At 44.0% G+C, this 57,671-nt stretch carries 55 protein-coding genes (1 of these 55 cut by a window edge); 29 read left to right on the top strand and 26 right to left on the bottom strand.

Translation table 11 applies throughout. The features are described 5' to 3' along the window. The 3 genes from AWH66_RS09355 to AWH66_RS09345 form a co-directional block, all read left to right on the top strand. A protein-coding gene (locus AWH66_RS09355) for an N-acetylneuraminate epimerase (RefSeq protein ID WP_063604821.1) crosses the window boundary here: on the top strand, positions 1-82 show its final stretch. It extends 1,070 nt beyond the left edge of the window; only the last 82 of its 1,152 coding nucleotides appear in the window; the start codon falls outside the window, past its left edge; it ends in the stop codon at positions 80-82. Positions 83-95: 13 nt separating this feature from the next. Continuing rightward, positions 96-1,151 (top strand): YjhT family mutarotase, encoded by a 1,056-nt coding sequence (locus tag AWH66_RS09350; protein ID WP_063604820.1) that lies wholly within the window; start codon positions 96-98, stop codon positions 1,149-1,151. Between the two features lie 380 nt (positions 1,152-1,531). Further along, a complete protein-coding gene (locus tag AWH66_RS09345; protein ID WP_063604819.1) occupies positions 1,532-2,863 on the top strand; it encodes an anaerobic C4-dicarboxylate transporter in 1,332 nt (443 codons plus the stop codon). A gap of 79 nt (positions 2,864-2,942) precedes the next feature. Here AWH66_RS09345 and AWH66_RS09340 read toward each other — a convergent pair whose 3' ends face one another. After that, positions 2,943-3,344 carry a hypothetical protein gene (locus AWH66_RS09340; protein ID WP_006075320.1) on the bottom strand — a complete coding sequence of 134 codons (402 nt, stop codon included), beginning with the start codon at positions 3,342-3,344 and terminating at the stop codon, positions 2,943-2,945. 266 nt (positions 3,345-3,610) lie between these two features. Here AWH66_RS09340 and AWH66_RS09335 point away from each other — a divergent pair, with 266 nt between their 5' ends. Beyond that, positions 3,611-3,886: a hypothetical protein gene (locus AWH66_RS09335; RefSeq protein ID WP_143081484.1), complete on the top strand. Its 276-nt coding sequence runs from the start codon at positions 3,611-3,613 to the stop codon at positions 3,884-3,886. Between the two features lie 20 nt (positions 3,887-3,906). On the opposite strand, the gene AWH66_RS09330 is transcribed toward AWH66_RS09335, so the two are convergent. From AWH66_RS09330 to srlA (AWH66_RS09290), 9 genes are all read right to left on the bottom strand, one after another. Further along, a complete protein-coding gene (locus AWH66_RS09330) occupies positions 3,907-4,266 on the bottom strand; it encodes a PTS glucitol/sorbitol transporter subunit IIA (RefSeq protein WP_063604817.1) in 360 nt (119 codons plus the stop codon). A 9-nt stretch (positions 4,267-4,275) separates the two neighbouring features. Then, positions 4,276-5,253, bottom strand: a complete 978-nt coding sequence (srlE, locus tag AWH66_RS09325) for a PTS glucitol/sorbitol transporter subunit IIB (RefSeq protein ID WP_063604816.1) — start codon at positions 5,251-5,253, stop codon at positions 4,276-4,278. Continuing rightward, positions 5,250-5,810, bottom strand: a complete 561-nt coding sequence (gene srlA / locus AWH66_RS09320; protein ID WP_306305461.1) for a PTS glucitol/sorbitol transporter subunit IIC — start codon at positions 5,808-5,810, stop codon at positions 5,250-5,252. Before srlA (AWH66_RS09320) ends, srlE (AWH66_RS09325) begins: the two co-directional genes overlap by 4 nt. 212 nt (positions 5,811-6,022) lie before the next feature. Then, positions 6,023-6,802: a glucitol operon DNA-binding transcriptional repressor SrlR gene (gene srlR / locus AWH66_RS09315; RefSeq protein WP_063605149.1), complete on the bottom strand. Its 780-nt coding sequence runs from the start codon at positions 6,800-6,802 to the stop codon at positions 6,023-6,025. Positions 6,803-6,902: 100 nt separating this feature from the next. Further along, on the bottom strand, positions 6,903-7,256 hold the full coding sequence (locus AWH66_RS09310) for a transcriptional regulator GutM (RefSeq protein ID WP_006075326.1): 354 nt from the start codon (positions 7,254-7,256) through the stop codon (positions 6,903-6,905). 100 nt (positions 7,257-7,356) lie between these two features. Beyond that, positions 7,357-8,136: a sorbitol-6-phosphate dehydrogenase gene (gene srlD, locus AWH66_RS09305; protein ID WP_062458724.1), complete on the bottom strand. Its 780-nt coding sequence runs from the start codon at positions 8,134-8,136 to the stop codon at positions 7,357-7,359. A gap of 117 nt (positions 8,137-8,253) precedes the next feature. Then, positions 8,254-8,610 carry a PTS glucitol/sorbitol transporter subunit IIA gene (locus AWH66_RS09300; protein ID WP_006075328.1) on the bottom strand — a complete coding sequence of 119 codons (357 nt, stop codon included), beginning with the start codon at positions 8,608-8,610 and terminating at the stop codon, positions 8,254-8,256. Positions 8,611-8,641: 31 nt separating this feature from the next. After that, positions 8,642-9,619 (bottom strand): PTS glucitol/sorbitol transporter subunit IIB, encoded by a 978-nt coding sequence (gene srlE / locus AWH66_RS09295; RefSeq protein ID WP_063604815.1) that lies wholly within the window; start codon positions 9,617-9,619, stop codon positions 8,642-8,644. A gap of 12 nt (positions 9,620-9,631) precedes the next feature. Continuing rightward, positions 9,632-10,183, bottom strand: coding sequence for a PTS glucitol/sorbitol transporter subunit IIC (srlA, locus tag AWH66_RS09290; protein ID WP_038230885.1), 552 nt, complete (start codon positions 10,181-10,183; stop codon positions 9,632-9,634). 404 nt (positions 10,184-10,587) lie between these two features. Here srlA (AWH66_RS09290) and AWH66_RS09285 point away from each other — a divergent pair, with 404 nt between their 5' ends. Together AWH66_RS09285 and AWH66_RS09280 are read left to right on the top strand one after the other, a co-directional pair. Further along, complete coding sequence (locus tag AWH66_RS09285; protein WP_063604814.1) at positions 10,588-11,559, top strand: KpsF/GutQ family sugar-phosphate isomerase; 972 nt, start codon at positions 10,588-10,590, stop codon at positions 11,557-11,559. Between the two features lie 19 nt (positions 11,560-11,578). Next, entirely contained in the window at positions 11,579-12,472 is an 894-nt protein-coding gene (locus AWH66_RS09280; protein ID WP_063604813.1) for a LysR substrate-binding domain-containing protein, read from the top strand. Between the two features lie 82 nt (positions 12,473-12,554). Here AWH66_RS09280 and AWH66_RS09275 read toward each other — a convergent pair whose 3' ends face one another. The 3 genes from AWH66_RS09275 to AWH66_RS09265 are packed head-to-tail and all read right to left on the bottom strand — an operon-like array spanning position 12,555 to position 15,754. Beyond that, positions 12,555-13,529, bottom strand: coding sequence for a TAXI family TRAP transporter solute-binding subunit (locus AWH66_RS09275; protein WP_063604812.1), 975 nt, complete (start codon positions 13,527-13,529; stop codon positions 12,555-12,557). A gap of 48 nt (positions 13,530-13,577) precedes the next feature. After that, complete coding sequence (locus tag AWH66_RS09270) at positions 13,578-14,420, bottom strand: beta-keto acid cleavage family enzyme (RefSeq protein WP_063604811.1); 843 nt, start codon at positions 14,418-14,420, stop codon at positions 13,578-13,580. Further along, positions 14,417-15,754 (bottom strand): aspartate aminotransferase family protein, encoded by a 1,338-nt coding sequence (locus AWH66_RS09265; protein ID WP_063604810.1) that lies wholly within the window; start codon positions 15,752-15,754, stop codon positions 14,417-14,419. The genes AWH66_RS09270 and AWH66_RS09265 overlap by 4 nt, the downstream gene beginning before the upstream one ends. Before the next feature lie 251 nt (positions 15,755-16,005). On the opposite strand from AWH66_RS09265, the gene AWH66_RS09260 reads away from it, so the two are divergent. Together AWH66_RS09260 and AWH66_RS09255 are read left to right on the top strand one after the other, a co-directional pair. Beyond that, the gene (locus AWH66_RS09260) at positions 16,006-17,037 is read left to right on the top strand and encodes a response regulator (RefSeq protein WP_063604809.1); all 1,032 of its coding nucleotides are present in this window, start codon (positions 16,006-16,008) and stop codon (positions 17,035-17,037) included. Positions 17,038-17,062: 25 nt separating this feature from the next. Continuing rightward, a complete protein-coding gene (locus AWH66_RS09255; protein ID WP_063604808.1) occupies positions 17,063-20,680 on the top strand; it encodes a response regulator in 3,618 nt (1,205 codons plus the stop codon). A 10-nt stretch (positions 20,681-20,690) separates the two neighbouring features. Here the strand turns inward: AWH66_RS09255 and AWH66_RS09250 are convergent, their stop codons facing one another. Next, entirely contained in the window at positions 20,691-21,146 is a 456-nt protein-coding gene (locus AWH66_RS09250; RefSeq protein ID WP_063604807.1) for an Lrp/AsnC family transcriptional regulator, read from the bottom strand. A gap of 132 nt (positions 21,147-21,278) precedes the next feature. On the opposite strand from AWH66_RS09250, the gene AWH66_RS09245 reads away from it, so the two are divergent. The 11 genes from AWH66_RS09245 (at position 21,279) to AWH66_RS26220 (ending at position 32,319) form a co-directional block, all read left to right on the top strand. Then, positions 21,279-23,090 carry a trans-sulfuration enzyme family protein gene (locus tag AWH66_RS09245; protein WP_063604806.1) on the top strand — a complete coding sequence of 604 codons (1,812 nt, stop codon included), beginning with the start codon at positions 21,279-21,281 and terminating at the stop codon, positions 23,088-23,090. 316 nt (positions 23,091-23,406) lie between these two features. Then, positions 23,407-24,072, top strand: coding sequence for a helix-turn-helix transcriptional regulator (locus AWH66_RS09240; protein WP_063604805.1), 666 nt, complete (start codon positions 23,407-23,409; stop codon positions 24,070-24,072). A 22-nt stretch (positions 24,073-24,094) separates the two neighbouring features. Next, entirely contained in the window at positions 24,095-24,478 is a 384-nt protein-coding gene (locus AWH66_RS09235) for a RidA family protein (RefSeq protein ID WP_063604804.1), read from the top strand. Between the two features lie 25 nt (positions 24,479-24,503). Further along, on the top strand, positions 24,504-25,916 hold the full coding sequence (locus tag AWH66_RS09230; RefSeq protein WP_063604803.1) for a cation:dicarboxylate symporter family transporter: 1,413 nt from the start codon (positions 24,504-24,506) through the stop codon (positions 25,914-25,916). 65 nt (positions 25,917-25,981) lie between these two features. Then, on the top strand, positions 25,982-27,304 hold the full coding sequence (locus tag AWH66_RS09225; RefSeq protein ID WP_063604802.1) for a CoA-disulfide reductase: 1,323 nt from the start codon (positions 25,982-25,984) through the stop codon (positions 27,302-27,304). A 178-nt stretch (positions 27,305-27,482) separates the two neighbouring features. Beyond that, complete coding sequence (locus tag AWH66_RS09220; RefSeq protein WP_063604801.1) at positions 27,483-29,276, top strand: choice-of-anchor I family protein; 1,794 nt, start codon at positions 27,483-27,485, stop codon at positions 29,274-29,276. A gap of 142 nt (positions 29,277-29,418) precedes the next feature. Next, positions 29,419-30,021, top strand: coding sequence for a 2OG-Fe(II) oxygenase (locus tag AWH66_RS09215; RefSeq protein ID WP_063604800.1), 603 nt, complete (start codon positions 29,419-29,421; stop codon positions 30,019-30,021). 216 nt (positions 30,022-30,237) lie between these two features. Then, positions 30,238-30,942 (top strand): Crp/Fnr family transcriptional regulator, encoded by a 705-nt coding sequence (locus AWH66_RS09210; RefSeq protein ID WP_063604799.1) that lies wholly within the window; start codon positions 30,238-30,240, stop codon positions 30,940-30,942. A 101-nt stretch (positions 30,943-31,043) separates the two neighbouring features. Next, a complete protein-coding gene (locus AWH66_RS09205; protein ID WP_063604798.1) occupies positions 31,044-31,391 on the top strand; it encodes a hypothetical protein in 348 nt (115 codons plus the stop codon). A 37-nt stretch (positions 31,392-31,428) separates the two neighbouring features. Further along, a complete protein-coding gene (locus tag AWH66_RS09200; RefSeq protein WP_063604797.1) occupies positions 31,429-32,172 on the top strand; it encodes a hypothetical protein in 744 nt (247 codons plus the stop codon). An 18-nt stretch (positions 32,173-32,190) separates the two neighbouring features. Further along, positions 32,191-32,319 (top strand): hypothetical protein, encoded by a 129-nt coding sequence (locus AWH66_RS26220; RefSeq protein ID WP_268679738.1) that lies wholly within the window; start codon positions 32,191-32,193, stop codon positions 32,317-32,319. A 16-nt stretch (positions 32,320-32,335) separates the two neighbouring features. Here AWH66_RS26220 and napH read toward each other — a convergent pair whose 3' ends face one another. The 3 genes from napH to AWH66_RS09185 form a co-directional block, all read right to left on the bottom strand. Further along, a complete protein-coding gene (gene napH / locus AWH66_RS09195) occupies positions 32,336-33,187 on the bottom strand; it encodes a quinol dehydrogenase ferredoxin subunit NapH (protein ID WP_063604796.1) in 852 nt (283 codons plus the stop codon). Positions 33,188-33,189: 2 nt separating this feature from the next. Further along, the gene (gene napG / locus AWH66_RS09190) at positions 33,190-33,963 is read right to left on the bottom strand and encodes a ferredoxin-type protein NapG (RefSeq protein ID WP_006070094.1); all 774 of its coding nucleotides are present in this window, start codon (positions 33,961-33,963) and stop codon (positions 33,190-33,192) included. A gap of 187 nt (positions 33,964-34,150) precedes the next feature. Further along, positions 34,151-35,032 carry a LysR family transcriptional regulator gene (locus AWH66_RS09185; RefSeq protein WP_063604795.1) on the bottom strand — a complete coding sequence of 294 codons (882 nt, stop codon included), beginning with the start codon at positions 35,030-35,032 and terminating at the stop codon, positions 34,151-34,153. 113 nt (positions 35,033-35,145) lie between these two features. On the opposite strand from AWH66_RS09185, the gene AWH66_RS09180 reads away from it, so the two are divergent. Continuing rightward, positions 35,146-36,537, top strand: a complete 1,392-nt coding sequence (locus AWH66_RS09180) for an MATE family efflux transporter (protein ID WP_083399990.1) — start codon at positions 35,146-35,148, stop codon at positions 36,535-36,537. A 313-nt stretch (positions 36,538-36,850) separates the two neighbouring features. On the opposite strand, the gene AWH66_RS09170 is transcribed toward AWH66_RS09180, so the two are convergent. Together AWH66_RS09170 and AWH66_RS09165 are read right to left on the bottom strand one after the other, a co-directional pair. After that, positions 36,851-37,309: a bactofilin family protein gene (locus tag AWH66_RS09170; protein ID WP_063604792.1), complete on the bottom strand. Its 459-nt coding sequence runs from the start codon at positions 37,307-37,309 to the stop codon at positions 36,851-36,853. Then, on the bottom strand, positions 37,213-38,166 hold the full coding sequence (locus tag AWH66_RS09165; RefSeq protein ID WP_063604791.1) for a M23 family metallopeptidase: 954 nt from the start codon (positions 38,164-38,166) through the stop codon (positions 37,213-37,215). The genes AWH66_RS09170 and AWH66_RS09165 overlap by 97 nt, the downstream gene beginning before the upstream one ends. A 397-nt stretch (positions 38,167-38,563) precedes the next feature. Between AWH66_RS09165 and AWH66_RS09160 the strand changes: the two genes are divergently transcribed. From AWH66_RS09160 to AWH66_RS09145, 4 genes are read left to right on the top strand one after another with little or no spacing between them, the layout of a single operon-like run. Continuing rightward, entirely contained in the window at positions 38,564-39,520 is a 957-nt protein-coding gene (locus AWH66_RS09160) for an HlyD family secretion protein (RefSeq protein WP_063604790.1), read from the top strand. Beyond that, entirely contained in the window at positions 39,521-40,447 is a 927-nt protein-coding gene (locus tag AWH66_RS09155) for an ABC transporter ATP-binding protein (protein ID WP_063604789.1), read from the top strand. Beyond that, positions 40,444-41,544, top strand: coding sequence for an ABC transporter permease (locus tag AWH66_RS09150; RefSeq protein ID WP_063604788.1), 1,101 nt, complete (start codon positions 40,444-40,446; stop codon positions 41,542-41,544). Before AWH66_RS09155 ends, AWH66_RS09150 begins: the two co-directional genes overlap by 4 nt. A 24-nt stretch (positions 41,545-41,568) precedes the next feature. After that, the gene (locus AWH66_RS09145; protein ID WP_063604787.1) at positions 41,569-42,501 is read left to right on the top strand and encodes a LysR family transcriptional regulator; all 933 of its coding nucleotides are present in this window, start codon (positions 41,569-41,571) and stop codon (positions 42,499-42,501) included. 92 nt (positions 42,502-42,593) lie between these two features. On the opposite strand, the gene AWH66_RS09140 is transcribed toward AWH66_RS09145, so the two are convergent. The 4 genes from AWH66_RS09140 to AWH66_RS09125 all read right to left on the bottom strand — a co-directional run bounded on the left by AWH66_RS09140 (position 42,594) and on the right by AWH66_RS09125 (position 47,266). After that, on the bottom strand, positions 42,594-43,313 hold the full coding sequence (locus AWH66_RS09140) for an oligogalacturonate-specific porin KdgM family protein (protein WP_063604786.1): 720 nt from the start codon (positions 43,311-43,313) through the stop codon (positions 42,594-42,596). Between the two features lie 317 nt (positions 43,314-43,630). Continuing rightward, the gene (locus AWH66_RS09135) at positions 43,631-44,785 is read right to left on the bottom strand and encodes a tetratricopeptide repeat protein (RefSeq protein WP_063604785.1); all 1,155 of its coding nucleotides are present in this window, start codon (positions 44,783-44,785) and stop codon (positions 43,631-43,633) included. Positions 44,786-44,996: 211 nt separating this feature from the next. After that, entirely contained in the window at positions 44,997-45,809 is an 813-nt protein-coding gene (locus tag AWH66_RS09130; RefSeq protein ID WP_063604784.1) for a MalM family protein, read from the bottom strand. A gap of 80 nt (positions 45,810-45,889) precedes the next feature. Continuing rightward, positions 45,890-47,266, bottom strand: coding sequence for a maltoporin (locus tag AWH66_RS09125; protein ID WP_063604783.1), 1,377 nt, complete (start codon positions 47,264-47,266; stop codon positions 45,890-45,892). Positions 47,267-47,704: 438 nt separating this feature from the next. Between AWH66_RS09125 and glgX the strand changes: the two genes are divergently transcribed. Together glgX and AWH66_RS26345 are read left to right on the top strand one after the other, a co-directional pair. Then, the gene (glgX, locus tag AWH66_RS09120; RefSeq protein WP_063604782.1) at positions 47,705-49,669 is read left to right on the top strand and encodes a glycogen debranching protein GlgX; all 1,965 of its coding nucleotides are present in this window, start codon (positions 47,705-47,707) and stop codon (positions 49,667-49,669) included. Between the two features lie 151 nt (positions 49,670-49,820). Next, complete coding sequence (locus AWH66_RS26345) at positions 49,821-51,584, top strand: sensor domain-containing diguanylate cyclase (protein WP_063604781.1); 1,764 nt, start codon at positions 49,821-49,823, stop codon at positions 51,582-51,584. Positions 51,585-51,615: 31 nt separating this feature from the next. On the opposite strand, the gene AWH66_RS09110 is transcribed toward AWH66_RS26345, so the two are convergent. Together AWH66_RS09110 and AWH66_RS09105 are read right to left on the bottom strand one after the other, a co-directional pair. Then, on the bottom strand, positions 51,616-52,491 hold the full coding sequence (locus tag AWH66_RS09110) for a LysR family transcriptional regulator (protein ID WP_063605148.1): 876 nt from the start codon (positions 52,489-52,491) through the stop codon (positions 51,616-51,618). 140 nt (positions 52,492-52,631) lie between these two features. Then, positions 52,632-53,801 (bottom strand): BamA/TamA family outer membrane protein, encoded by a 1,170-nt coding sequence (locus AWH66_RS09105; RefSeq protein WP_063604780.1) that lies wholly within the window; start codon positions 53,799-53,801, stop codon positions 52,632-52,634. A 371-nt stretch (positions 53,802-54,172) separates the two neighbouring features. Here AWH66_RS09105 and AWH66_RS09100 point away from each other — a divergent pair, with 371 nt between their 5' ends. From AWH66_RS09100 to AWH66_RS09090, 3 genes are all read left to right on the top strand, one after another. After that, positions 54,173-54,628, top strand: coding sequence for a PACE efflux transporter (locus AWH66_RS09100; protein ID WP_063604779.1), 456 nt, complete (start codon positions 54,173-54,175; stop codon positions 54,626-54,628). 112 nt (positions 54,629-54,740) lie between these two features. Further along, positions 54,741-55,418, top strand: a complete 678-nt coding sequence (locus AWH66_RS09095; RefSeq protein WP_063604778.1) for a DUF2057 family protein — start codon at positions 54,741-54,743, stop codon at positions 55,416-55,418. Between the two features lie 61 nt (positions 55,419-55,479). Beyond that, complete coding sequence (locus tag AWH66_RS09090) at positions 55,480-56,082, top strand: SGNH/GDSL hydrolase family protein (RefSeq protein ID WP_063604777.1); 603 nt, start codon at positions 55,480-55,482, stop codon at positions 56,080-56,082. Between the two features lie 82 nt (positions 56,083-56,164). Here the strand turns inward: AWH66_RS09090 and AWH66_RS09085 are convergent, their stop codons facing one another. Next, the gene (locus AWH66_RS09085) at positions 56,165-57,553 is read right to left on the bottom strand and encodes an SLC13 family permease (RefSeq protein ID WP_063604776.1); all 1,389 of its coding nucleotides are present in this window, start codon (positions 57,551-57,553) and stop codon (positions 56,165-56,167) included. Positions 57,554-57,671 lie beyond the last annotated feature (118 nt).

Raw genomic sequence — 57,671 nt, 5'->3', positions numbered from 1 at the left:
CGGTGAAATGGCTGATCGCTCAGCAAGCAAAAAAGTGTACCTGCTGAGTTGGAATGGCAAATCTGTTGATATTCAAGATTAGGAAATAACCCAAAATGACTATCTGTTTGACCGCTTTACCGCCCCTACCTATCTCAATGAAAAACGGTATTGGAGGGCTGCTTGGCCGCCGCCTCTATACTGGCCTAGGCAGCGCAGGGAAGCGTTTTTATTATTTGGATATAGATAACCTTGATCTTGGTTGGCAAATCGCTCAGCCCTTTCCGGGATGCGAGCGCAACGATGCCGCTAGCGTAACAACAGACAAAGGGATCTATGTTTTCTCAGGCGCAGGTAAAATGGACACAGACCCTCACGTCCGCGTGCTGACAGATAGTTATTTTTTCTCTAAAGTCACGCAAACGTGGTCCAAGCTCGATACCACTATACCTGTAGGATTACTCGGTGCCAGTGCCACTTCGATTTCAGACCACCAACTCATTTTCATTGGAGGATATTGCAAAGAAACGTTCGATTCGCTGTTCGCGAAAATCTCTAACGCCAGTTCAGCTACTGATGAGCGTTTCATATTAGACTCATTTATGTCTCAACCCATCGAGGCCTACGGTTGGAATCCGCATATCTGGACGTTTGATACTCGGACACTCCGTTGGTCAAAGCTAGCAGATAACCCCTATTTACCTAACTGTGGCGCAGGGCTGATAGTGAAAGATCAACAAATTCTACTCATTGAAGGTGAGATCAAACCGGGTCTAAGAAGTTTGGAAACCAAACGATTCCAAATTAAGGCTAACGGATCCGTTGAATGCGACTTACTACATACCATTGTCCAAAATGAGCCAAAGCATGAGGGGATCGCAGGGGGTTTTGTGGGACTCATCGACAATATACCTACTGTCGCCGGAGGCGCTTTTTTTGTTGGCAGCCAACAACGCTTTCAACAAGGGCACTTATTCAGCCATCAAGGGCTTGTAAAACACCATAGTAATGCCATTTGGCAGCTAAGTGACTCTCAATGGAACAAAGTGGGGCATCTTGCTGACGGAAAAGCGTATGGGGTAAGTGTGTCTCTCGATAAGGGTATCGCCATACTGGGAGGAGAGAACCAACAAGGACAGGCTGTAACTGACTGTTTTATCATAAGTAATTAGAAAGCTGTGATGCTAATTCCAATTAGAAAATTAATAACCAAATGTCCGATGCACACTAACAATAAATTGACAGAGAAAACCGTTTCTATTCGCATAGTGTTTGAGCCTTAAACACCTAGTTGGCGCATTTGCGCATAGACACAGAGGCAGTACGCTCCCCCTTGTACTGCCTCTTATTTTTCAGTTGTGCAACCAATCAAATACTCAGTAAACACACCTAGATTACACCCTATTTACTTCCTCTCTCTATAACGTGACCGAACTTATAAAATCAACTTTCCATTTTTCATTCAATACGTTGTGTGATCTTTACGTCAAATAACCTTATATTTTAGATGGATAATATTGAGAGTGTTACAAATTGTAAATAGGAAATATTAATGCTCTATTTTGAATTTATGTTCCTGCTCTTGATGCTCTATATCGGCTCAAGAAAAGGGGGAATCGGCTTAGGTGTGGTCTCGGGCATCGGTCTCACCATTGAAGTCTTTATCTTTAAAATGCCGCCAACCTCTCCTCCTGTCACGGTCATGTTGATCATTCTGGCGGTTGTGACGTGCGCATCTATCTTAGAAGCCGCCGGAGGACTAAAGTTTATGCTGCAAGTAGCAGAACGCTTGCTGCGTAAGAATCCGAAACGCGTGACGCTCATAGCACCTTTTGTGACTTACAGTATGACCTTCTTGCTAGGAACTGGTCACGCAGTCTACTCCATTATGCCGATTATCGGTGATGTTGCGTTAAAGAACGGTATTCGTCCAGAACGCCCGATGGCCGCAGCTTCGGTAGCTTCGCAAATTGCCATTACCGCTTCACCTATTTCTGCCGCAGTCGTGTATTACCTCGCACAATTATCGGATCTACGACCAGATATTACCTTGCTGTCCATACTCATGGTCACCGTTCCCGCTACTTTATTCGGCACACTTTTGATGTCACTTTATAGTATGAAACGAGGTAAGGAATTAGAGGACGATCCTGAATATCAAACTCGCTTAAAAGACCCTGAATGGCGCGAGCGCATTTTGAACACAACAGCGACGTCGTTAGACGAAGTTCTACCTACATCAGCACGTAACTCAGTCCTACTGTTTTTACTGTCTATCGTCGTCATCGTTATTATTGCAATGGTTCCTGAAGTGAGAACCATTGGCGACGCGGCAAAGCCGATCAGTATGGCCGTCATTATTCAAATGATGATGCTCTGCTTCGGCGGTATCATTCTGCTCGCAACCAAAACTGATCCACGCCATGTGCCTAATGGTGTGGTCTTCAAATCAGGAATGGTCGCTGCCATTGCGATCTTTGGTATCGCTTGGATGTCAGACACTTACTTCCAATATGCAATGCCACAATTTAAATCAGGGATCGTCGAAATGGTAACGGATTATCCTTGGACGTTTGCATTGGCCCTATTCATTGTATCGGTTGTTGTTAATTCACAAGCAGCCACTGCTCGAATGATGCTTCCTGTGGGTTTAGGACTGGGCTTGGATCCAGCATTGCTCATTGGTTTAATGCCAGCAGTCTATGGATATTTCTTCATTCCAAACTATCCATCTGATATCGCAACCGTGAATTTCGATTCTTCCGGTACTACTAAGATCGGTAAATGGTACTTCAACCACTCTTTTATGAGTGTCGGTTTGATAGGCGTCGTTGCCGCGTGTTGCGCTGGTTACATTCTCGGTCAAATGGTTATTGGATACTAATCTTGCTACCTAACTCATCTCACTAAAACGCAAAAACGGTGACCTTGATACGGTCACCGTTTAGTATTCTCGTTGAAACCTAGAATTTCCAGGACACACCCAAGTCAACGCCCACACCAACATCAACGCCATCTTTAAACTTCACTTCTGGCGTAGCAAATAAGTCCACATCAAGGTTTTTCACTGGCTCCCAACGAAGCCCCACTGGCGCATGCACATCAACACGTTCACTATTCCAGTTATAACCCACACCACCTTCAACGAACCAGCTGATATTGTGCTCTTGCGACAGTGGCTTCTGCAAGAACGCCATACCACCGTTTACGTAGTTATCGTTAACACCAATGATAATGTTGTCAAACTGGAACGTAATACCACGTTTGGTATCAGCGCCAAGCTCGAAAGCCTGTGCAGTGGTCGCCGTTAGCGCCAAAATACCGGTTGTTGCAACTAGAGCGTGTTTGATAAGTGTGTTTTTCAATGTTGTAACCTCAATAAGGCCATCCTGAGCAATGTATTCCTTGAGTTTATGAATCTACTCAAAATCGAGTAATGTCGTTTGATGCAGGTATTCTATTCAAACGACTTATAGCGACTTACCATTTTGTGCCATGCGGTTCAGAAAGTGCGCGCTAACTCTTCCTACATCTATAAAACTCATTAATATCTCAACCCTTGCTCGGCTCATACATTTGCCAAAGCACTTTCATTACACTGACCATCTAATGAAGCAACGAGAGATAGCCAATGATAACAACCAACCACAACTCTAGCGGCTCGCCATCAAGGACTATGGGAATAACCAGCCTATCCGCGGACTGGATTGGAGAACAGATACGCCTCATTAGACAGGGAGTCGAACAGAAACAAGGACAAAACATAGAAAAGATAAACAAAGCTTGCCAAAGTTGGGAAGCCCTACTCGATCATGGCCTCACACCAGCAACTATTCACAACCTCGCTGACACCACTCCCGCCGATTTGATGTTTCTTAGGTACTATGCAATTTCACCTGAGAAGTAACGCTTCGTCCACTTTACACGCTAACCAAAAATCAGCGACACACCCGAATCCAGCTGCGGTTTTTTCCTTCCAAGTACATGGACCGTACCAGCAAGGTCCGGTGTGAGGTTTCCGTCGAACTTAATGGTAATATGACCTAGATTTTTCAGATTGGTATTTGCCGCACTGCCTACAGACGTCACCACATAAGGTTCATCATCAATCAATAAGGTGCTTTCAGTAGACAAATCACCCGAGTACTCTGCTTGATCATGAATAAAGCAGTAATCAGCCACATCTTCGGGCGCTGAATCATTAAACAGTATCAACATATCATCTTGAAGCGCCTCTTGTGCAAACTCTCCAACGCTCACAATATTGGCTCTAAACTGATAACCCATCATCATCCCTTATTGATAAATGAACATTGAAACAAACCAAGCAAACAGCACCGTTGGAGCCCCCGTAAGGAAGCGAGAATAAAGTACCGACGGCACACCTATCTCCACCGTTTCTTGCTTAGCTTCTGCCAGTCCAAGCCCCACGGGAATAAAGTCACACGCAGCTTGAGCGTTAATCGCAAACAGAGCTGGAAGCGCTAAATGAGCTGGAATATGGCCCGCACCAATTTGTACCCCAACTAACACACCAATGACTTGAGCGATCACTGCGCCAGGGCCTAAAAATGGAGAAAGCAACGGAAAAGAGCAGATCAATGCCAACGTCACCAGTCCCAAAGGATTCTGTGCCAACGGCGACAGCAGGTTGGCAATCACATCACCAATCCCCGATGCCATGATGACGCCAATCAGCATTGAAACAAATGCCATAAAGGGCAGAATAGTTTTAAGCACCGTGTCGATAGTGTCACGGCCAGCTTGATAAAAAACCGACATAACCGAGCCCATGCCGACCCCGACCTTAGCAATCAGCCCATCCGACTGGGCGCTTAACTTCAGAGACGTATCGTATTGACGAGGCGTGTCAGATTGGCTAACCGGCTCAGCCTGGCTATTGGATTCACCTTCAACCAATTCGATACACTGAGGAGTTACCGAAGAGGCATAGATATCTGCTTTGATGAATTGAGCAAGAGGACCACTTTGCCCTGTCGCGTGGATGTTTAATGTCGGGATCCCTTTTTTAGGATACAGCCCACATCGCAAGGTTCCTCCGCAGTCGACAACCGCTAATGCAACATCCTCATCTTCAAGCACCTGTCTAAAACCGTCGACACTCTCCAATCCCGTTAGATTTTCTAGGGCAGTGACCAAATCAGGTTTGGTTCCTCCGGTCACGTAGAGAATTTTCTTTCCGGCAATAATAGGCACAAACAGTGGACCACCCCAGCCTCCATTTCCCGCAGAGACTTTTAACATCATGCTCATGAGCCCTCCTTAGAAATTTCGACCTTGTCAGATAGCGCCCTGCCTTGTTGTTTGCAGATGATGCTCGTCGTCAAATCAGTGATCCAACCTCGGAAAAAGTTTGTCACTAAACCAACAAACAAATAGCTGACAGCAAGCGGGGCCAACGGCAGATTAAGCTGAGTGATTCCGGCAGCAATACCTAAATAAATAAACAACTCCCCCGGATTAACGTGAGGGAACATGCCATTCATGGAATGACAACTGTAGGACGCAGCCGCGTAATAAGAGGGCTTATACTTTTCAGGAAGAAAACGTCCAAGACTGAGTGTCATTGGATTACAAAAAATGAAAGTCCCAATAAAAGGTAAAACCAGATAGCGTGATACTGGGTTGCCTGCACATTTTGTCGCTAACCTTTCAATCCGATGTTGGCCAATAAAGCGAATGAGTGCATTCATGGCGACAAGCAGACAGACCAATAACGGCAAGATGCCAGTGACCATATCAGAAAGAACCTCGCCTCCCTTTTCAAACAGTCCAATAAACCATTCGGCGCCTAGAATCATGTAGTCCAAAGTTATCCTCCTTACGCTTTGGACTATATTGTTCCTCTTATCATTATCAAAATGAAAGCAATACACTTTCGCAACGTGAGGGATATCACCAATATACTTTTTATGTGAAAAAATATATCACTTAATGTAAAAGTTAATGCAGAAGAAATGGATAATTTTGAGGATCGAGATACTGTAGGCGAGGTTCCTACAGTATCATTGGGAGAAGGACATTACACGAGATAAACTTTGATGTTGTTCGATTCTAACTCTGCTAGATGTTCTGGAGAAATATTGCTATCGGTGATAACGGCATCGATGTCTTCCAAAGGCACAACAACATTAGGACTACGACGGCCAAATTTGTTGCTATCTAAAACGACAATCACTTCGTTGGCAGCTTCGTACATTGCTTGGCTCACTTGATAGGCTTCATTGTATGTGGTCGTCCCACTGTTTAAATCAAAGCCATCAGCACCGATAAATAGCTTGTCAAAAGTGAACTGACTAAAAGCTTGCTCAGCCAATTTGCCATGAAACGAAGCAGAGATACGACGATAGGTGCCGCCTGGAATAATCACGGTATGTTCGCGCTCTAATTGTGCCATGGCGTTAACAATGTGCATGCTATTGGTCATTAGAGTGAGCGCTAGTTTATCTTCCAAATGGGGAACCATTTGTAATGTAGTACTACCGCAGTCGAGTATTATAGAATCACCATCACGTATAAGCTCACACGCTTTCTTTGCAATGGCGGATTTGAGGTCGAGATTCAAGGTCTGCTTCTCATCCATTGACCGATCCTCGAGTAATGCTTGACCAGTCTTACTTGCACCACAGGCTTCTGCACTACCATAGCGTCTTACAACCAACCCTTCCTCTTCCAGGGTCCGCAAATCCGTACGAATGGTTGCTCCTGAGGTTTCAAAAATGTTTGCCAAATCATTTACCGAAGTCTTACCCTCGTGTTTCAGATAGTTCACCAACTTCTGACGTCTATTTTCAATGTTCATATGCACCATCACTAATTTTTTTTAAACTATACACAATTTCCCTTTCACTGTGAAAGAAAGAAACCTAAGTTTATATTTCTTGGTACATTCTGCGACCTGATTAACCTTCGTAGGCAACAGAGATGGCTTCTTGCGTCCCTTTCGCTAGTTCATTCATTACCGCAGCGGATAATGGGTAACTTAGCCCAACAATTTTGTCCAAAGTCTTAGGTCTAGCAAAAACAGAGATTCCATTTAGGACTTTGGCATCCACTATGGTTTGTTGGTCATTCTCAGCAACCACAATGAGCGTTCTCGCCTTCCAACGACTTTTGGTTCTGCCGATCTTTACATGCCCTTTCTGTGACATAGATTGAACCATTCGATTGAAAGAGCGGATTTGAAAAAATCCCAACGCAATTTGACCAATCCAAGCCACAATGGCCACTAGAATTAATGTAGTTGTTGAGTCCATAAAACACCTCTCTAACTGTTTAAATAAGGGCAGATATTCTGCCCTTGAAATCGCTACCTAACGTAGCATCAGGAGCACAAGACATCACCTAGTGGGGGAACTAGAACATCACCTGTCCGCCAGTGATATTAATCGATTGTCCTGTACAGTACGCGGCTTGTTCACTCGCGTAAAACTTCAGTACGTTCAATACATCTTGATAATCGCAGCCTGCTTTTAGCGGCACTTTATCAATATAAATTTGCTCAACTTCCTCTTCACTAACACCCAGTTTTTTCGCATATTGAGGCTTCAGTGATTGAAACATTGGGCTCTGTAGCAAGTTACCTAGCATTAATGAATGCACGGTAATTTTGTGCTCAGCCAAATCAAGAGCTAAAGATTGCGTCAAGCCAACGCCTCCAAATTTAGCCGCCGAATAACCACTATTGTGTTTCGATCCAACTTTGCCTGATTTAGAGTTAATTTGAATAATGCGTCCACCACGATTTTCACGAATCATGATTTTTGACGCTTCACGTGCACACAGGAAGTAACCTGTTAGGTTAACACTTAATGAGCGTTGCCATGCATCCATAGGGAAGGTGTCAATTTTAGCGGCGGTAGCAGTGCCTGCACTGTAAACCATCAAATCGATTCTACCAAACACCTCGTCCACACTTTTGGTCATATTGATAACCGACATCTCATCGGTCGCGTCAGCGGCAATACCAAACGCCATGCCTTCGCCATAAGTTTGATTAATCTTGTCAGCAATCTGCTGAGCATTATCACCGTTTAGGTCTGCTACGGCTACGCGGTAGCCATCTGCTGCTAAGCCTTCACATAAAAAGGCACCCAATGTTTGTCCACCACCGACTACTAACGCTGTTTTACACATAAATACTCCGACATTCTTACAAATTTAATTCTTTAAAAAGGGCCTCTACATTCCACTTTGGGAGAGTGTTTCAAAGCATCTGCAGAGGCCAAAATACCGATTGGAATCTAGTTAACCTTATGAGAAAGAGATGGTTTCTCCGATGTTGCAGTGAGGAACAGAGCCGCTCACATGCAAACACCCTGGATATTCCGCTTCGTTCAAGCTATCGAACCGAATCGTGATGTGACCGAGTTCTGAAAGGTTCTTATTCACCACCTCACCAACAGCAGTGATAGGGTATTCATTCGAACCTAGCTGTAACGTTCCGCCCACATTAATATTGCCTTTCAAGCTATCGTGAGAGTGGATAAAGCAGTACTCAGCGGCATCCGCCGGTGCCATTTCACCGAATAGAATCATCATGTTGTCTGCCAACGCTTCTTCTGCGAGTTCACCGACATGCTTGATGGTTGATTGGTATAATTTGGTCATTTTTAGATTCCTTTGGGAGTGACTGTTTTACTTATTGATAAATGAACATTGATACAAACCACGCGACTAATACGGTTGGAGCACCAGTTAAGAATCGCGAGTAAAGTACTGATGGAACGCCAATTTCGACAGTTCGCGGTTTTGCTTCTGCTAAGCCAAGACCAACAGGGATAAAGTCACACGCCGCTTGTGCGTTAATCGCAAATAATGCTGGTAACGCTAGGTGCGGAGGGATATTGCCAGCACCGATTTGTACACCGACAAGCACACCGATAACCTGTGCGATTACTGCACCAGGGCCTAAGAACGGTGATAGCAGCGGGAAAGAACAGATCAGAGCTAGAGTGACGAGACCAAATGGACTTTGTGCTAATGGTGTCAGCGCTGACGCGATCAAATCACCGAAGCCTGAAGCCATGATTACGCCGATAAGCATGGATACAAACGCCATGAATGGCAGAATGGTTTTCAATACCGTATCAATCGTGTCACGACCGGCTTGGAAAAACGTCGACATGACCGACCCCATACCAATACCGATACGTGCCAACAGGCTATCGCTTTGTTCAGTCAGCTTTTTGTCCGTCGCAAAACGAGCTGACTCGTTTGCTGCTGGCTCCGGAGTTAGCGTCACTGTTGGCTGCGCATCAGAAAGCTGAATATTTTCCGGTTTCACACCAGAGACGTAGATATCTTCTTTGATGTATTGCGCTAGAGGACCACTTTGCCCTGTCGAGTGAATGTTTACTGTTGGAATACGTTTCTTCGGATATAAACCACAACGTAACGTCCCACCACAGTCAATAATCGCGACAGCAACTTCTTCGTCTGGTACTGAAGTTTTGAAACCATCTACCGCTTCATAACCTGTCAGTTCGGCAATACGGTCAACGATATCTGGTCGAGTACCACCAGTGATGTAGACAATTTTCTTGCCTTCTTCGATTGGCAAACATAGAGGACCACCCCAGCCGCCATTACCTTTATTAATAATTAGTGAGTTTGACATGACACAGGCCTCTTATGATTGGAAGTGAACAGTACGTTCTAGTTGAACACCTTGCTGACGCTCTACCATTGCAGTAGTAAAGTCAGTCACCCAACCTCTAAAGAAGTTAGTTACCATACCGACTAGTAGATAGCTCACAGCTAGAGGTCCTAGTGGTAGACCCAGCTGAGTAATACCGTTAGCGATACCAAGGTAAACAAACAATTCACCTGGGTTAATGTGAGGGAACAGGCCATTCATGGAGTGGCAACTGTACGAAGAAGCTGCGTAGTAAGAAGGTTTGTATCTCTCAGGAAGAAAACGACCCAAGCTCAACGTCATTGGGTTACAGAAAATGAAGGTACCGACAACAGGCAGAACCAGATAGCGAGATACAGGGTTGCCAGCACTACGCTGTGCCAGTTTTTCTACTTTGTCTTGTCCAACGAGACGTATCAATGCGTTCATGGCGACAAGTAATGAAATTAAGAGAGGAAGTATGCCTGTTACCATTCCGGTAAAGACCTCTCCGCCTTGTTGGAATAGCCCGATAAACCATTCCGCTGAGTGAATTATAAAGTCCATGTTGACCTCTTTTGTTTCAAGGATAAGTGCTGATTGCCTTTTTACTTTTTCATTATTATTTTCATTTTGAAAGATCATATTTTTCATTTATTGATTAAAGTCACAAATTAAATGAAAATTAAAATAAAAATAATGAAAGAAACAAAAGAGCCAAAATGGAATGCGACAACATTAATATCCTTATAAATCAGTCATATAAAGCACCTTCTTTGAATAAGATTTCAATGACAACCAATAGTTCTGAATTCCTCTCTATGAAATGAAGATCTTGACTTTCAACTAGACGCCAAGATTGAGAGAGATCCCAATAATGAAAATAATGAAAATTACAACTTGCTCTTTGCCGGAGGTGTGAAACACTAGGCAGCAATATCTATATCGTTCAGCTCGTAGGACACATCGCCATGCAAGTCGTTAAGACAGAAGTCATCGAATACGCCACACAAGTCATTAATGCCGAGATAGCAGAAGCTCGGAAGCTATTGGGACGATTGGAGGACAATTTTGCGCAAGCGGTGTCGCACATCGTTAACTGTCAAAGCAAGATAATTGTGTCTGGAATAGGCAAGTCAGGTCACATTGGCAAGAAGCTGGCTGCAACACTGGCTTCAACGGGTTCACCTGCCTTTTTCGTTCATCCGGCGGAAGCACTTCACGGAGACCTAGGGATGATCACTAAAGGGGACTTAGTGATCTTAATTTCAAACTCAGGTGAATCTGCCGAATTTAAGACTATGCTGCCGATATTAAAAGAGCGCGGGATTTCTATCATTGGTATGACTGGCAACACTTCATCTCATTTGGCGCAGAACAGCGATTGTGTGGTAAATATCGCCATAGACAGCGAAGCGTGTCCACTGGGACTCGCTCCAACATCCAGCGCAGTCAACACATTAATCATGGGTGATGCTTTAGCGATTACGGCAATGAAAATTCGCAAATTCGATAGTATTGATTTTGCACAGTCTCACCCTGCAGGTGCTCTTGGAGCGAAACTACTTACGACAGTAGGCAACGTAATCTCCGAGTTTGAACACAATGCCATTTGCCAACCAGAACAAAGCTTAGCGGAAGCGATCAGCGTACTATGTGAGAGTGGTAAAGGGCTTATCGCCATTTGTCGTCAAACGATGCTTGTAGGTGTCTTCACGGACGGAGATTTAAGGCGAGCCCTCGCCAATGGCGCCGTTCTAGCAGACAAAATTGAACAGCATATGACCACCAATGGCAGACAAACAAGTGCGCGAGTAAAAGCTTACGATGCATTGAGCTTAATGCTTGATAACGCCATTTCAGCACTACCTGTTATCAATGAACGCGATGAGTGTGTTGGCGTAATTAGCATCTCAGATATTCATCGTCGAGGTATCAAGTAGAAGAGTTCGGGAAAACACTATGAGTAGCAGCTCAGGCTTACCTTCTATCAAAGCGCTCAAAACCTTCGTGGCAGTCGCGCACAACCTCAGCTTTTCAAAGGCTGCTCAGGAGCTGAGTGTGACTCAAGGAGCCGTCAGTAAACAAGTCGCAGCACTAGAGCAGCAACTTGGTCAAGCACTGTTTGAGAGACACATTGATGGGATTAGACTTACATCTATTGGTGAGCAGTATTTGCCTAGTATTATCGAAGCCTTGGAAAGTGTTCAATCTGCCACGGCAAGGCTCAAACAGTCTGAAAACAACGAAGCGGTATTAAATCTGGATGTCACGCCATCATTTGCCAGCTTATGGTTGATCAACGCATTGCAAGACTTTCGGTCGCAAAATGCCTGTATACGAATCAACCTAAAAACAGGTGATGGCCTCACTAAAGGCTTGAACGCGCGAAGTGACATCATAATCCGCTGTTTACCTATCGCTACCCATTATGAAAATGCCACTCTGCTACATAAAGAGACGCTGCGCTTGGTCGGTTCTCCAGATCTCGTCGAGCATCATCCTATTCACTGTCACCAAGATTTAGAAGTTCACCAATTTATCCCCCATATTACTCGACCACAATTGTGGGAGAAGTTTCGAAATCAATTTTGCCCTGATACACCGATGAATTTTTATGGCGTGGGGTTTGAGCATTTCTTTATGTCTTTGGAGGCTGTAAAGGCAAACTGTGGGCTCGCTCTTCTTCCTGACTTTATGGTCGATCCTTTAATCGAAGCAAAGCAATTGAATAACCCTCTCGCCCTTAGTTTAGTGAGTCAGTACGGTTATTATGCCATCACCCCAAATCATCGTCGCGACAACAAGCAGGTCTATCTGTTCAACCAGTGGCTACAAGATCAGTTTCGTTGCTAGTTGCACCGCTCCCGCGACCATTAATAAAAAAGCCCAGCATTACATTGCTGGGCTTTTAAGAGTGTTGCAATAAAAGAGTTTATTAGTCCATCAAACCCGCTTCTTTGTAGTACTTCACAGCACCTGGATGCAATGGTGCTGACAAGCCATCTTTGATCATTTCTTCTTTCTTCAGGTTAGCGAAAGCAGGGTGAAGACGTTTGAAGTCATCAAAGTTTTCAAATACAGACTTAACGATGGCATAAACCACATCTTCAGGCACGGCAGTAGACGTAACGAATGTTGCACCCACACCAAACGTCATTACATCGTCTGGGTTACCGTTATACATACCACCCGGAACGGTCGCTTTACGGTAGAAGCTGTTGTCTTCAACCAACTTATCTACCACTGGTCCAGTTACCGATACAATGCGGCTATCACAAGACGTTGTCGCTTCCTTAATCGCACCACTTGGGTGGCCTACGGTGTAGATCATTGCATCGATTTTGTTGTCACACAGTGCTTTAGACTGCTCAGATGCTTTTAGCTCTGAAGTCAGTTTGAACACATCTTTGTCCCAACCGTAACCTTGCATCAAGACTTCCATAGTCCCGCGCTGACCGGAGCCAGGGTTACCGATGTTGACTCGCTTACCTTTAAGATCTTCGAAGCTTTCAATACCAGAGTCAGCACGCGCCACCACAGTGAATGGTTCAGCGTGAACAGAGAATACCGCTCTAAGATCTTTATATGGACCAGCATCAGCGAACTTACTGGTACCGTTATATGCGTGATATTGCCAGTCTGACTGCGCGATACCTAAATCCAATTCGCCAGCTCGAATGGTATTGATGTTGTATATCGAACCGCCGGTACTTTCTACCGAGCAACGTACACCGAAGTCGGCTCGGTTTTTATTTACAAGACGACAAATAGCACCACCCGTTGGATAGTAAACCCCTGTTACGCCACCGGTTCCGATAGTTACAAATCGGTCTTCCGCCTGCGCGAGAGTCGCTCCTCCCATGGCAATACATGCAGCAGACACGGTTAACATGGTTTTTAATTTGGTCATAGTTATTCCTTTCCTGTCGTAGGGTTCAGAAACCAGTAAACTCCTTAATTACTGGCGAATGGCAAGACTGTTTCTAAATTCACTAGCGCTCAGTAAATCTATATTAAGCGCCGCTGACGTCTTACAAAGCTGGTTCACTAAAAATGCATTGTTTGTGGCAATAGCACCTTGATTGTCATAATGATTATTTTCAAACCCAACTCTAACATCAGCCCCCATAAGCATAGCAGCCGTCAAACAATTGTGTTCAAATTGACCAAACGCACAGACAGCCCAACGGTGACGCAGTTCAAATAATCGACAACTAAGAAATGGCACAAGATCTTGAGGTGTTGCTACTTGTCCTTGCTTATAGCGTCCGAGAACAAGTAATAGGTGATGGTCGTGATCAGGCAAGACCTTTTGATCAATCAGTCGAAAATAACGATCGAGATCGTCAGCACTGTAAAGAATGTATTGAGCAATAATGCCTTGCTGTGCAACCCAATGAAAAAACTCGGCCGAGTCGCTCAAGTGTTCATCATTTGGAATCAATTCACTTAACGCAAATGACGCCGCTTCTGGTTTGACGGCTTTGATCAATTGCCTTTGTTGCTCAGGTCGATATTGGCCCACCGCTTCTGTGGTTAATTGCACCATAATGCTGTCTCCAACAGCATCTTTTAGTTCGTTATACAGCGGGAGGTTGTCTGCAACGTCTAACGAGTGAAGTCCTTTTTTATTGCGAGCATGCAGATGTACCATTGCGGCACCTGCACCTCGGCAAGCAATAACATCTTGGATAATCTCTCTACGAGTGACGGGCAGTGCAGGATGATCTTTCTGCGTTTTTCTTGCGCCATTAGGCGCAACGATAATAGCCGACTGCGATGGCATTGTTAGGTTACTCATAAGCGAGCCCACTTTTCTTCTGCTAACAGTAACGTCTTTTTCAGCTTGGTCACCAGTTCATCCATTTCTATCTCACTAATAATAAAGGGAGGCGCAAGCAAAATATGGTGACCGTGTGTACCGTCGATCGTCCCAGCCATTGGGTAACACATTAAACCATTCTCCATCGCCAACGATTTAATCCATTTGTGTGCTTGAGTTTGGATAGCAAGCGGGGCTTTTGAACGTTTGTCGGAAACCAATTCAATACCGATAAACAATCCCCTACCTCGAATATCGCCAATCATATCGAGATTCTCCAAAGCTTCGGAAAGCTTCTGCTTTAGCATTTCCCCTTTAGAAACCACCTGAGCTAGCAAGTCCTCTTCTATGATGGTTTCCACTGTCGCGAGTGCCGCCGCACACGCCATTGGATGTCCCATAAAGGTATGACCATGCTGGAAAAAACCGGAACCATTGGCCATTTCCTGATAGATTTTTTCGTGAACAAGTACGGCGCCAATGGGCTGATACCCAGCCCCCAGGCCTTTCGCCATGGTCACAATATCGGGTATTACTTCGTCTTGCTCAAATGCGAAGAAAGACCCCGTTCGGCCGACTCCACACATCACTTCATCTAAAATCAGCAATACATCATATTGGTCACAAATCTCTCTTACGCGCTGCAGGTAGCCTTGAGTCGCAGGTATTGCCCCCGCCGTTGCCCCTACGACGGGTTCGGCGATAAAAGCCATCACATTTTCCGCCCCAAGTTCGAGTATCTTCGCTTCAAGTTCATCGGCACTACGCTGACTGTATTGGTCTTCAGTTTCTGACGCCAATTGGTCGCGATAGGCATAACACGGCGCGATATGGTGAGCAGTGGAAAGCAGAGGTCGAAACGGTTCTCGTCGCCACTCATTGCCTCCGACAGAGAGCGCCCCTAATGTATTACCATGGTAACTTTGTCGCCTTGCGATAAATTGAGTTTTGGACACCAAACCGCGCTCAACGTAATACTGGCGCGCCATTTTAAGCGCAGACTCCACCGCTTCTGAGCCACCACTAACAAAGTACACATGCTTCAAAGATCCTGGCGCTAACGATACGATTCGCTGCGCTAACTTCTCACTGCTTTCACTGGTGAAGAACCCTGTATGAGCATATGGAATAGTCTCTAATTGAGCTTGAATCGCCGCCTTTACTCGCTGATGGTTGTGACCAAGGTTGGAGACCGCCGCCCCTCCGCAGCCATCTAAATAATATCGACCTTCTGAATCAATCAAATACACGCCTTCGCCAAAACTCACTTTTGGCAAAGTATCTGAACAATGTCGGTGAAATACGCTACCCACGCTGTCGCCCTCAATTAACCACCTATCCTTTATTGGTTAATTCTTGTTCTATCATGGCATTTTTACAAACGAATAATTATCAACCTCTATGAGGAAAAGGAATAGCTGCGCCATGAAGCTTCTCCTAATCGTTAAAGCAAACCTTGATGCGAGATTGTTCTCATAGTGAGCTAATTGTTTGTAACACATACGAAACCTTGTCTATTCTTAAAAGCCTTATCTCTGCATTTTCGGTACAAGGACTCGTACTTATGCATACAGACAACCAAGAAAAACCTGTGGTGCTTGTCGTTGACGACATTCCCGATAATATCCATGCCATTGCTGGCTCTTTGAATGAACATTACAAAGTAAAAGCGGCAACAAGCGGAGCGAAAGCCATACAAATCGCCCTCTCCACACCTAAACCTCATATGATATTGCTCGATATCATGATGCCCGAAATGGACGGTTATGAGGTTTGCGAAACACTAAAAGCCAACCCACTAACCGCTGATATTCCCATTATTTTTGTCACCGCGAAAAGTGAAGTGGTCGACGAGCAGAAAGGCTTTGAGTTGGGCGCGGTGGACTATATTACCAAACCCATTAGTCCACCCATTGTGTTAGCTCGAGTGAAGACACATATTGCGCTGTACGATCAGAATCTCGAACTTTCTATCAAAGTACGTGAAAGAACGGCTCAGCTTGAACAAAGTCGCTTGGAAGTCATCCAACGCTTGGGACGAGCAGCAGAATACAAAGATAACGAGACCGGAATGCACGTCGTGCGGATGAGCCACTACTCACGCATTCTCGCATCCCAACTAAACGTTAGTAAGCGCTGGGTTGAGCTGGTATTTCAAGCCGCACCAATGCACGACATCGGTAAAATTGGTATTCCAGATAACGTGTTAAGAAAGCCAGGTAAACTCGATGCTGACGAATGGGCCGTCATGCAGAAGCATGTCGAAATTGGCGGTGACATTATTGGTGACAGCGATTCACTACTCTTACAAATGGCTCAAGAAATTGCATTAAACCATCATGAAAAATGGGACGGCAGTGGCTACCCCAAACAATTGAAAGGAGAGCAAATCCCACTTAGTGCAAGAATCGTCGCAATAGCCGATGTATTTGACGCACTGACCAGTGTGCGTCCCTATAAAAAGGCTTGGTCCATTGAGGAAACGCTCGCATTACTAGAGCGCGATGCAGGAACTCACTTCGATCCAAGTTTAGTACCAATTTTCATCAGCAAATTGGATGATATTCTCGCCATTCGAGATGCTTTTAAAGACTAGAACTACATTGGTTTAAAGGATTTCCATGAATTTTCCTATCGGACAAAATCTCGACTCAAAACGCATTCTTATTGGCTTTTTCATCGCAGTGACATTATTGGTGATAGCCGGGTCAATAGGTTGGTCAAAACTCAATCTTCGTTTTGAAACTGTCGACAATTACGCTCAAAGCGCTCAACTTCGTGCCGCCATAGATAGCATTAAGCTGCATGAGCGCAATTACGCACTATCGCCCACCCATCCGCAGGCTGAAAAAACCTTTGAACATATTGATATGGCCTACCTGCTTGCCGATTCCCAGCCTTCCGAGCAGGTCAATCAAGAAGTAAAGGCGCTACTTCAAGATTACAAGACGACTTTTACCGAATACGTAGAACTTAACGACCTAGAAAGAACCACCCGCGTTGCTCTTACCTCAAATTCGGACACGTCTATTTATGATGTAGAAGAGATGCAGGTCGATCTTAAAGTCTCGATAGAAAAACAGGTCGCGTTAGTCGAAAGCATGCGTCAACACATTGATGCTAGTGCTCAAATCGCTATTGAAAGCCATCATTTAGCAAGTCGTATTTCTACAATTCGAAGTCATGAAAAGTCTTTTATCCTCGAACCGAATAATGAAGATTACAAACAACTGCAATTTGGCTTGAATGAAGTGCGTAACCAAATTAGAGCTCTGCAACCAAAGATGGTTACGCAGGCTGCTAAGGACAAACTGACACTGGTTGATAACGCTCGAAATCAGTATTTAACTGCGGTCATTCAACTCAGAAACCTCAAACTAGTTACCGCACCAATGCAGCAGCACATCGCCGCCCAGATCAATTCGGCGGGGAAAGAGTTTACACGAGCGAGTGTAGTGCTAAGAACGAGCTTACAAAAAGAGTTAGCCGCCTATCAACAAGAACTAAACGACATACAACAACAAACCAACGTCAAACTCTCCACTACCGCTCAATTGCTGACATTACGTTCCCTATTTAGCGATACCACTCAATACGAACGCGACTTCTCCTTGGTACAAACACTCAACGAACAGCAAGATATCGCCAAGCAAATTGAAGGAACTATCAAAGAGAGCCAACAACGATTGGCAGATTTGATACCGCAAATTTCGGATGCAGCCCAACAACAAACGCTTGAGAAAATTAAGGGGCAGCTGACGCAATATCTCGCTTTATTCGAGCAGTTATTTACGCAGAAACAAGCTATCGCACAACAATCATTGGCGCTTGATAATGCCTACCTTAAAGCCTTCAAAGTCATTGAACCTGATTTTGAACACCAGCAAAACATTGTAGAGAACTCATCTCAAATCTCTTTCTATCTTGCCATCGGTGGCATCATTTTCATGAGCACCATAGTTTTTATCGTTTTGCTCGCTAATAAGTCCCACTCTGCGCTTGAAAAGTCTGCTGATAAGCTCGCTATTGCCAGAGATGAAGCAGACTATGCAAACCAAGCTAAATCGGATTTTTTAGCGAACATGAGTCATGAAATCAGAACCCCAATGAACGCCATCATAGGCATGAGTTACCTCGCTTTGAAAACAGATTTAACTAAGGCACAACGTAACTATATTCAAAAGGTAAAGCTGTCGGCTGATACCTTACTCGGACTTATCAACGACATTCTCGATTTCTCAAAAATCGAAGCGGGTAAACTCGATATTGAACATGTGGATTTTAGACTCGAAAATGTCTTAGACAACATTTCTAATTTGGTTGGACTTAAGGCGTCGGAGCAAGGTTTAGAGCTGCTTATTCATACTTCCAAAGACGTACCCACAGCACTCTACGGTGACCCTTTAAGGCTGGGGCAAATCTTAACCAATCTCGCTAATAATGCAGTGAAGTTTACCGAACAAGGCGAAGTTAAAATTACTATCACTGCAGACAACTTAGAGAATGACGATGTCACGTTAAGATTTGCGGTATCTGACACCGGCATTGGAATGACACCAGAACAAACTCAGAAGCTGTTTAATAAGTTCACCCAAGCCGATAGTTCCACCACACGCAAGTATGGGGGAACCGGATTAGGCTTAGCCATCAGTAAGGAGCTTTGTTTGTTGATGGGCGGGGACATTGAAGTTAGGAGTCAATTTGGCGAAGGCTCAACCTTCGAGTTCACAATTAACATGAAGCGCAGCCAAGTACTAGAAACCAAAGCGATTGTCGTGCCAACATCCTTGAACCACCTCAACATCCTGATTGTGGATGACAACGCCAGTGCGCGCCTTATCGTTGAAGATATTCTTCAATCACTCGACTTTAATGTTCGAACCGCTAATGGCGTTGATAGCGCAATCGAAGCACTCAATCAAGCAGCGCAATCAGGTTCGGCATTTGATGTGGTTATTACGGATTGGCAGATGCCTGGTAAAGATGGCGTAGAACTCATTCGTGCTATCCAGCAATCTGAGTCCCTCAATCCTAGAATCTTGATGCTCACAGCCTATGATCGCCAGCTTCTGGCTGACTCAGTACAAGAGCGTGGCCATACCGTACCAAGTATTCTCGATAAGCCAGTAACGGCCTCTCACTTGTTCAATGCGATAGTTGGCTTATACGATATAGAAAACCACCGTACCAGCCGTGACGAGCTTGAGCAGCAAACCCATTTGGCTAATGTCCAACACTTGGCAGGAGCTCATTTATTACTCGTAGAAGACAACGAAATTAACCAAGAATTAGCGGTAGAACTTTTGGAAAGCCAAAACATCCAAGTCACCGTAGCTCAAAATGGGCAAGTTGCTATCGACCTGTATAAACAAATGACCTTCGATGGCATTCTTATGGACTGCCAAATGCCTGTGCTCGATGGCTACAGCGCAACAGAGATAATAAGAAACACACTGGATGACCAAGCCATCCCCATCATTGCCATGACCGCCGATGTGATGGAACGAGATAGAGCGCGCGCCTACCAATCAGGGATGAATGACATCATAGCTAAGCCAATCGATGTAGGCATCATGTTCAGCACCCTTGCTCGATGGATCACCTCGCCTCAACGCGAAATTGGATCCGAAGCAAGTAGTTCCAGCTCCGGCTCTGATGCTAATACTCAACCAATGAAACTGCCTGATAGTAACACCATCACCTTGTCCCAAGGTCTTGCTCGTGCGAATAACAACCACCAGCTCTATCGCCGACTGTTGCAACGCTTTTATGAGCACTACTCTGATTTATCTCAAGTAAAAGGACAGTTCGCTAATGCAACATCCTCCGATCTGAAACGCTTCATCCATAGCTTAAAAGGCGTCTCAGGTAATATAGGTTCGAATGAGTTATTTGAACTCTGTAGTACATTAGAGTCTGATATCAACAATGCACACCTTCAGAAGAAGCTACTCAATACTCTGAATAAAACCACGGAGGCAATAAGAGAGAGTGGCGTTTTACACACTCATATAGCGGATAACGATAACCCTGAGCACACAGAAAGTTTTGACTCAACACTCTACAAACAATTGCAGCTCGCCATTGAACAGAACGATACCGATGCGCTTGAGATAGTGCAGAACATAGAGCAAAGCCAATTACTAGGGCTTACCCCAAATCAATTAAAGCAACTTGATGGCGCTCTGCAAGAATTCGATTTTGATCGAGCTTTGGCGCTCATCAAATCTAAGCAATAATGGGACTTACTTATCTCACTGGCAGCTTCGTCTTTGCTTTTACTTGACCAAAGGCGAAGCTAGACTCGATGGAGGCGATGTTTGGCAGGCGAGTTAATTGCCTGCGTATAAACTGCTCGTAACTTTTAAGCGACTCACTGACTACATGCAATAAGTAATCGTGGTTGCCCGTCATCAAAAAACACTCCAACACTTCATCAATCATTTCAATGTGATGTTCGAAGTCTCGCATGTTCTCTTCAGTCGGCTTTTCGAGTTTCACCAATACAAAGACATTAATAGGCAACCCGCACGCTTCTTGGTCAACACTGGCATGATAACCCCGAATGACTCCTTGTTTCTCCAAGGACCGAACTCGGCGCAAACAAGGAGACGGCGACAGAGCAACCCGATCTGCCAGCTCTTGATTAGTTAGCCGAGCGTTACTTTGCAACTCAGCCAGTATTCTTTTGTCGATCTCATCCATTAGCATTTTCCATCAATTTCTAATTACAAAGCGCAATTTTATTGCTCAAAGTGAGTAAGTTACTTCTTAAATCGCAATCTTTAACATTTTTATAACACTAAAATTAATAGAGGTACAATAAAGGATGGAACTATGAATACCTCAACTCAACTTAGCCCGCTGCGTAAAACAACCAAACACGAACAAGCAGAAGCCCTTGCTATTGAACAAGCAAAACACTTTGGCATCGACCCAAACAGTGAATACGGCACCACGCTGGTTGAACTGGCGACCACACTGTACAAAGCCAATACAAAAACACATGACCTTTGGGCATTGACCGTTGATGGACTTTCAGAGCTCGACAAGAGTGACAGAATCGCCTGGTTTAACGCCAAGCGATTTTTGTCATTCCAGATCGCGAAGATCCTCGACAATCTGCAAAACCCAATGCGCACCACTTACCAATCCATTGCCACCAATAATGGTCATTTTGCCTCTAAAGGCGCCTACCCTATCTTCGACAATGTTGCCGCTATCTTCTCAGCCAGTCCTGTGATTACGCGTACCGCAACGTATTTGTTTGCATGTACCGAATGGATTGAAGATGCATTCAACGGTAAAGAGCCACTTCACGATATTTACTCTCGATTGCTCAACCCTACATCAATTTCACTGGCTAACCACATGGTTGACCTAGAGGCAGGCTCAAGAGCCAATGAGTACCTTGCATGGAACTTTAACTCCGGTATGGCGGCAATCGATGGGTTGCTGAGCCACTTACTTGGGCATGAAGATATTGTGCTGGCCTCACGCAACATCTACGGTGGCTCTTATCAGCTGCTGGAAGATTGGTTTGGAAAACCTTCGAACCTGAATGTTGCGGTTGAATGGGTCGATGGTTACTCCGGAGATGAGTTTGCGGCTCGTCTTGATGAGGTTGCCGATAAATACGCCGACCGCCTTGCCGCTGGCAAGAAAATCTATGTCTATCTAGAGTCACCGTGTAACCCACATGGATACGTCTTAGATGTTGCTAGCATCAGTAAAGCGGCTCACCTTCGTGGTTGGGACATTATCGTTGACTCAACAGTTGGTACCCCGCTCCTGCATCCGGTACTAAAACGCGATGACGTAATGGAACGACCTGATTTCGTTATTCACTCCTACACCAAAGAACTAGCAGGTTCAGGCACCACAACCGCTGGGGTTGTCATCGGTCGTAACGAAACTATGTTTGTACCAAAAGGAGAAGACGTCACCTTCACCAAACCTAACGGCGATGAGGTCATCATTCCGTGGAACGAAACGCTCTTTTGGAATGTGTATTACATTAAAGGTGCATTCTTAGACGCCGACAAAGCATTTGAAGTACTCAATGGTATGAAAACTTACGAAATGCGTGTGGTGCAAAAAACCATCAATACTCTCACCTTGGCGAAGATCTTCGATGCTCACCCAGACATCAACGTGTCATGCCCGGCTCTACCTGACAGTGATAACTACGAACACTGTCAGAACAACATGCGCTTGGGCTTGCCTGCGGCTCTGTTTACCATCGATATGGAAGGCAATGGCAATCGTGCACCAATCAACCGTGACGGGTTCAAACAGTTCTTTGACATGCTTGAGCCCGCTATCGGTATGCAGGTGAGTCTGGGACAAACCAACACCGTTGCGCTTTGCCCAGCCCTAACGACACACTCCGAGCTTAGCGACGAAGCGTTAAATGAAGCCGGTATCAAGCCAACCACAATGCGGATCTCCATCGGTTTGGAAGATCCTCGAATGTTTGTCGCTCATATTATCGAGGCAGCCAAATTGTCCATCGATCGTAAACATGTCGACTTCTCATCCAGCTTCCCTTGCGCTGACAGTATCGATGAGATCTACATGCAAACCTACATGGATGTGCACCAGAGGTTTGCTAAGAGTTTGCCGAGGTTTAGTCAGCTTAGTCAGTAAATGATAGCCATCCTGCCCACTTTAACTTGGGCAGGATGCACATTTCGATATTCAAAATTGAGCCTAGTCAATAAACCTTCATTTAGTATTTCATTAAATTTAAAATAGTAAACTTTGAGCTAGTTTAAGATTTTAAAATCAAAGACCTCACCAATCGTGATCGTGTTCATATTTCAAACGAACACCTTGTTAAATATCGGTTAAATATACACTTATTCACGACTTTCTTAGGTTTACATTAGTTTACTTCACGGTTGCTCAACTAACCCAAAAGGAGTAGATTCAAGTCATAGAGTTAAAAAATGTAAACCTAAGTATGAATGTTAAACAAGTACCTTTTAGCGAAGAAGATAGAGCTGCATTAGCCAATTATTTTAGAGTTGCTGACACTATTGCTGACCTAATTGGTCCTCATTGTGAAGTCGTAATTCACTCTTTTGAAAGCTTAGAAAACTCTGTTGTTAAAATCGTCAATGGTCACCATACAGGCCGAAAAATAGGCTCACCGGTTACCGATTTAGGTTTACGAATGTGGCGCGCTTTTGAAAAAACAGGAGAAGTCTCTCCCAAAAGTTATTTCACCAACGCCGCAGATGGTTCGTTATTAAAGTCAACAACCTGTGTTTTGGCTGGCCCAAATAACAAAGCCATTGGGATGCTTTGCATCAACATGAATTTATCGTTTCCTTTCCCTGAGATCATCAAAACACTGATGCCTCAATGCTCAACATCACAAACATTAGTCCACGAGAACTTTAGTAATAATGCCAATGATGTCATCGCTCAAGCGCTCACCGCGGCCATCGCTGAAGTTGACCAAAACAACGCGATTACCACAAAAGGTCGAAACAAGGCCATTACGCGCTGTTTATTTGACAACGGCATCTTTGAACTAAAGGAAACGACCACACAAGTATCTGAGCAACTTGGAATCAGTCGACAGGCGGTTTACAAGTTCATCCGAGAATTTAAATCTGAATAAAATCAATAATTAGGAGTTTACAGTGAAACAAATTATCGCCACAGAAAAAGCACCAGCAGCAATCGGTCCTTATTCACAAGGCACCATTTACGGCGACGTAGTTTATACCTCTGGTCAATTACCCCTTGTACCAGAAACAATGCAATTTGTAGAAGGTGGAATCAAAGAACAAGCTAAGCAATCTCTAGAAAACCTTAAAGCTGTTTTAGAAGAGAGTGGAGCAGGATTAGACACTGTGATCAAAACAACGTGCTTCCTCTCAGATATGGAAAACTTCGCTGCATTCAACGAAGTGTATACAGAAGTATTTGGGACAGAAAATGCACCAGCTCGCTCATGTGTTGAAGCAGCAAGATTACCAAAAGATGCCTTGGTTGAGATCGAAGCCATTGCTCATAAGAAATAACCATGGGGAACAATAGGAGTATCTCATGAGTCTTACATTTATAGCGTTATGCGTCTTGTTTTTAGGATTTTACGCGGTCCTAGCAAACTTTAAAAAGCAAAAGAAAAGCTTTAACTTCCGAGTGCTAAGTGCGTTAGTCGCGGGTCTACTGTTTGGTGGCGCGATTCAACTGGTCTTAGGTTTTGGTAACGAAGCAACAACAGGCTTTGCCGAATTCATTTCTATCTTCGGTAAAGGCTACATCAAACTTCTACAAATGATTGTTATCCCACTCGTCTTCGTCGCGATGATCTCTTCGATCATGAACGTAGATGGCAGTGGTGCACTGTCTAAAATTGCGCCGAAAATTATTGGTATCCTCATTTTCACGGTAGCAATTTCTGCAGTCGTCGGCATCGCAAGTATCTATATCTTTGGCATTGATGCAAACGCTCTAGTAAGCACGATTGGTACTAACAGTGCTATCGAAGCTCGTGGCGACAGATTGATTGCAACTCAAGATGCTATGGCAAGCAGCGGTCTTTCAGGCCTAGTACTGTCTATCATCCCTGCAAACATCTTCGACATGCTAACTGGCTCGCAAAGAACATCAACACTGTCAACTGTTCTGTTTGGTATGTTCTTAGGCTACAGCATTCTGCAAGTTAAAAAGCGTAAGCCTGAGAAAGTACAAAGCTTTGTTGATTTCATCAATGCAGCGAAAGAAGTGGTACTGTCCATGGTTCGTGAAATCTTGAAGCTAACGCCATACGGTGTATTTGCTCTGATGACCACGTTCATGATGACTAACGACCTATTCGCACTAGCGGAAATGGGCCGCTTCTTAGTAGCAAGCTATGTTGCTATCGCTGTGATGTTTGTTATCCACTTTGTCATGGTGTCAATGTTTGGCTTATCTCCAACGAAGTTTGCTAAGAAATCATGGCCAGTTCTTGTGTTTGGTTTCGGCTCGCGTTCAAGTATGGCGGCTATCCCTCTAAACGTGGAAACTCAAACACAGCGCCTAGGTGTTGATGAAGAAACAGCTAACATGTCAGCGACATTTGGTACCAGTATTGGTCAAAACGGTTGTGCCGGTATCTACCCAGCAATGCTTGCGATTATGGCGGCACAAGTCATGGGGATGCCTGTTGACCTAAGCTTCATCATCCAACTTGTCGCGGTGATTGCGATTGCCTCTTTCGGTATCGCAGGTGTTGGTGGCGGTGCAACCTTTGCAGCGGTTGCTGTATTGACTATCATGGGATTAGACATCACCGTTGTTGCTATCTTGGTATCGATTGAAGCATTGATCGACATGGCGCGTACTGCACTGAACATCTCTGGTTCGATGTTGTCCGGTGTGGTCACTGCGAAGAAAAATGGCACACTCGACTTAGAACAATACAACGCAGAAGGCGCAGCAACGCCAACAAAAGAAAGCGAAGCGATTGTTTAACGTCTTATATTAATAATACGAGCACCCTCTGGGTGCTCTTTTCAGTCTTATTTTAGGTAATAGTTATGAAAGTTGTAGTGGTTGGCGGTAACGCTGCTGGAATGAGTTTTGCAGCAAAATACAAGCGAAATCAACCAAGTGACGATGTCATTGTTATTGAAAAACGTGATTACATCTCTTTCGGTGGCTGTGGTCTTCCTTATTTCGCAGGTGGCTTTTTTGACGACACTGAGCGCATGATCTCACGAACACCAGAGCAAGCCATCGCATCGGGCTTAGACGTCCGTCTTAACAGCGAAGTAATCTCATTAAGCTGCACAGAAAAGCAAATCAGCGTTCGTCATGATGGTACAGATGCGCTTATTGGCTATGACAAGCTCATAATTTGTTCCGGCGCTCGACCAATCGTCCCACCATTTGGTGAATACAACCGCGAGAATGTCTACACCCTCACGAGTCAAGAAGACGGCCTAGCCGTAAAAGAAGCATTTAAAGACACCAGCAAACAGCGAGTTTGTATTATTGGTGCTGGCTTCATTGGCCTAGAAGTATTCGATGCTGCACATATGCTTGGCAAAGATGTCACTATCGTTGAACGTGAAAACACTGTCATGAGTCGTCAATTTAGCCCTGAGATGATTGATGTTGTGGAAGCGACTGTGCGTGAATCTGGCGCGACCTTGAAAACAGGTTGTAGCGTCAATACAATCCGCGATGCACAAGATGGTAGTTACATCGTTGCAACTGACAACGGTGATATCGAAGCGGACATTGTTATTCTATCTCTCGGTTTCAAACCAAACACCGAAGCGTTCAATCTACCAAAAGCAGCGAATGGTGCGCTCTTGGTTGACGAGTTTGGTAAAACAAACGATGAGCACATCTATGCAGTCGGTGACTGCGCTGTTGCACACCATATGGCGCTGAGACAGTCAGTGTATGTGCCACTAGCCACCACAGCGAACAAGCAAGCTCGTATGATGGCAGATCATTTAGCAGGTAAGGACACTTATTTAAACGGCTTCTTAGGTTCATCTTGCTTGAAGGTTCTCGATTACGAACTGGCGTGTACTGGCGTTTCCGAGATGATGGCGAAAGAGCACGGATTAGAAGTTAAGACATCAACCATCCAAGATAAAAACCAGACCGACTATTACCCAGGACAAGAAGACATAAAGATCAAACTGGTGTACGAGCCGACGACCAATATTCTACTTGGCGGTGAGATCATCGGTAAGAAAGGTGCAGTTGGGCGCATCAATGCACTAGCTGTCGCCATCACCGCTAAAATGACGACACAACAATTGGGATATTTAGATTTTTGCTACGCCCCCCCATTCGCAAGAACATGGGACGCCCTCAACGTAGCAGGCAACGTCGCCAAATAGCCAACATTAAAAAGCGAGGGACTCCTCGCTTTTTTCATTATTCAGTACTGAATCTCACCGTTTAATCTATCCCAATGTCAGCCTGTCCGTGTGAACATTCTCGTAGGTTTTTAGTCCATACACACAAACGTAACAAAATATATTTATCCTCGGCGAGTTAATCATTCAAGGAGGAAATATGAACTCGCTTAGAACCACTTTTGCTTCGGTTATCGTAGCAAGCATCGCACTATCTGGATGTGCATCAAACTCTTCTTCAAAGACAGCTTTCAATGCCGTTGAAGCGTTTAATATTCAATGTAAAACATCAGTTGCCCCTGAATCTTCAGAAATGTCGATTTCAGGTCTTACCTTGGTAGGCACGTCCATCGCAGATGCCCCGTTTGGCACATCTGCCGCAGAGATTGTCAGTTACGATAGCTGCACCGACAAGCTGTATGTGGTCAATGCACAAGCAAAGAAGGTCGATGTGCTTTCGCTCGATAAACTAGGTAAACCAAGTTCGGCAGGTCAGATTGATCTAGCGTCAGCCGCGCAACAATCCGGTATTAAAATTGGCGCAGCAAATAGCGTATCAGCTCATCAAGGACTGGTCGCTGTCGCTATCGAGAATAGTAATAAGCAAGACAAAGGCATTATTGCCTTGTATCGCTCCGATACCTTAGCGCTCATTACCACCTACCAAGCAGGCTCACTGCCAGACATGGTCAGCTTCTCCAAAGACGGCCGTTACCTTGCTAGTGCAAATGAAGGTGAACCCAACGCTGATTACTCTGTCGATCCTGAAGGGTCTGTCACTTTGGTCGACCTAAACAATGGGCCTCAAAAAGCAGTAGTGACTCAGATTAATTTTCGCGAGTTTAATCAGGGCCAACCTCGTCACTCAGAACTTAGTTCTAAAGTTCGCATCTCTCATCCTATCGCGACTGTCGCTCAAGACTTAGAGCCGGAATATTTAACGTTTGATGATAAAGGCTCGCTCTATGTAGCCCTTCAAGAAAACAATGCGATGGCGACTATTGATGTTGCTTCAGCGAGTGTCAAAAGTATCGTTGGCTTAGGTGGCAAATCTTGGCAAACAGAGAAGCTTGATGCCTCTAATAAAGACAACATTGTGGGCAACTTGAAGAGCTACCCAATGTTAGAAGGCCTGTATATGCCCGACAGCATAGCTAGCTATAGCGTAAATGGCGAAACTTATGTTGTGACCGCGAATGAAGGTGATGGCCGTGAGTATGGTTTCAACACCACACAACAACAATGTGATAAACAAGGTTTTAAGTGGGACGGTGACGAACAGCAAAATGCTGAGGACTACGCTAACAAGCAAGACTTCTGTATCGCTTACGTTGATGAGGTTCGTGGCAAGAAGCTCAAAGTGGATCCGAATCATCCTCTGGCAATCGCTCTAAAAGACAACGCACAATTAGCACGCCTTAAAGTGATCAAGTCAAACCAAACATTGGCAGCAGATGAAAAAGTGCAAGCCTTTGGCGCTCGCTCCTTCTCTATCTGGAATGAAACGGGTGAACGGGTTTATGACAGTGGCGATGAATTTGCCAATATTGTATTCATGAAGGAAGCGAAGTACTTCAATAGCACTAATGATAATAACGACTCCGCAGATGACCGCAGTGATGATAAAGGTGTCGAGCCAGAAGCTATTGAAGTTGCACATATTAATGGTCGTCACTACGCGTTCATTGGCTTAGAACGTCATGGCGGCATTATGGTCTATGATGTTACAGAACCTGAACAAGCCCTGTTTATCACCTACGTTAATAACCGTGACTTCTCCCAGCCAGTTTGCACTCAAGTAGATGATGGCGATTGCGATAATGACCAATACAACCCAAAAGCAGGCGATCTTGGGCCTGAATCCATCGAGTACTTCACACGTCAGGGCAACCACTTCATTGCAGTCGGTAATGAAGTCAGTGGTACAACATCGGTCTTTAGAATTGATCTTTAATCACGCTTTAGGCTCTGGCAGTTTTTGTCAGAGCCCAGAGCATAACCGTGTTAATCGTCACGACAAAAAAACAGATTTGATGACAACGGATTAATTATCTATAAAGCGCCTCCTGTTTCTTATAATCACGGCGGCGCTTATCATGCAAAAGCTCATCGATTCTTTATTCTCTCAAGGCTATTACATTTGGGACGATTTTCTGTCTCCCGATCAAGTTGATGCGCTCAAAGAGTGTCTGCCAGAGAACTGGAAAAAAGCGTGTATCGGTCGTAACGACGAAGCCATGCGTGAAAGCGCTATTCGCAGTGACAAAATCTGCTGGCTATCGAACGATCTTGGTGAACCCGTCCAACAATTTCTGAATAAGATGGAAATTATTCGCCAAGCCGCAAACCAGAATTTTTTCTTGGGCTTATTTGAATACGAAGCGCACTTTGCGAAATATGAAAAAGGTGATTTCTACCAGAAACACCTAGATTGCTTCCGCGGTAACGAAAATCGCCGTTTGACGACGGTGTTCTATATGAATGATGAATGGACAGAGCAAGATGGCGGTGATTTAGTCGTCTATGACTTGGATGACAATGAACTGAATCGAATCAAACCAAAATCAGGCCGATTATTTGTGTTTTTCTCAGAGCAGTTCCCTCACGAAGTGCTGCCAACCCATCGTGAGCGTTTTAGTATCGCAGGTTGGTTCAGAACCAATGGTGTAAAAGGTAACGTGTTGGATATAGCTCAGTAGCCATCATCCCCTACAGGGGTGCTATTTCATTCAGCACGCCGTCGTTGTTTTCGAACACAGTCCACCACTTTTATTGAATTAATTGCGAGAAGTGTCCGCCATCGGATACTTCTTCTCTGCATTCCCCTATACACTCTCCTTCAACGACGGCAAGAAACGCATTCATAATGTCCGTAAGCCTCTATAATCTATAAGAAGATATAAAAAGAGGTGGTCATGACAAAGACGATAGCGATTGAACAATTAGGGTGGACGACTTCGTTGTCACCAGAGTTGTCACAAGAACTGGTTTCTGTGGCTCAGCGAATTTCAATCGAAGACTCTGCGTTGGCAAGTCCGAACCTCATAAATAGAGGCATCAACTTTATAGAACGTGGAACATTAGCGATTTGTATACAAACACCAAATTTAAAAACTGCAAATTGCCTATTAGTAGGTCAAGATGGCTGGTTCGGAAATTATATTGACCCTAATGCCTCTTTATTGCCATTTATATTTATTGAAATAGAACCTTGTAGCATTATTCATTTTAGTAACCAACGCTTGCGTCCAATATGTGAAAAGAATGCTGAAATCTACAAATGGTTTTATTCATTAACTTTTGAGTCAAAAGAGAAGTGGCTACAAAGCCAGTTAATATATAGTGCGAATATCACAGAGCGGATTGTTTATCAGTTGATAGATATATTGGCTCATATGAACACCAACGAATCGATGGTCGAAATCGCAGTGTCACAACAACAATTAAGCGACATGACAGGTATCGCACGTCAAAGAGTAAACGAAGTGATGAAGGAACTAGAGAGAAATCAGCTTGTTACTTTATATCGAGGCAAGGTTCGTATCGATTCACCACAGGGGCTAGCTGCTTATTTGGACGACATTGATCTAAGTATACGCGATCCAAGACAGTTTATTTAGTCGTTACCGATTTTATCCAATAATGTGACTACATTATCGGAACATTCTTAAATAACTTTTATCAGGTTCTCCTGAGGAACAAACACAGCTGTAGGTTATATATGCCGTTTATCTATGCCATTAAAATTAACACTGATACCAAGGATGACGTAAATAAGAAATTTCGTGCTAATAAACTTGAAGGTGAGGTTATCGTTGACCATTTAGGTCAGGTTTATATCTGCCCTCAGTTAAGTACGACTAAATGGAAGTTTTACCCAAAGTCTAGCCAACTTATCGTTAGACAGGATCAACGCTGGAATACTGTTATCGAAGAAACACTGCTGTTTATGGAAGCACACTATTCCGTTTCAGTAAAAGATAGGAAGCCAAGCTGGGTTAATATCAGCCAACCTTTTCGATGCCCCAAAATGGCTCTGTATATCAAGAGTCTAGATTTCATCGCCTGAATAAACCTTAACTCCATTTTCAATTAAGAGAAACTCTATGAATGTACCACGCTCATTGTCTTTTTTTGCTTTCCTTTTAACCACCAGCACGTTGATTGGATGCGGAGGAAGCAGTCCGACCAACCCAGAAGCTACCCTATCGCAGCCTCAAAGTATGGTTATTCGTACATTTGACTTTATTGCTAGTCCCAGTGAATACGCTGACACTGACGTAATTGCCACGTCTTTAAAAGGAGAGAAACATGAATTGCTGAAAGGACACTTCTCTCGTCGTATCGGTTATTCGAAAACCATAAAATTTCGTTATGCTGATGACTTTGTAAACGTATTAAACATTGAACTTATTAGTCGCAATGAACAACGGGTGCTAGCTAATACTCAAGTTGAACTGGTAGATAAAGCTCGCTATTGGGTTTTTAGTCTAGGTGATACCGACACCGATGACTATCAGCTTTACGCTCTACACCAACCCAATGTTCAACCTGTGGACGACACAGTGCCCGTTTTTATCCTAGACCTTGATGTTCACAAGCATATAGGCGAGACCGCAGTTCACATTGGCCGACAATCGCCACCTATTGATATCTCTTCACATGGCAACTTCAAACAAATAAATATGTCAAAAGATCTTATGAATTTTGACCTCACCGTAAACTACAGCGACACCACAACCTTGGACTGCACAGTTTGGACCCCGGAAAAAGAATCGGTATGGAACGATAGTGCTTGGGTGGTATTCATCGTAAATGAACAGTGTCATCTTCGACATATTGACCAATAGAGTAATGAAGGTATAAGCATGCTCAGCGTATTACTAGCCGCGTATGTGGCTCTCGCCAACATCCAAAAACACGCCATTGATAGAAAAGTCCGAGTTAACAACCTGTTAGAATGGAACGTTACAGAGCTAAAACGTAACGTTCCATAACCCATGCTCTGCTCTTCTAAGTATGGTCTTGCTTTGAACTCGCAGTAAACTCGAGTACTTTTTCCGCACACACATCAATGCAGCGCCCACAGCTCATGCAATCTTGGCTCATAACACGGCGATCACCCTCTTTTAGGGGTTGCCTAAGGACGTCGGGTTCAGGGCACACGTTATAACAGTCCATACATTTAGTGCACGCCTCTCGATGTGTCGCTTTGATTCTAATGAGACTTTTACGGCCAATAACGCCATAGGTTGCACCCAGTGGGCACAAGTGCCCGCACCAACCGTGCTCGACCAAAACAAGATCAAGTAAGAAAACCAATAAAATCAGTATCCAGCCAGCACCCATTCCAAATACCAAGCCACGATGTAACGATGCCACCGGGTCAATCCACGCCCACAACAGTGAACCAGAAACAGCACTGCCCAATAGAATCACTGGAATCAACCAATAGCGAAGTTTTGGAGACCATTTGTAACTTGCTTTGAGGTTGAGCTTACGTCGCACCCATGCTGCTAAATCGGTCACCATATTGAGCGGACAAACCCAAGCACAGAAAGCACGAGGCGCAATGAGAGCATAAAATACAACAACAATCGCAACACCAATGAAGGCGTTCACTTCCGGCCAGTGTCCTGTCGCCAATGTTTGCATCACGAGGAGTGGGTCACTAAGAGGAATCACCCCAAACAACATGCTGGATGATAGATTACCTTCAAGGATTCCCCATGTTGGTCCCACCATGAATAGACCTATGATAGCGAGTTGGCATAGCCTTCTTGAAATCAAAAAACGATGTGCTTTCCACCAGCCAAGCTCTTTGACCGCGTCTTTACCCGCATCTTTTGCAAGATTTTTAGCCATGGTTATTTCCTCCCGTCATTGATGCGGATGTGCTCACTCGGTGCTATCTCTGGTGTTTCAGGGAAGGTACCATCTCGAAGTTCTACCTTTTCTTCCCAACCAAGCTGATAGTGATCGCCCATATGGCCTTTAGCGAGCTCAATAGGTACAACCTTTATGACAGGTACATCGGTAACACATGCCTGCTCACATTTACCACAGCCTGTACAGTGATCAGAGTGAACGGTAGGAATAAACTTAGCATGATAACCAGTACGCTGATTGCGAATTGGCTCAAGCGTAATCGCTTTATCAATGACTGGACACACTCGATAGCAAACATCACACCTCAGTCCCTGCCAATTCAAGCACTCTTCATGATCAATAAGAACCGCTAGTCCCATACGTGAATCGTCGATGTTGGTGAGTGAGTGGTCTAGCGCGCCGCTTGGACATGCCACCACACAAGGAATGTCTTCGCACATTTCGCAAGGAATATCGCGGGCAGTAAAATATGGGGTTCCTGATGCTACCGGAGATAAAAGGGTCGCCAGCTTTAGCGTATCGTAAGGACAGGCTTGGACGCATAAACCGCAGCGCAAACACGCTTGGTCAAATTGGTCGCCAGCAAGCGCGCCAGGTGGCCGAATAGGCACTCCTCCACTAGTTTTTGCTTGCCCTTGTTTGGATTGTAACCCCAGTAAAGTCGCCGCAGCGCCAACACCGACCGCAGTTCTTGCTGCGTCACGAAGAAATCTGCGACGGCTTTCAGAAGACTTATTGTTTTGCCTAGACATGCTCACATCCTTTCACTTTTAGTCAAAGGGATTATTTGATTATACTACTTCCGAGCCCATTCAGATGAGCTGTGTTAGGCGAATTGTAACTCTTCTAACTAATGTCCCTACTATACGAAAGGGTTATACTGAGGGTTGATTGATTAATATCAACGATTTGGAGGTACTCCAATCACATATTTGAGTTTTAGCTATTTAACTTGATATTGCTACAAATGGTTAGAATGTTGCTGACTACCTCATGCCGCTCTTTTCCCACTTGATAGAATAAGCTAAATGGCACATGCCAATCACAACTAAAAAGTGGTGAAGATTTCTTAAGAATCTTGCCGCGCCCCCACTGTGAGGCCACCCAGTTTGGTAGTACAGCCCATCCGTTTTTTTCTACCGCTTTAATCGTGTGCAGGTTGCCTCCAGTTACTCTAGAGTGCGATGAAAAACACTGAATTGCCCCTTCAGCTAACAAGGTTCGTTCATTCACATATTGAACTTCAAGTTGAATATCTTCGAGTGTAAACGCTTTATGAAGTTTAAGCGGGCTATTTTGTCCCGTATAAATCCCGTAGTGAACGTAACCAATAAGCTTAAAGTCCACGGTTTTCTCAGGGTACAACAAACCGCGCGAAGGCATAAAGGCAATATCAATGCTGCCGGAGACAATACCTTCTAAGCAAAGCTCTCTGCTGCGCTCAAGCCAACTCACTCTAATTTCAGGGTGCATCGCTAAAATACTCTGCTCAATATCTTGAATAACATCGGCGGGGAAGTCCTCATTGTAAGCAATAACTAGCGTAGCTTTACTGCCTGATTGAAGGGCTTGAATATGCGCCGAAAGCTTGTCATTTTGCCGAAGGACCAGACGAAACTGTTCAATTAAGGCATCGGCTTGATCAGTCGGTTGCGCTGTCCTACCTTTGACAGTAAACAATTGAAGATTAGTTGCGTCTTCCAAAGACTTAACCAACTCACGGACGGTCGTTCGGTCTTTTAACAAAACTCTGCCAGCATGGCTGTAACTTCCTTGGTCATACACAGCGACGAACGCTGATATCTGTTCAATGGTATGCATTCTTTTTTACCTTAATATTTGAACGTAAAACCCCATCAAATGTGATTTTAATAATACATCACTCCCGTTCATAATAACGGCAACTTTTACGTTAATTTGTGAAGTAAAAAAACATGAGTTCATACCAAGACGCAGCCAAGACTCCATCACCGTTGAGCTATTTGGACTTTTCCATGCTCAAAAGCCTCTGGACAACTGCGCTGCCTATTACTCTGCAGACCATTTTGTTTTCAAGTAAAGGGGTTATTGACGTCCTTATGCTTGGTCAACTTACTGAATTTGATGTTGCCGCTGCCGGTATCGCCACGAAAATTTTGTTCGTAGCAACCATACTGCTCTCTGGAATCTCTACCGGAGGGGCAATGCTCGCCGCACAATACTTTGGTGCAAATGATAACAAAGGGTTAGTGCGTAGTATCTCCTTAACTTGGCTCATGACCAGTTTAGCTGCTGTCGGTTCAATCTTAATTCTGTACCTTAAGGGGATGAATGTTATTGGCATCGCCAGTGATGAGATCGCTCTTTCTCAGCTTGCCAACACCTACCTACTTTTTGCAGCTCCCAGCCTATTGTTCATGGCGTACCAGACAAGTATCGCAGCTGGCTTACGTTCTATACATCAAGCATCGACCGCCACTCTCTTTAGTGCATTAGGTATCGTATTAAATATTCTGTTTAATTGGTTGCTGATTTTTGGTTACGTTGGTTTGCCAGAGCTTGGACTGAAAGGCGCTGCTCTAGGGACAACACTAGCAGCACTGTGCGAATCAATTTTGTTATGGCTGTTCTTACACAAACGCGACAGTGTCTTGGCACTGAAGGTTAGTGGGTTCTTTAAATCCCTGACGCTATCAGAATTAAAACACTTCCTGTCACTCAGTATTCCTACAACTGTTAACTTTTTGCTATGGGCAATAGGTGTGTTTATTTATACCGCCATCATGGGACAAACAGGAACGGAAGGCTTAGTGGTGCTTTCCATCATTTCCCCTATCGAAGCCTTTTCCTTGAGTCTTTTAGTGGGAGTAGCGAATGCTTCCGCTGTAGTTGTGGGTAATAATCTAGGCGCGAAAGAGTATGACAGAGCTTACTATCAAGCCGCATTTTTCGCAGTGATAGCAACTATCGCCACTCTTATTGTTTCAGTCACTCTATATTCTCAAAAAGACTCAATTCTTAGTTTGTTTAGTGCACTTACACCTGAATCAATCGCACTGGCTGAGAGCTTCTTCTTGATTTTGTGTTTTGGCATTGTTTTGCGTTCAATACCAACAGTGATGGTTGTTGGTGTTCTTAGAGCCGGTGGCGACGTCAAATTTTGCTTGTATCAAGACTTACTGACCCAATGGTGCTTTGGTCTGCCTATTGCAGCATTCCTGGCCGTCTATCTCAAACTACCCGCGGACATTGTGTTTATCTCTTTCTTCTTTGAGGCCGTGTTCAAATGGTTCGCGTGCCTATATCGCTTCAAAAGTCGAGCATGGATGAACCATTTGGCTAAATAACCTATTCTACTTTTAAAAGGCCTACTGTATGAATTTACTTTCTTTATATGAAACTTCTGGTGTCATTTTGGCACTTGCCGCATTTATCGCGATATACCTTTATGTACACATAAAGTACATTCGTCACCACGAACTGCATAAACGATTTTTAGCCGCTTTGTGGACTCTCATGAAAAACACAATTCACGGTGAACACATTAGAACACTCGGATACAAAGAAGATAAAGAAAGAAAAAGAACAGAACACTAGTTAATTTTTATTGAATCTGTGTGGAGGCACAGCGAATATCCTGTGCCTATCCTTTGCTCTTATTTAAGCCGTTTTTTTAGCTTCAGATTTGAGTTCGGGCTTTTTGGCCTGCTTGAGCGCGGTATTTCCATTCGAAGGTTCCTTGGTTTTTAGATTTACCACCTCGTGATCTGGAAACTCAGCCGTTTCACCAAAGAATTTACCGCCCGGCTCAATACTTAAGTTGTTACTCCACACTTTGCCTTTGACCCGGCCATTAGCGAGTATTTGAATATGTTCTGCGTGACAATTACCTTCAACAATGCCGTTAACAATTAGCTGCTTAGCAAATATCTCACCCTTAACACGCCCCGACTCTGCAACGACTAGTGAGCCTTCAACATTAACTTGTCCATCGACGATTCCATCGACTTGAATATCACTTTCTAATTTGAGTTTTCCGCTAATAGCACAGCCTTTGGCGATGAGAGTTGCAGCTGCTGAGCGACTCTTTGTTCCACTGTTTTTACTAAAGATTCCCATCGTATTCCTCGTTCCTTTTTAAAGATATCTTCAAATTCATGTACACCCCACTCCACAAAAGGCCTAGGGTTTAACGCTCGCCCAACAAAGCGAACTTCATAATGTAAATGTGGTCCGGATGACAGGCCTGTATTGCCCGAAATAGCAATCAAATCCCCTTTACGAACAAACTGACCATTTTTCACTTTAAAGCCCTTAAGGTGCGAGTAAGAGCTTGAAAATCCGAATGAATGTTGCAAGCGAAGAAAGTTGCCAGAACCTTTGTTACTGCGTCTCGTTACTTCAACCACACCGTCGGCAGGGGCATATATCGGTGTCCCTGTATTCACAGCAAAATCTAATCCTCGATGCATTTTGACTTTCTTGGTCACAGGGTGCGTTCGTTTACCAAACTGAGAGGACATACGATGTTTCCCAACAGGCGAGCCACTTGGGATCTGCGTTAACATCACCATTCGGATATTGGAATGAATAGCTGCTGCGTCTAAACGCAATTCCAATTCACCATCCCCACCATGATCAGACACACCTAAAACTTTCTCTAAATCAGAGAGACGCTCAGAAACTAGTGCGATGCGCTCTTCTCTATCAGATAGGTCGTTCTCTAAGGTTTGTTTCAGATCTTGTAAATTCGCAAGTTCATCACCCAATGTTTGCGACTCACTGGCAAGCTCTTTTTGTTTAAGTTGAGCGTAATCCACAACTTGATATAGGTGTTGAATAAGCAGAGCACCACCAAACACCACCGCCACACTGATCCCGAGCAAGCTCTTTAGGCTACGGCGCATCGATTTGCTCAATTGCCAGTGCTTGGAACCGTTAATGGTTGAAATTGAAATCGTTAGTTGGTCTTTCATATTTGATGCTGTCTTATCCGTGACTGTTGCAGAATACCCCTACAAACCAAGTTCACTGTATTGCTTGATTTTGTTGAACTAAGCGTTAATTTACGGAATACAGATGACAGGTACTAGTCAGAAAGTTCAAGGAAATGTCAGGACGTGACTTTGTGTCAAACAATCAATAAAAACTATATGCTAAGTTTAACAACTAGTTAAAAAGATCCGCGCCGAGAAATGATCAGACTCTACTCCTTTCCCCTTGTCAGGCGCTCGTTGAAATTAATCACTATCTCAACTCTCAACGAATACCAATATCTAAAACGTCTTGACTTCATAACTTTATGAAAATTAGCTAGAAAATAATCAACTGACTTCTAATATTGACTATATAAGTGATATTTGAGGGTTTTCTATGAAACGGTCGTTGTTCATTGTTTTCTCTATCTTGTTTTCTCTGGTGGGATGCCAAAGTGACGACAATGGCAAAGCACTAGGTACACTTGAGCGAGACCGCATTACATTTTCTTCTACCGCGAATGAGATCATTCGTGAGTTGCCTATTCGTGAAGGGAGTATGGTAAAAACAGGAGATGTTCTAGTTCGTTTAGACACCAAACGGCAAGAAGCTGTATTGGCTCATTCGATAGCAGAAGAAGCCAAAGCCAGTGCTTACTTACTTCGTCTGACCAATGGCGAACGACCTGAAGACATCGCCGCTGCGCAAGCTAAAGTAGACATGGCCCAAGCTCGATTGATCGAGGCTGAAAAGAGCTACTCTCGAGCAGAAGAGTTAGTGCGCAAGAAGCTTGCAAGTCAATCGCAAAAGGACCAAGCGCTGGCGAACCGCGACTCCGCAAGAGCGGAGCTAAACTCTGCAACAGAGGAGTTCTCAAAGTTAACTGCCGGTACACGCCCCGAAGATATCACTCAGGCAGAAGCTGCCTTGGCTGCTGCCACGGCCGATGTTGCCTTGCAAACCCAGCAATTGGATGAGCTCACTATCGTCGCGACGCGTGATGGCGTACTTGATAACCTGCCATACAATCTTGGCGAACGAGTTGCCACAGGTTCCTTTGTTGCCGTGGTGCTTGCAGACCGAGTGCCTTATGCGCGTGTCTATGTTCCTTCATCAGCCAGGGTGAAGTTCGTTCCAGGTATTGAAGTGCCTGTTCATGTGGACGGGTTAGATCAAATACTGACAGGCAAAGTTCGTTGGGTCTCATCCGATCCGTCGTTCACCCCCTATTACGCTCTTACAGAAGATGAGCGCTCACGCTTGATGTATCTGGCAGAAATAGACTTACCCGACAGTGCTCAAACGCTTCCTACCGGAGTACCAGCTCAAGTTGACTTAGCGGGGCTGAAGTAGATGAGCGAGATTGCCGTTACAGCAACCAATATCACCAAAAAGTTCGGTGACTTTACTGCCATCAATGGTATTAACTTATCGGTTCCCAAAGGCAGTATTTATGGATTTCTTGGGCCCAATGGTTGCGGAAAATCGACCACTATTCGCATGCTAACAGGTCTGCTTAGTCCTACCGAGGGGACCGTTAATGTTTTGGGACTGGATATTCCCCAACAGTCAGAACAACTAAGGCTAAAGATTGGTTATATGACTCAAAAATTCTCTCTGTATGACGACCTTTCCGTACAAGAGAACTTGCAGTTCATTGGGCAAATATTCGGAATGAACCGCTCTTTTTGTAATAGTCGCATAGAAGAGCAACTGAGCATCTACGGTCTTTCCAACCTCAAGAAGCAACGAGTCAGTGGTATGAGTGGCGGTCAAAAGCAGCGTTTATCCCTTGCTGCAGCGACCATGCACAAACCCGAACTGCTGTTTTTGGATGAGCCGACTTCAGCCGTGGATCCTGAGAATCGTCGAGAATTTTGGGAGCAGTTGTTTGATCTAAGTGATCAAGGCACCACTATCCTCGTCACCACACACTATATGGATGAAGCAGAGCGCTGTCATCGATTGGCTATTATGGAAGCGGGAGAAATGCGCGCGGATGATGAGCCAGAAGTGCTAATGAATAATATGGGGGTTAATATCATAGAAGTGCGAGCGCCCCAATTACGAGCATTGAAGGAAAAGCTCATCGCTTGTAAAGAGGTTCGATCTGCTGCTCAGTTAGGGATTCGCTTACGAGTACTTATCTATCAATCCGTCGCTGACCCCATCTTATGGCTTAAAACACGCTTCCCTGATTTAGCTCAGGCTGAGCTTACACCTGCAAGACCAAGTTTAGAAGATGTCTTTGTTTCCGTCACAGGTAAGGGCAGACAATGAAAAGCTTAACGCGTATGAGCGCCATCATGGTCAAAGAAGTTCGTCAGCTCTCAAGGGATCGCATTACGTTTGGGATGGTAGTCATGATTCCGCTCATTCAGCTTATTCTATTTGGATTTGCCATGAATACTGACGTGAGGAATATTCCGATTGCGATCGTTGACCAAAGCCAATCAGCCCCAGGGCGAATCATTGTTGAAGCCGTCAAGGTCACGCAGGTGGTCACCGTTAAAGCTCAATATCCAACAGTTGAGGAAGCAGAGGTTGCCATTCGTGAGGGTGTGGTACGTGCGGCGTTAATCTTACCTAACAACCTAACCCAACGTATTACTCATAAGCAGACGCTAGGCCAATGGTTGGTCGACGGTTCCGATACTATGATCAGTTCTGCGCTTTTGGGATTGCAAAACATGCCTATCAAAGAGTTTGCGATTGCAGGCTACCAGCCAAGCTCTCCAAAAACCTTCGAAGCAACCCTACTTTATAATCCAAGTCGCCGATCCGCAGTGAATATTGTTCCTGGACTCTTAGGGGTGATACTGACAATGACGATGATTTTGTTTACTAGCGCAGCCATCGTGCGAGAACGCGAACGAGGTAATTTGGAATTATTGATCACTACCCCCATTCATTCCCTTGAGCTTATGATCGGCAAGATAGTCCCTTATATCTTTATCGGCCTAATTCAGATCTTCATTATTTTAGGTCTAGGTTGGGCGATATTCAGCGTTCCCATAAACGGTCAAGTGAGTCAAATTCTGATGGGAAGTTTGCTATTTATTGCCGCTAGCTTAACTTTGGGCTTAGTGATTTCAACCATCGCGCAGACCCAGTTACAAGCCATGCAAATGACCGTGTTTATCTTGCTGCCTTCCATCTTGCTCTCTGGGTTTATGTTTCCTTATGAAGCGATGCCAAACGCAGCTCAATGGGTCGCAGAAGCTTTACCGGCCACACACTTTATGCGCATGATACGCGGCATTATTTTGCGTGGCGCTGATTTATCTGACGTATGGCGTGATACCGTCTGGCTGGCTGGATTTACCGTCGTCGGTCTTATTGTTGCCGCCTTTAGATTCAAGAAAACTCTCGATTAACAGACAACGACACAGGACGTTGCTATGGACAATAAAAAGCTAGAAAGCAAACCCAACAAGAAGTTTGACCTAAACTTACTGCGAGTGTTTATTTCTACTTACGAAACAGAATCTGTGACTAAGTCAGCAGAGCAGCTCGACCTGACTCAATCTGCAGTGAGCAATGCGCTGACACGCCTTAAAGAAAATGTTGGCAAAGAACTATTCTCGAGAACAGGACGAGGCATCAAACCGACACGCTATGCCAAAGAACTTTACGAGCAGACCCATGACCATATCATGAGTATAGAGAAAGTGATTCAAGGTCTAGAAGCATTTGACCCAAAGAAAACACAACGCACATTCGTCGTATATTGTCATGAAGCCGCTATGTTAAGGCTTCAGAAACGTCTCCATGTCTGTACTACCTATCCAAATATCGAGATCATCTTAAAAGAACTACCTCCCAAAGATGCCAGAATCTACGAAGATCTTCAGATGGAGAAAGTGGATCTAGTTATTGATGTGTCGCCATCAGACAGCAAAGTATTTCAATCAGAATTACTGCACAGTGAAGGGCTAACATGCGTCGCCAGTAAGAATCATCCACGCATACAGCAAGGTAAATTCGATAAATCCAACTATATGACCGAAAGTCATGTTCTACTGAATATCAGGCGCCACAATCTCACATTTGTGGAATGGTTGGTCAGCGAAGTATTGCCACCACGAAAAGTATTTAGCCAACACTCTTCATTGCTTGGAATGCTTCCTTCAGTATCCAATTCACAAGCGATTGCGGTCATACCTTTATCTGTTGCGGAGCAATACAGTGATATATTTCAACTGCAAACTTTTCCTTTCCCATTTGAAACTAAAACCTTTGATTCCTATATGGTTTGGCCAAGTAAAATGAGCCATAACTCTGCCATTACATGGTTAAGACAGCAGATGGTACATCATCTGAAAGAGAGTTAAACAAAGGCGGGTTATAAAAATTAAAAAAGGCAGCACTATGTGCTGCCTTTTCAATTCGGTTTGTCGCCAAGCGACTATGTATTCGATAACGATTAGAAGTTAAACGTTACACCTGCACGGATGCGGTTTTCTGTTTTAGTTTCAAATACACCGTTGTTTCTAGCACCATATGTCTTATCAAGGATCTGATAATCTACGTATGGAGCCCATGTTTCAAAGCCAGTGTACTTAACTTGGAATGTGTGTTCCCACTTAGTATCTGATTTATCAGTACCATTACCTGTGTATGCACCACCGTCTTTTTGGTTGATGTAAGCAGGGTTATACTCAAGTGCGAAGTCGTTTAGGTTATAACCAACCCATAGGTCGACTTGGTTAGTGTCGTTTGTTTTTTCATTTGAGTTTGTGCTGCTAGACGCTGCTTGATAACGGTAACGAGCTGCAGTATAGAAGTTGCCTTCAGCATACGTTGCTTTTAGGTATGGACGGTATTCCATGTGGTCAGAACCGTTCCAGTATACGAAACCAGGAGTTAACGTGAAGTTATCGTTAATTGCCCAGTTGTAGTTTAGTTCTGTTTCGAATGCAGCAACGCTTTTACCAGAATTGCTAAACAGTTTATCACCTTGAGCTTGAGTACCTTCAAGGTGGATTTGCCAATCTTCTGCAAAGTCAAAACCAGCACGTACACGAGTTTCGTAAGTTTTAGCTTCTGTTTTGTAAGCACCACGAACGTCAACGTAGTTTGCGCTTGCAGGAAGGGCTACAGCAGCAACAAGTGCCGCCGCTAATGTCATTTTAAAAGTTTTCATGAAAAGCTCCGTATAGAACAGGAATGCCAAAAGGCATTAATTTAACGTGCGAGCGTTTAGGCCACTGCCAAGCATCCTTAGACGCCACACTAAAACTGAGCTCAGCATATTTTGTTGAGCATCATTTTTGTCAGAGGAATGTCAAAGTAGAGTTTGAAGTGATGAGAATCACATCATAATTGAACCACAAGCTAATTTACGGAACAAAATATTCTCAAATCGATAACAAAAATAGATTATACACCTATTTTTGATTCAAATTAATCATAAATGAAACCACATTAATCATTAACGATGAATTCATACCATAAATACGATTACTGATTGGAGTAAGATGTGTGATAGTTGGAGTAATTGTAATCAGATTCATTCACTTGCATTGAGGTGTCATTATCGGAGGTCGTTTGCTGACTCTCTGAAGATTCCGTATTTGGCTGCTCTTTATTCAAAGTGTCTGCATCTTCAAGTGCAAAAAGAGGTAATTCTCTTTTATAGAGCTTGTTTAATGCCTTGATTAGCGAATGTTTCACCATCGGCCCAAACTGAAGTTTTTTAATGACGGGTTTTGCTAACGATTGAAGTCCCACGACGGAATCCACTCCTAATGTCGAACCCACCGAGTCTCTTGCTGATTTTGCAGCCTCATAACCTAAATAGGCGGACATGAAAAGCCAAATATAAGCGATAGCAGCGCCATTAGGCTTAATGTCTCGCCATGCTTCACCTGCATAATACATAGCTTCCACATTGCCTTTCTCAGCCGCACGTTCTAACCAATAGCAAGCTCTGTCAGTATTTTGTTCAACACCAACACCATTTAGGTAATTCAGACCCAGTTTGGTCATGCCCTCTTCACTTTGCTTTTCCGCGGCTTTTTCAAACCAAAGAGTCGATTGTTTAGGCGATGGTGTTGGGTTATCAGGAGAAATACTCCAGTCGCCCATATAGAGAATGGCCTCTAAATTTCCTTCTTCAGCAACTTCTTGGATGGTAGAGACACCTTTGGGAATATTGCGCTCGGTACCTCGCCCATAAATTAAAGCCTTAGCGGCTTCAAATTTGGCATGAGAATCCCCTTCACTACCAGCAATACAAAGGCGCCAATAGTTTGCTTGCTCACGTAATACCAAGTCTTCGCGCTTTTTATCACTGAGACGAACAATGCCGTACATCGCCGTGACGTTATCCAACTGCGCACCTTTATGGTACCAATACAGCGCTTCTTTCACATTCTTGCGTTCGGCTTCTTTCGCTAAATACAAAATTGTAGGTACATGGCCCGTTTCCGCTTTATAAACACGCTCTTGCCTTTCTTGTTGACGCGCTTTTTCAATAGCACGTCGGTAGGCAGCTTCACGCTCAAGACGCTCTTGCTCCATCCTCTTGCGTCTCAAGGATAACGAGAACATCCAGATAAATGCCAAGATGAGCGAAAGACTGGTTGCACCTATTGCAATAGAAAGTGTCGACATTGATTAATAGCTTTTTGGGTAACGGTTACTCTATATAGTAACGGCAGGAAGGGAGATTAATTAAGTGATATAGGCGATCTATTACACGCTTTTACAACTTAGTTTGGAGAAATGACGTTGGCTGAATATCTGTTTAGAGAAAAAGCCTCGAACCATTGCCACTTCCTATACCGAGCAGAATGATTCGAGACGGGGTAAATTCTAAGTTATCTTACTTACGGCTGTTAATTGCTTTAACAAACGTTTCCTGAGCACCTTCGACGTTAAGAGCTTTCGCTTCATCTAGCAGGCTCAGAGCTTTAGGGATGTTGTCCTCGGCAACGGCTTTTTGGATCGCTCCGAGGTAATATTCTTCACTCGTTGCAGCTTCAGGGACATATTCCTGCTCTTGAACTGCACGCTTGGTGACCATGTCGTTAGCGGATACTTCGACTCTAATTAGTCCATATAAACTATGATCGACTGTTGGATCTGCTATTTCTGGCGGTACTGTACTTTTTGCTTCGGCAAAGATTTTTGCAGGATGCTTTACCATAGAGGTTTCCGCTAGATCAGATTTTGTTGTATAAACCAGAATATGTAATTTATCTGAACCGAGCTTAGGAATGACATTGACTTTCTGAACGAATTTATTCGGTTCTAGCGCACTTGATTGAACGTAAACCGCATTATTAAAACTCTGGTCTACTAGTGTATTGCCAAAGTTATCTGTGATTCTAACTGAAGGGGCATAAAGAGATTTTTCATCTTGTACTAGGCTCTCAACAACAATATCTAAGCTGCCTCTTGAGCCATCTACTTCAAGTCCAAATACAGGTCCATCGCTAAAGTCACTCAAAAGAAGCTGTGTATCTTTGTTTATTACAGCTTCGATATCGACAGGTAATTTTGCTTTTTTCCAGCTTACATTTTCAGCATTAGTAACAACTTGTTGACTGGCATCCACAGCACTCGATACTACTTGCGTATTAGAACAACCAGCAATAGCAACAGTTGTTAAAATTGGTAACCACCAAAATTTCATGAATAACCTCCAACTTTGAAATAATAAACACAGCCAGAACTATCTGGCTGTGTTGTTTGTTTTAGCTTAATCGGTACTTATTACCACCAAGCTTCAACTTGTACGCCAACCATAGTTTCTGCTTTGTTGCCGTTATTATCGACATCTACTTTATCACCAGAATAATGAGATACGTATGCACGGATTGATGGACGAGCCCAGAAGTTAGACCCCGCATTCCACTCTTGAGCAAGTGTCACTTTTGTTAGGTCTTGCCAATCGTTACCTTCAGTACGCTCATTTGCATAGCCCAGCTCTAAAACAGTGGCTAAATGGTCGTTCCATTTATAGCCAGGGCGAACAACGGCGTTGTAGAAGTCTGTTTTACCAGTAGAAATCCAAGGTGTTGCTGCCTCATCAATATCTTTTGAACCATAGATGAACGAGTAACCCATGTTCCATTTCTCTTGCTCAATTACACCCCAATCAATAAAGCGATATCCTTTACCTTTTTGCGCGCTCATGCCTTCACCAGCATGATTATCAAAACCACCTACTGCGAGGCCATCGGTACCATATTGAACAATGAACTTATTGAATCCACCGAAAAAATTGCCTTGAGTATGTTCAAAAGTAAACAACATACCATTTTGCTCAGCTAAGCTTGAGTTAGCCATAGAACCCGGGTTGCTATCTAAGTTTGCTTTCTGTCCGTCAGATAAGCTAGGCATACCATATATGAAACCTAGGTCGATTGAGCCATTTTCGTTTGCTTGAATACCTGATAGACGGAAGTCTGCCTTATAAGAGCGACGCCAGTTATCACCGGACAGTCCACCGTCGTAGTCTCCATCAATGACAGGGTTACCATCGCTATCAGTTACGATGTTACCACTATCATCTAGTTTGTAAGTACCTGACTGCCAATCCTCTGAAGACATCGTTACTGCAGCAGAGAAATTACCAAACCCTGTATCGATATTTTCAAAACCTGCACCATAACCAGAATTATTCAAGTAGTAAAAGTCTAAAATGTGAATATCTTTGCGTTGGTAAAAACGCTTACCCGCCCAAATTGTGTAGTTTTCAAAATCACCTTTTGCATAAGCTTCACGAAGTGCAGTGTTACCACTGTCCCATGGACCGCCGTCACCCACACGTTGCATTGAGTTGCCTTGACGGTCTACGTTACCTTCTTGACTCGCGTAAGAAATGCGCGTGTGAATAGAAAACTTAGTATTATCCTTCTCATAAACGCCTTTACCCAACGCAATCTCAGCGTAAGTATCGACTTCGTCACCTAGACGACCAACAGCGTGGCCACTACCACCGTTGCCGTATGACGCCGCTGCACCACCAGCGGCATTCATGCCAATGCCAGCACGCATATAGCCATTAAACTCTAAATCGCTTGCAGTCGCTTGACCAGCAGCCAACACACCCACCACTGCAGCAGCAATTACACTTACTTTTTTCATTAGAAAACTCCGTTTAACTTATCGTTATATTCAATTTCATTTTCCAAAACGCCGCAGAGGCAGTACTGATGCGTTTAGGTCTGAAATATTTATCGGTTTAGGGTCCCGAGTTGATTGAACGGTGTCAGATTAACCAAGTAGTAAGTGCGATACGTCCTCCACCCTGAAGATTGTTAAGGGGGATGAGAAAGGATGAGAAAAATAACCGTATGGTGTTTTTTAAGGATAAGTCACAAAAAAAGGGGGGAGGAGTAGCGGATTTGGTAATGTTTTGACGCACAAAATACGTCTTACATCACTTTTTACAAAATAACGCCAAATAAACTGAAATTAAATTACATTTAAAATTCTGTGATCTTAACTTGACCTAATGTTTACAAAGCTATTAACTATTGAAAGTTAAGTAATGTCATTCACGAACAAATAGAAAAAAATCTCATGACACAACATCAATCAAGCCCATATCCATTAGGGGCGACGCTGGATAAACGAGGATGTAACTTCGCAATCCATGCTCCAGATTGCCCAGATATCCAATTAGCTCTCTTTGATGACAACGATAATATTCAATTGTTCCCGCTCCCTAATGAATATGCTGGAGTCAGGCATACCCACATTAGCGAAGTCACTGCTGGGCAACGTTATGGTTTTGTCATAGAAACGTGTGAAGAGCGTCATTTCATATCAGACCCGTACGCAAAATCGTTGGACAGAGCTCTGCATTATATTCCTCCTTTTGATACATCAAAGAGCTTCGAATTACCGAAATGTGTGGTCATTGCTGACGACTTCGATTGGCAAGACACTGAGCCACCAAGAATTCCTCGCGAAGAAATGGTGCTATTTGAGACTCATGTAAAAGGCTCCACTAAGCTCAATGATAAAGTCCCATCGCAGGATAGAGGCAAATATCTAGGCTTAGTCAGCAAAGAGATGCTAGCGTTCTATAAGAAACAAAATATCAACTCTATACAACTGCTCCCTGTCGCCGCCTGCATGCACGAACCTCATCTGCTCAATATGGATAAGGTCAACTACTGGGGCTATAACCCATATGTCTTTATGGCACCAGATCCGCGCTATGCAGATTCAGATGCTGTCCTAGAGCTAAAAACAGCTATTCGTGAGCTTCACCGCCATGGTATTGAAGTCATTCTTGATGTGGTCTACAACCATACTGCGGAGGGCGGAGATAACGGAGCGGTCTTCAATCTAAAAGCCTTGGACTCTAAATTCTACCTCCGTCATGGCGAGTTTTTTGCTAACTTTACCGGTTGCGGAAACACGGTTGATCTCAATTATCAGCCAGCACTCAACCTTGTTATGGATACACTCCGTTATTGGGTTCAAGAGTTCAACGTCGATGGCTTCCGTTTTGACCTTGCTGCGACACTCGGTCGTAACGGAGATAACTTTAACCGTGACGCTGCCTTCTTTAGAGCTGTCGCGCAAGATCCTGTATTAAAACAGACTAAGTTAATTGCAGAGCCATGGGATATCGGTCCTAATGGTTATCAAGTCGGTAACTTCCCATTTGGTTGGAATGAGTGTAATGATCGTTTGCGAGACATTACGCGGAGTTTCTGGCGGGGCGATCAAGGTTACTTGAAAGAGTTCGCTACCCGATTAATGGGTTCTCGAGACCTATACAGTGCGGCAAATTGGCCATATAAACTGACCGTCAACTACATCACTTACCATGATGGTTTCACCATGCAAGACTTGGTGTCATACAAGCACAAGCATAATGAGGCCAATGGTGAACAAAACCGTGATGGACATGGTGACAATCGCTCAGACAACTATGGTGCAGAGGGCAACACAGATAACCCAGTCATCCTGACAACTCGCGAGAAGCAAAAGCGTAACTTTATGGCAACGCTGCTATTCTCGTTTGGTATTCCCCATATTTTGACCGCCGATGTCCTCTCACACACCCAAAAAGGTAATAACAACGCCTATTGCCAAGACAACGAGATCAGTTGGTTAGACTGGAGCTCAAACGAACCGAAAGAGCACTTCAGGCAATGGCTAGCAGACATGCTTGCCGCTCGCCAAGAGTATATGGTGCCTTTCATCCGCGCATTTAGCGGTGAGAAGCGTAACGACAATCGCATCTTCTGGAGCCGCGTGGATGGAAAATTAATGAGCATGGAAGATTGGAATCGACTCAGTAGCGTCGCTCTACATATTGGTATTGGGGATGACGGCGATGAGATGGTTTACTTGATTAACCAAACCAAAGCACCCGCTCGTTTTACCTTACCAAACGATCGAAATCAGACTTGGAAGACCATTTGCGACACGCATATTGCAGAGTCGGAAGTAGGACATGCTGAAGGCGAAATCTTACAAGCCCCTATGTCGATGGCTATTTTGCATTTCTCTCCAACAGATTCATGATCCAGTGTTAATTGATCAGTCAATAAGAGGTTGTTTTTCAACCTCTTATTTTTATCAATTGATCTCTACCAACTTTACGTCAAATAATTGTTTTGTATCACTTCTCTAAGACGTAGTACCATCTCGGCATGCTCAATTGGTTTAATACAATATGTTTCTGCCGAAAATCCTATTAAGAGCCCTAAAACCGCTCACCTTTGCTCTTATTGCAGCGCTTATTTTTATCTCCTATCAGCAATATCAACATTCTCTTCAACTCGCGAAATCTCAATCTCAGTCCAATGTAAAAATGGCAACGGCACTGGTTTGGTCACAAATTGAAGCGACCTTTGCAAAAGTGGATTTACTGCAAAAGCATATCGACGACCCGCGTTTTGCTTCACTTGTTACACAAACACTAGACAACACATACCTGTATAAAAGTATTAGTGTATTCGACCCGGTCGCTCAAACTTATGTCGATAATCAAGGAGAAGGTATTAGCGAGCAAACAAAGTCATCGATTCAATGGCACTCCTTCGATGCCCTTTCACATCAATATGCCGTGTCTACCTTGTACCAAAAGCTCGATGGGTTATGGGTATTTGCTATTAAGCAACAGATTAGTCAACCAAGATTGGAAGTTTGGTTTGAGGTAGACGCTCAACATATCACTCAATATCTGGCAAATATGAAAACGCTGAAAGAGGGCTATGTCTTTGTAATCGATGGCACCAATGGCCGACTTATTTTCCACCCTAACCCTCTAAGAATCGGCACAGAATCCATCAGCTATCTAAAGGGGCTAGAACAGAAGATCGCCTATGGACAAACAAGAGGTAGCTACGAATACCACTACAATGGCGAACTCAAAGTTAGTATGTTTGACGCTAGAAATCCTATGAACTGGATATTTGTTTCTGGGACAAGTCGAGCAGACATTCTGTTTACGTCTTATCAAATTTCATTGACGGCATTAGTGATATTAGCGCTGTTGTCGCTTGCTTTGTCTATTAACTACATCAGCTACCAGCTCAATCAATCCTTAGCAAAGCTTAATCAAGCGCCCGATATTGCCCATTTCAAACACGATTTGCGCGCCATTTTTGACCGTTTTATCTTCCATAAAGGCGTACAATTTTGCTTATACGAGCAAGAGACTGGGAGTTTTAAAACCGTCGATTTTCATGGTAATACCAAAGTGATTCATCAATGCCAGTCATTGCCATCTATCTTCACCTCACGTCAATTGAACTATGTATATAACAGCAACAATGATGCTTTGGCGAGAAAGCTCCAAGTGAATGGACGTCATTATATTTTGCCGCTATTTCAGAGAGATACTCTGATAGGCGTGATGTATATTAAGAGTGCATTTTTTGCCTTTGATGGTGTGATAAGGGCTATTCGAGATTTCTCTGAAGTCGCCCTTTCAAATTTACTGCTGTTCCAATACCTTAACGATAAAGATTCTCTTACCGGGCTGGATAACAAACTCACCATGCGTTCACAGTTGACCCTGCAATTGAGAAATTCTAGCGCTTACTTTGCGCTGGTCGATATCAATGGACTAAAAAGAATCAATGCTGACTATGGCGATATGATCGGAGATACGATTATTTTGTATGTCGCAGACATCATCAAACGCAGCTTCCCGAAACCAAAGTCGCATTGCATTGCTCGCTATGAAAGTGGACTGTTTGCAGTGCTATTTGAGGCCAACGACAACGTCGATGCCAAAAAGCAGCTTGAATGGTTAAGACAGTTGATAGAAAAGCTGCCATTGAACATCCATGATGAATGGATTAAAGCAACCGTGTCCATTGGCGTTACAGCAACAGGGGATAGCACAGATGGCATTATTGGCAGAGCGACTCAGAGCTTGCAGCAGGCTAAATTAAAAGGTCGTAATCAAGTCCACATTCATCAAGCATAAAAATAGCCCCTCGATTGAGGGGCTATTTTACTTAGAAGACACCAAGCATCTCGCATAAGTACTTAGCAGCAGGCCCTAGCCTCGTATTGGACTTCCAAAGTACATCCGCTGAGTTCATCATTTCATAGCGCTGGAATTCAGGTCTAAAGTCAATCAATGTACCCATCGCTTGTTTTTCAACAGTGAAATCTTTAGGCACTATCGCCCAGCCGATCCCCTGCTCCACCAGCTTGATCACGTCTTCTTGATCGTCAGCTTGCCAAATATCTTGAGAGAACGCGCCCTGAGCTTGAAGTACGGTATTCTGCATCATGCTGCGACATACTATTTGTCGCTCACCGATTAGAGTTTCATTACTTACTTGTTGCATGTCAGCAAAAATCGAATCCGGACTACAAATGCATACCCACTCAACATTAGCGATAGAAACGAAGTCTAACCCTTCAGGTACCGCATCCGCCGCTAGGTTGAAGCCAAGCTCCACTTCATCTTTGATAATCGCATTGGTGAGATTGTGAGCTGCGATCCTCGAAACGTCGACTTGTGTGAAAGGGAAACGTTGAGACATTTTCTCAATTGCGGATTCCAACAAAGTGAATGGCAGTAACGGGTCAATAGCGATCTTAAGTGTATCTTCAACACTATCAACGCTAGCTTGCGAATAATTACGAATTCGTTCAGCTTGTCTTAAGAGCACCTTAGCTTGCGACAACATTCGCTCACCTTGCGGCGTCAGCTTAGGGTACTTGGTACTGCGATCGAAAAGCGTAATCCCAAGATCGACCTCCAGATTATTGACACCAATGCTCACTGAGCTTTGGCTTTTTCCTAAATGCCTCGCAGCAGCAGAAAATGAGCCTTGTTCTGCCGCAGCGACAAAAGCAACAAGCTGTTCAATGTTCAGCATACCCAACCCTTTGACTATATTATTAACAAGCGCACTATCGTAAAACAATAGCACAAAAATTGCACCCAAGGATAAACCAAAACAATAATGCCAGTACCGATTATTTGCGCTATAAATCAATAAAATGGCTGAGATGGCAACTAGAAAGCTTCTCCAAATCGGATATAAAAGCTGGTATTACCCATCTTTGATACCGCAGCGTCTACACCAACAGTAAACCGCTCCTTGGCATTCAATAAGTAACGAACACCGACGCCAGCCGACGGCACAACTTCAGACTGAACTGAGTGCGTGTAGTAACGGTCCTGATTACCAATCACCGCCGCACCCGCGAAAGCCACACCGCTCCACAGTGTGGAGAACTTATGCCTATACTCAATTTCAGCTTGGTACACTGAACTGCCTCGATATTTATTCCAATCGGCACCACGTAAACTAGGAGTAACAAACTCATATTCTGGCGTATCACCTAACATTTCCTTACCCATGACTCGATAAGCCAGCACATCATCTCCAATAGGAAAATATTGACTGATTTCAGCATCCAGCCTGGTAAAGCGTTTTCCAGTTCGTTTGTCTCTAGAATAGTGCAAGGTACTCAAATCAACGTTTAATCCCTGCGTCGCCCCCATCATATTATCGCGAGAATCATAGGTCATAAGTAGCCCAAGCGCGCTATTGCTACCACTCATTTCTTGCTCAAACGCTTTTTTAATTTCTGGATCGGTATGTTCATTAAGGTTCGCGTTACCACCACTCCACAAACCCTGCACACCTAAGTACAGATCATCAATGATTTGCTTACGTACCTCTGCGTAAACAAAGTTGGAATAGGATGAATATTGGGCGGCTTTAGGCAACTGCATTCCGACGCGCCCTGTGTATTTCAAATTGAGGCCAAAGTGTCCAGCATAGAAACCCGCACGCCACGCATCATGCGCGAAAACATGTTCATGTCCTATGATTGCCATGCCACTACCCGTGTCAGTGTATTGACCGTAAAACATACTGGTAGAGGGATTTTTCGCGCCTTCGGCTCGGTCGTGGAGATACATGGCATTAACGCCAAGACCGAGACCAAGTGCATCATCAGTAATTGGAACAGGAAAGGCGGCGAACTTGCGGTCAGGAAGTTCATCTGACGTTTCCACCGATTCTTCGGGCTTGTTCTGAGTCTCTGTTGAAGTCTTCGATTCGCTCGCATCGCAATGGGGGGCAAAAGCTAGGATTGATATAGCCATCAAAGTCGATGAAAAGTTTGGCGTGTTCAAATGGAATCTCTGTGCGTTATTGAAAATCGTACGTAGCACTTAGATTCCATTCTTTTGAGACCATTTAGGCTCATTGAGTGCAGTTTGGTGGAGGTAACACCAGTCGACATCCTACTAAATATTAGTTTGAGGAAAAAGACCAAGTATCCGCATAGTTAATAGGTAATTTTCAAAACTGGCAATTCAGAACAAACAATAGTCGCTCATATATATATTAATAACACCCACAATGAGCAACACATTCATTGAAATTATTGAAAACGTATATTTAGATCATATTCTTACGAAAATATGGCATTAGAGTCATCACTCCTCCGACCAATTCGAAAATATAATAGATCGATCTTCAAAATGTAATATTTTTTTTATAAAGTTTGCGTAATTCGATGAGATGTGAAGGAGAGCACATTGTGAGTTCAAAAAATGTAATGAGAAGCCCAGCGGATAGATTGAGACATACCATTTTGTTCGAGCTATTACTGTTACTTATTGCAGCACCAATTTGTATGTTTGTTTTTGGAGCAAACGTAAAAACCGCAGCGTTAACTGCATTTTCGTTGTCGTTGATCGCGATGGTCTGGAACTACATTTACAATTATGCTTTTGATCGAGCTTTGATTTACTTACGAGAGACATCAAAAAAGACCCCCACTCAACGTGTCTACCACGCATTACTGTTCGAGTTAGGGTTACTAATCGCGACTATTCCATTGTTGGCATGGAGCTTAAACCTATCATTAATCGATGCCGTGCTAGCTGACTTGGGCTTCGTAATTGTGGCTCTATTTTACGCCTATTTCTTTAATCTGGTTTACGATGCAGTATTTCCGATCGTCGACGACACCAATGACAAGCATGCATTGTAATTTTTTGATTAAATTCCATATTAGTATTGCGGCGAAGATTGCAATCAATCCATAACATAGGCAATCTAGTGTACGCTAAACTATTAGAATAATTCTGCTAGGATAAAATAAAATGAAAGCTTCTAAGATTCTTGCTTGTGCATTACTCGCTGGTTGCAGCACCATGGCTGTTGCTGATGTGACGATCAAAATCCCGGACTCTGTTGATCTACTATCAGTCAATGCTGGAGACCCCGAGACAAAATCCAACGGTTTCTTCTCTTCTGGCAAAACCGCTACGCTTCCAGATGGTGTAAACCAAATTGTATTTCGCTTCGAACCTTTGTTTGATTTGAATCGAGAAGAACGTGTGACGGTTCCAAGCAAAGCAATCATCGCTCGTTTTGATGCTAGCAATACAGAACTCACGCTAGAAGTGCCTTCCTACCAGAATGAACGTCAGGCTAAAAAGGACATTGATAGCTTTCAATGGTCTTTGGTTGACGCTAATGGCAACGCAATCCCAGTCACTCAAGATAAGCTGATTAAAGATGGTATGCAGATCGGCCGTGATTACAACCGAGAAGCAGAAGATTACAACCGCAAAGGTGGCGTAGCCGCTATCGCTGCGGCTGGGGCAGTTGCAGCGGTCACACTTCCAGCAACGCTGCCTGCAGACCCAGCAAATGCAGAAATTGCCGTCCCTGGTGGTGCCGCTGATAATACTGCTGAAGAGATGCTCATCTTCTGGTACAACAAGGCAGATGCAGACACTAAAGCTCGCTTTAAAGAATACATCAGCAGCAACTAATCTAATTTATTCAAAAGCCGCTCTTAATAGAGCGGCTTTTTCGATCATACGAGAATTATACGTGAAAAAAATCGTCCTATTGGGTGACAGCTTGACGGCTGGATGGGGCCTAGCCAGTAATCAAAATTGGTCAGATAAACTCATTACAGCCCATCCTAATATTGAGTTTATCAACTGTGGTGTTCCCGGTGACACGACAACAGGAATGTTATCTAGATTCAAACCACAAGTTCTAGACCAAGCTCCAGATGCCGTTATGTTGTTTGGCGGGTTGAACGATCTTAACTGGGGCACTGATATCAGTGTAGTTGCCAGTAATCTCAACGCTATGATTGCCCAGTCCCAACATCATGGTATCCAACCCATTTTGCTCGTTACTTCTGCTATCGACCCAGTTGGTTCTCTCCCAATGTTTGGCAATAGTAAGGACACCGTTGAAAACATTCGCGGTGCCATTAAGCAGTTGAGTCAAAAACACGCCAAAAAGCTGAAGGCAATGTATAGCAGCGGAGAGAATGGTCTTGAGATCGTGGATATCTACCAAACGTTTGAACAATATGCATGCGAAAGAGACTACGCATCGCTATATCAAGCTGATGGAATTCATTTGTCACCGCTTGGCGCTCAACTTATTTATAACGCACTGGACGAAATAAACTGGTAAGCAAAGGGGTCATCAGTACACACTGATGACCCCTTTCTGTTTACGACTTATTTGATTATTTAGTCAACTCGTTGACGTTAGACTATGCCCAAAAGCTCATTGCAATAATGGTCAAAGCGCCGATACAAGCGATATTCAAGATAATACCAATACGCATCATCTCTTGCTGTTTAATATGACCAGAGGCAAAAACAATCGCATTCGGAGGTGTCGCTACCGGTAGCATAAACGCACAAGAGGCTGCCACTGCAATTAACACCGACAAAATAACTGGTGACATTCCAAACGCTTCAGCGACACTCGCAAAAACTGGAATCAGCAACGCCGCACTCGCCGTGTTGCTGGCAAACTCAGTTAAGAAGACAACAAACGCCGCAATCACTAAAATAATCACCAACATGTTGAACTGAGAGATCATGTCACTTAATTCATTGGCAAGGAAAACACTCGTTCCTGTCGCCTTAAGGACATTACTTAAACAGATACCACCACCAAACAGCAGTAAGACACCCCAGTCTGCGGTCTTCTCAATATCCTTCCAATGAACCACTCGAGCAAAGTTCACCGCAACAATAGCGCCAAGAGCAACGATGGTGTCAAACTTCGCATACCCGCCCAACATTGCATTGATCGGTTTGCTGAATATCCATAAGAATACCGTAAGACCAAAGATAAGCAGCGTGACGACTTTCCCTTTGTCCCAATTCACTTGCTCATGATTGATTTCGAACTCACCATCAAGCTTAGGTTTTAATACAAAGAACAAGACAGCTAATGCAATAGGTAGCAGAATAATTGATGTTGGTAAGCCAAATGCCATCCAATCAGTAAAAGAGAGCCCTACTTCTGCCGCGGCGATCGCGTTAGGTGGACTACCAACCATTGTTGCAATACCACCAATACTTGCACTATAAGCAATGCCAAGTAGTACAAACACATACGTGTTATGACCGCTTTCTTCATTCACTTTACTTAATACACCAAGCACCAATGGCAACATCATTGCCGCCGTAGCGGTATTACTGATCCACATAGATAAGAGTGCAGTAACACCAAACAGCATGAACACCGCAACACTCATCTTGCCTTTTGCCATCACTAGCACTTTATCGGCAATAACCTTATCTAAACCTTGTCTATGCATAGCCGCCGCTAGTGCAAAACCACCCAAAAACAAAAATATGATGGAATTGGCAAAGTTATTCAAAGCGGTCTGCGTATCAAACACACCGAACAAAACCGCAATCACCGGCACCAATATAGCAGTCACTGTTACGTGAAGCGCTTCGGTCAACCACAGCACAGCAATAAACGCTAAGATACTAATTCCCAGCACAACGTTTGGTTCAAACGGTAAGGTGTAATAGAGCACAGCAAACAGCAAAACGTCGGCAAGAATAATCATGCTGTTACGGTTAAAGAACCACTCTCGGGTATTGGAGGGTAAGGGGACACTATCGTTTCTATTCATTATTATGGCTTCCTTTGATTAGACGGGCGAAAACGACCTTGAAACACGCTTCAATGTCGTGGCCCTAACGCCATAAACGAGATAATGAAACCGGAAGTTAGATTCGATCAGAAGGCTG

This window comes from Vibrio barjaei (assembly GCF_001639065.2).
Classification (GTDB): domain Bacteria; phylum Pseudomonadota; class Gammaproteobacteria; order Enterobacterales; family Vibrionaceae; genus Vibrio; species Vibrio barjaei.
Note: the sequence above shows the minus strand (reverse complement) of the source record. Positions and strands in the feature narration are given on the sequence as shown.

Coding starts and splice junctions, on each gene's coding strand:
- AWH66_RS09350 (WP_063604820.1), top strand. CDS start 96: ATGACTATCTGTTTGACCGCTTTACCGCCCCTACCTATCTCAATGAAA.
- AWH66_RS09345 (WP_063604819.1), top strand. CDS start 1,532: ATGCTCTATTTTGAATTTATGTTCCTGCTCTTGATGCTCTATATCGGC.
- AWH66_RS09335 (WP_143081484.1), top strand. CDS start 3,611: ATGATAACAACCAACCACAACTCTAGCGGCTCGCCATCAAGGACTATG.
- AWH66_RS09330 (WP_063604817.1), bottom strand. CDS start 4,266: ATGGGTTATCAGTTTAGAGCCAATATTGTGAGCGTTGGAGAGTTTGCA.
- srlE (WP_063604816.1), bottom strand. CDS start 5,253: ATGAGCATGATGTTAAAAGTCTCTGCGGGAAATGGAGGCTGGGGTGGT.
- srlR (WP_063605149.1), bottom strand. CDS start 6,802: ATGAACATTGAAAATAGACGTCAGAAGTTGGTGAACTATCTGAAACAC.
- AWH66_RS09310 (WP_006075326.1), bottom strand. CDS start 7,256: ATGGACTCAACAACTACATTAATTCTAGTGGCCATTGTGGCTTGGATT.
- srlD (WP_062458724.1), bottom strand. CDS start 8,136: ATGTGTAAAACAGCGTTAGTAGTCGGTGGTGGACAAACATTGGGTGCC.
- AWH66_RS09300 (WP_006075328.1), bottom strand. CDS start 8,610: ATGACCAAATTATACCAATCAACCATCAAGCATGTCGGTGAACTCGCA.
- srlE (WP_063604815.1), bottom strand. CDS start 9,619: ATGTCAAACTCACTAATTATTAATAAAGGTAATGGCGGCTGGGGTGGT.
- srlA (WP_038230885.1), bottom strand. CDS start 10,183: ATGGACTTTATAATTCACTCAGCGGAATGGTTTATCGGGCTATTCCAA.
- AWH66_RS09285 (WP_063604814.1), top strand. CDS start 10,588: ATGCAAGTCGTTAAGACAGAAGTCATCGAATACGCCACACAAGTCATT.
- AWH66_RS09280 (WP_063604813.1), top strand. CDS start 11,579: ATGAGTAGCAGCTCAGGCTTACCTTCTATCAAAGCGCTCAAAACCTTC.
- AWH66_RS09275 (WP_063604812.1), bottom strand. CDS start 13,529: ATGACCAAATTAAAAACCATGTTAACCGTGTCTGCTGCATGTATTGCC.
- AWH66_RS09270 (WP_063604811.1), bottom strand. CDS start 14,420: ATGAGTAACCTAACAATGCCATCGCAGTCGGCTATTATCGTTGCGCCT.
- AWH66_RS09260 (WP_063604809.1), top strand. CDS start 16,006: ATGCATACAGACAACCAAGAAAAACCTGTGGTGCTTGTCGTTGACGAC.
- AWH66_RS09255 (WP_063604808.1), top strand. CDS start 17,063: ATGAATTTTCCTATCGGACAAAATCTCGACTCAAAACGCATTCTTATT.
- AWH66_RS09250 (WP_063604807.1), bottom strand. CDS start 21,146: ATGGATGAGATCGACAAAAGAATACTGGCTGAGTTGCAAAGTAACGCT.
- AWH66_RS09245 (WP_063604806.1), top strand. CDS start 21,279: ATGAATACCTCAACTCAACTTAGCCCGCTGCGTAAAACAACCAAACAC.
- AWH66_RS09240 (WP_063604805.1), top strand. CDS start 23,407: ATGAATGTTAAACAAGTACCTTTTAGCGAAGAAGATAGAGCTGCATTA.
- AWH66_RS09230 (WP_063604803.1), top strand. CDS start 24,504: ATGAGTCTTACATTTATAGCGTTATGCGTCTTGTTTTTAGGATTTTAC.
- AWH66_RS09225 (WP_063604802.1), top strand. CDS start 25,982: ATGAAAGTTGTAGTGGTTGGCGGTAACGCTGCTGGAATGAGTTTTGCA.
- AWH66_RS09220 (WP_063604801.1), top strand. CDS start 27,483: ATGAACTCGCTTAGAACCACTTTTGCTTCGGTTATCGTAGCAAGCATC.
- AWH66_RS09215 (WP_063604800.1), top strand. CDS start 29,419: ATGCAAAAGCTCATCGATTCTTTATTCTCTCAAGGCTATTACATTTGG.
- AWH66_RS09210 (WP_063604799.1), top strand. CDS start 30,238: ATGACAAAGACGATAGCGATTGAACAATTAGGGTGGACGACTTCGTTG.
- AWH66_RS09205 (WP_063604798.1), top strand. CDS start 31,044: ATGCCGTTTATCTATGCCATTAAAATTAACACTGATACCAAGGATGAC.
- AWH66_RS09200 (WP_063604797.1), top strand. CDS start 31,429: ATGAATGTACCACGCTCATTGTCTTTTTTTGCTTTCCTTTTAACCACC.
- AWH66_RS26220 (WP_268679738.1), top strand. CDS start 32,191: ATGCTCAGCGTATTACTAGCCGCGTATGTGGCTCTCGCCAACATCCAA.
- napH (WP_063604796.1), bottom strand. CDS start 33,187: ATGGCTAAAAATCTTGCAAAAGATGCGGGTAAAGACGCGGTCAAAGAG.
- napG (WP_006070094.1), bottom strand. CDS start 33,963: ATGTCTAGGCAAAACAATAAGTCTTCTGAAAGCCGTCGCAGATTTCTT.
- AWH66_RS09185 (WP_063604795.1), bottom strand. CDS start 35,032: ATGCATACCATTGAACAGATATCAGCGTTCGTCGCTGTGTATGACCAA.
- AWH66_RS09180 (WP_083399990.1), top strand. CDS start 35,146: ATGAGTTCATACCAAGACGCAGCCAAGACTCCATCACCGTTGAGCTAT.
- AWH66_RS09170 (WP_063604792.1), bottom strand. CDS start 37,309: ATGGGAATCTTTAGTAAAAACAGTGGAACAAAGAGTCGCTCAGCAGCT.
- AWH66_RS09165 (WP_063604791.1), bottom strand. CDS start 38,166: ATGAAAGACCAACTAACGATTTCAATTTCAACCATTAACGGTTCCAAG.
- AWH66_RS09160 (WP_063604790.1), top strand. CDS start 38,564: ATGAAACGGTCGTTGTTCATTGTTTTCTCTATCTTGTTTTCTCTGGTG.
- AWH66_RS09155 (WP_063604789.1), top strand. CDS start 39,521: ATGAGCGAGATTGCCGTTACAGCAACCAATATCACCAAAAAGTTCGGT.
- AWH66_RS09150 (WP_063604788.1), top strand. CDS start 40,444: ATGAAAAGCTTAACGCGTATGAGCGCCATCATGGTCAAAGAAGTTCGT.
- AWH66_RS09145 (WP_063604787.1), top strand. CDS start 41,569: ATGGACAATAAAAAGCTAGAAAGCAAACCCAACAAGAAGTTTGACCTA.
- AWH66_RS09140 (WP_063604786.1), bottom strand. CDS start 43,313: ATGAAAACTTTTAAAATGACATTAGCGGCGGCACTTGTTGCTGCTGTA.
- AWH66_RS09135 (WP_063604785.1), bottom strand. CDS start 44,785: ATGTCGACACTTTCTATTGCAATAGGTGCAACCAGTCTTTCGCTCATC.
- AWH66_RS09130 (WP_063604784.1), bottom strand. CDS start 45,809: ATGAAATTTTGGTGGTTACCAATTTTAACAACTGTTGCTATTGCTGGT.
- AWH66_RS09125 (WP_063604783.1), bottom strand. CDS start 47,266: ATGAAAAAAGTAAGTGTAATTGCTGCTGCAGTGGTGGGTGTGTTGGCT.
- glgX (WP_063604782.1), top strand. CDS start 47,705: ATGACACAACATCAATCAAGCCCATATCCATTAGGGGCGACGCTGGAT.
- AWH66_RS26345 (WP_063604781.1), top strand. CDS start 49,821: ATGTTTCTGCCGAAAATCCTATTAAGAGCCCTAAAACCGCTCACCTTT.
- AWH66_RS09110 (WP_063605148.1), bottom strand. CDS start 52,491: ATGCTGAACATTGAACAGCTTGTTGCTTTTGTCGCTGCGGCAGAACAA.
- AWH66_RS09095 (WP_063604778.1), top strand. CDS start 54,741: ATGAAAGCTTCTAAGATTCTTGCTTGTGCATTACTCGCTGGTTGCAGC.
- AWH66_RS09085 (WP_063604776.1), bottom strand. CDS start 57,553: ATGAATAGAAACGATAGTGTCCCCTTACCCTCCAATACCCGAGAGTGG.